The 57,098-nt window shown below is 60.2% G+C and carries 51 protein-coding genes, 2 tRNA genes, 1 pseudogene and 1 riboswitch (1 of these 55 running past the window's edge); of the genes and pseudogenes, 26 read left to right on the top strand and 28 right to left on the bottom strand.

Going from position 1 to position 57,098, the window contains the following annotated elements; genetic code table 11:
* Positions 1-383 precede the first annotated feature (383 nt).
* From D8U70_RS17945 to D8U70_RS17870, 16 genes and pseudogenes are all read right to left on the bottom strand, one after another.
* A pseudogene (locus D8U70_RS17945) lies at positions 384-611 on the bottom strand (transcriptional regulator); the annotation flags it as partial.
* Positions 612-670: 59 nt separating this feature from the next.
* Complete coding sequence (locus D8U70_RS17940) at positions 671-1,078, bottom strand: type II toxin-antitoxin system HicB family antitoxin (RefSeq protein WP_024011974.1); 408 nt, start codon at positions 1,076-1,078, stop codon at positions 671-673.
* 35 nt (positions 1,079-1,113) lie between these two features.
* Entirely contained in the window at positions 1,114-1,293 is a 180-nt protein-coding gene (locus D8U70_RS17935) for a type II toxin-antitoxin system HicA family toxin (RefSeq protein WP_016771297.1), read from the bottom strand.
* A gap of 72 nt (positions 1,294-1,365) precedes the next feature.
* A complete protein-coding gene (locus D8U70_RS17930) occupies positions 1,366-1,626 on the bottom strand; it encodes a hypothetical protein (protein ID WP_130929427.1) in 261 nt (86 codons plus the stop codon).
* A 93-nt stretch (positions 1,627-1,719) separates the two neighbouring features.
* Positions 1,720-1,793, bottom strand: a tRNA-Gly gene (locus D8U70_RS17925).
* A 157-nt stretch (positions 1,794-1,950) separates the two neighbouring features.
* Complete coding sequence (locus D8U70_RS17920; RefSeq protein ID WP_016771295.1) at positions 1,951-2,835, bottom strand: alpha/beta hydrolase; 885 nt, start codon at positions 2,833-2,835, stop codon at positions 1,951-1,953.
* Between the two features lie 316 nt (positions 2,836-3,151).
* On the bottom strand, positions 3,152-3,844 hold the full coding sequence (locus D8U70_RS17915; protein ID WP_073473116.1) for a pseudouridine synthase: 693 nt from the start codon (positions 3,842-3,844) through the stop codon (positions 3,152-3,154).
* 33 nt (positions 3,845-3,877) lie between these two features.
* Positions 3,878-4,108, bottom strand: a complete 231-nt coding sequence (locus tag D8U70_RS17910) for a cysteine-rich CWC family protein (protein WP_073473113.1) — start codon at positions 4,106-4,108, stop codon at positions 3,878-3,880.
* Positions 4,101-5,588, bottom strand: coding sequence for a sensor domain-containing diguanylate cyclase (locus D8U70_RS17905; RefSeq protein WP_073473110.1), 1,488 nt, complete (start codon positions 5,586-5,588; stop codon positions 4,101-4,103). The genes D8U70_RS17910 and D8U70_RS17905 overlap by 8 nt, the downstream gene beginning before the upstream one ends.
* A gap of 280 nt (positions 5,589-5,868) precedes the next feature.
* Entirely contained in the window at positions 5,869-7,641 is a 1,773-nt protein-coding gene (gene atzF, locus D8U70_RS17900; RefSeq protein ID WP_130929426.1) for an allophanate hydrolase, read from the bottom strand.
* Positions 7,642-7,666: 25 nt separating this feature from the next.
* Positions 7,667-11,314, bottom strand: coding sequence for an urea carboxylase (uca, locus tag D8U70_RS17895; RefSeq protein WP_130929425.1), 3,648 nt, complete (start codon positions 11,312-11,314; stop codon positions 7,667-7,669).
* 278 nt (positions 11,315-11,592) lie between these two features.
* The gene (locus D8U70_RS17890; RefSeq protein ID WP_016771291.1) at positions 11,593-12,234 is read right to left on the bottom strand and encodes an urea amidolyase associated protein UAAP2; all 642 of its coding nucleotides are present in this window, start codon (positions 12,232-12,234) and stop codon (positions 11,593-11,595) included.
* 11 nt (positions 12,235-12,245) lie between these two features.
* On the bottom strand, positions 12,246-12,971 hold the full coding sequence (locus tag D8U70_RS17885) for an urea amidolyase associated protein UAAP1 (protein ID WP_130929424.1): 726 nt from the start codon (positions 12,969-12,971) through the stop codon (positions 12,246-12,248).
* Between the two features lie 13 nt (positions 12,972-12,984).
* The gene (locus tag D8U70_RS17880) at positions 12,985-13,773 is read right to left on the bottom strand and encodes an ABC transporter ATP-binding protein (protein WP_130929423.1); all 789 of its coding nucleotides are present in this window, start codon (positions 13,771-13,773) and stop codon (positions 12,985-12,987) included.
* A complete protein-coding gene (locus D8U70_RS17875; RefSeq protein ID WP_130929422.1) occupies positions 13,770-14,585 on the bottom strand; it encodes an ABC transporter permease in 816 nt (271 codons plus the stop codon). Before D8U70_RS17875 ends, D8U70_RS17880 begins: the two co-directional genes overlap by 4 nt.
* Positions 14,586-14,603: 18 nt before the next feature.
* On the bottom strand, positions 14,604-15,671 hold the full coding sequence (locus tag D8U70_RS17870) for a putative urea ABC transporter substrate-binding protein (RefSeq protein WP_130929421.1): 1,068 nt from the start codon (positions 15,669-15,671) through the stop codon (positions 14,604-14,606).
* A 63-nt stretch (positions 15,672-15,734) separates the two neighbouring features.
* A riboswitch (guanidine-I (ykkC/yxkD leader) is annotated at positions 15,735-15,835 on the bottom strand.
* Between the two features lie 349 nt (positions 15,836-16,184).
* Between D8U70_RS17870 and D8U70_RS17860 the strand changes: the two genes are divergently transcribed.
* The 4 genes from D8U70_RS17860 (at position 16,185) to D8U70_RS17845 (ending at position 24,421) form a co-directional block, all read left to right on the top strand.
* Positions 16,185-16,589, top strand: a complete 405-nt coding sequence (locus D8U70_RS17860; RefSeq protein ID WP_130929420.1) for a hypothetical protein — start codon at positions 16,185-16,187, stop codon at positions 16,587-16,589.
* A gap of 197 nt (positions 16,590-16,786) precedes the next feature.
* A complete protein-coding gene (locus tag D8U70_RS17855) occupies positions 16,787-18,031 on the top strand; it encodes a glycosyltransferase family 4 protein (protein ID WP_130929419.1) in 1,245 nt (414 codons plus the stop codon).
* A gap of 1 nt (position 18,032) precedes the next feature.
* Positions 18,033-18,887, top strand: coding sequence for a hypothetical protein (locus tag D8U70_RS17850; protein WP_071174663.1), 855 nt, complete (start codon positions 18,033-18,035; stop codon positions 18,885-18,887).
* 2 nt (positions 18,888-18,889) lie between these two features.
* On the top strand, positions 18,890-24,421 hold the full coding sequence (locus tag D8U70_RS17845; RefSeq protein WP_130929418.1) for a calcium-binding protein: 5,532 nt from the start codon (positions 18,890-18,892) through the stop codon (positions 24,419-24,421).
* Positions 24,422-24,485: 64 nt separating this feature from the next.
* Here the strand turns inward: D8U70_RS17845 and D8U70_RS17840 are convergent, their stop codons facing one another.
* The gene (locus D8U70_RS17840) at positions 24,486-25,598 is read right to left on the bottom strand and encodes an enoyl-CoA hydratase/isomerase family protein (RefSeq protein WP_071174665.1); all 1,113 of its coding nucleotides are present in this window, start codon (positions 25,596-25,598) and stop codon (positions 24,486-24,488) included.
* A gap of 132 nt (positions 25,599-25,730) precedes the next feature.
* On the opposite strand from D8U70_RS17840, the gene ung reads away from it, so the two are divergent.
* Complete coding sequence (gene ung, locus D8U70_RS17835) at positions 25,731-26,423, top strand: uracil-DNA glycosylase (protein ID WP_056783514.1); 693 nt, start codon at positions 25,731-25,733, stop codon at positions 26,421-26,423.
* 119 nt (positions 26,424-26,542) lie between these two features.
* On the opposite strand, the gene D8U70_RS17825 is transcribed toward ung, so the two are convergent.
* From D8U70_RS17825 to D8U70_RS17810, 4 genes are read right to left on the bottom strand one after another with little or no spacing between them, the layout of a single operon-like run.
* The gene (locus D8U70_RS17825; RefSeq protein WP_122602179.1) at positions 26,543-27,577 is read right to left on the bottom strand and encodes an AbrB family transcriptional regulator; all 1,035 of its coding nucleotides are present in this window, start codon (positions 27,575-27,577) and stop codon (positions 26,543-26,545) included.
* Positions 27,570-29,084, bottom strand: a complete 1,515-nt coding sequence (locus D8U70_RS17820; RefSeq protein ID WP_016771277.1) for a tripartite tricarboxylate transporter permease — start codon at positions 29,082-29,084, stop codon at positions 27,570-27,572. Before D8U70_RS17820 ends, D8U70_RS17825 begins: the two co-directional genes overlap by 8 nt.
* Position 29,085: 1 nt before the next feature.
* Positions 29,086-29,544, bottom strand: coding sequence for a tripartite tricarboxylate transporter TctB family protein (locus D8U70_RS17815; protein ID WP_016771276.1), 459 nt, complete (start codon positions 29,542-29,544; stop codon positions 29,086-29,088).
* Positions 29,545-29,599: 55 nt separating this feature from the next.
* Positions 29,600-30,577, bottom strand: coding sequence for a tripartite tricarboxylate transporter substrate binding protein (locus D8U70_RS17810; protein WP_016771275.1), 978 nt, complete (start codon positions 30,575-30,577; stop codon positions 29,600-29,602).
* Between the two features lie 445 nt (positions 30,578-31,022).
* Here D8U70_RS17810 and D8U70_RS17805 point away from each other — a divergent pair, with 445 nt between their 5' ends.
* Together D8U70_RS17805 and D8U70_RS17800 are read left to right on the top strand one after the other, a co-directional pair.
* Positions 31,023-31,694, top strand: coding sequence for a response regulator (locus D8U70_RS17805; protein ID WP_024011992.1), 672 nt, complete (start codon positions 31,023-31,025; stop codon positions 31,692-31,694).
* Entirely contained in the window at positions 31,687-33,072 is a 1,386-nt protein-coding gene (locus D8U70_RS17800; protein WP_024011993.1) for a sensor histidine kinase, read from the top strand. The genes D8U70_RS17805 and D8U70_RS17800 overlap by 8 nt, the downstream gene beginning before the upstream one ends.
* Before the next feature lie 129 nt (positions 33,073-33,201).
* Here D8U70_RS17800 and D8U70_RS17795 read toward each other — a convergent pair whose 3' ends face one another.
* Together D8U70_RS17795 and D8U70_RS17790 are read right to left on the bottom strand one after the other, a co-directional pair.
* Positions 33,202-34,023: an HDOD domain-containing protein gene (locus D8U70_RS17795; RefSeq protein ID WP_016770675.1), complete on the bottom strand. Its 822-nt coding sequence runs from the start codon at positions 34,021-34,023 to the stop codon at positions 33,202-33,204.
* 34 nt (positions 34,024-34,057) lie between these two features.
* Positions 34,058-34,999 (bottom strand): folate-binding protein YgfZ, encoded by a 942-nt coding sequence (locus tag D8U70_RS17790; protein WP_073473073.1) that lies wholly within the window; start codon positions 34,997-34,999, stop codon positions 34,058-34,060.
* A gap of 150 nt (positions 35,000-35,149) precedes the next feature.
* Here D8U70_RS17790 and D8U70_RS17785 point away from each other — a divergent pair, with 150 nt between their 5' ends.
* Together D8U70_RS17785 and D8U70_RS17780 are read left to right on the top strand one after the other, a co-directional pair.
* Positions 35,150-35,404, top strand: coding sequence for a succinate dehydrogenase assembly factor 2 (locus tag D8U70_RS17785; protein WP_007911418.1), 255 nt, complete (start codon positions 35,150-35,152; stop codon positions 35,402-35,404).
* The gene (locus D8U70_RS17780) at positions 35,388-35,840 is read left to right on the top strand and encodes a protein YgfX (protein WP_130929417.1); all 453 of its coding nucleotides are present in this window, start codon (positions 35,388-35,390) and stop codon (positions 35,838-35,840) included. Before D8U70_RS17785 ends, D8U70_RS17780 begins: the two co-directional genes overlap by 17 nt.
* Here the strand turns inward: D8U70_RS17780 and nadB are convergent.
* The gene (nadB, locus tag D8U70_RS17775) at positions 35,809-37,425 is read right to left on the bottom strand and encodes an L-aspartate oxidase (protein ID WP_122691666.1); all 1,617 of its coding nucleotides are present in this window, start codon (positions 37,423-37,425) and stop codon (positions 35,809-35,811) included. The two genes, D8U70_RS17780 and nadB, sit on opposite strands and share 32 nt — an antisense overlap.
* A gap of 558 nt (positions 37,426-37,983) precedes the next feature.
* On the opposite strand from nadB, the gene rpoE reads away from it, so the two are divergent.
* The 4 genes from rpoE to D8U70_RS17755 all read left to right on the top strand — a co-directional run bounded on the left by rpoE (position 37,984) and on the right by D8U70_RS17755 (position 41,799).
* Complete coding sequence (rpoE, locus tag D8U70_RS17770; protein WP_003172477.1) at positions 37,984-38,565, top strand: RNA polymerase sigma factor RpoE; 582 nt, start codon at positions 37,984-37,986, stop codon at positions 38,563-38,565.
* A gap of 30 nt (positions 38,566-38,595) precedes the next feature.
* Positions 38,596-39,183 (top strand): RseA family anti-sigma factor, encoded by a 588-nt coding sequence (locus D8U70_RS17765; RefSeq protein ID WP_008077804.1) that lies wholly within the window; start codon positions 38,596-38,598, stop codon positions 39,181-39,183.
* Between the two features lie 8 nt (positions 39,184-39,191).
* A complete protein-coding gene (locus D8U70_RS17760) occupies positions 39,192-40,157 on the top strand; it encodes a MucB/RseB C-terminal domain-containing protein (RefSeq protein WP_016771272.1) in 966 nt (321 codons plus the stop codon).
* A 208-nt stretch (positions 40,158-40,365) separates the two neighbouring features.
* On the top strand, positions 40,366-41,799 hold the full coding sequence (locus D8U70_RS17755; RefSeq protein ID WP_130929416.1) for a DegQ family serine endoprotease: 1,434 nt from the start codon (positions 40,366-40,368) through the stop codon (positions 41,797-41,799).
* 81 nt (positions 41,800-41,880) lie between these two features.
* Here the strand turns inward: D8U70_RS17755 and D8U70_RS17750 are convergent, their stop codons facing one another.
* Positions 41,881-43,314, bottom strand: a complete 1,434-nt coding sequence (locus D8U70_RS17750; protein WP_024011999.1) for a M48 family metalloprotease — start codon at positions 43,312-43,314, stop codon at positions 41,881-41,883.
* 96 nt (positions 43,315-43,410) lie between these two features.
* On the opposite strand from D8U70_RS17750, the gene D8U70_RS17745 reads away from it, so the two are divergent.
* Both D8U70_RS17745 and D8U70_RS17740 read left to right on the top strand, forming a co-directional pair.
* Positions 43,411-43,650: a sulfurtransferase TusA family protein gene (locus tag D8U70_RS17745; protein ID WP_130929415.1), complete on the top strand. Its 240-nt coding sequence runs from the start codon at positions 43,411-43,413 to the stop codon at positions 43,648-43,650.
* A 31-nt stretch (positions 43,651-43,681) separates the two neighbouring features.
* Complete coding sequence (locus tag D8U70_RS17740) at positions 43,682-44,752, top strand: AI-2E family transporter (RefSeq protein ID WP_016771268.1); 1,071 nt, start codon at positions 43,682-43,684, stop codon at positions 44,750-44,752.
* 119 nt (positions 44,753-44,871) lie between these two features.
* Here the strand turns inward: D8U70_RS17740 and D8U70_RS17735 are convergent, their stop codons facing one another.
* Both D8U70_RS17735 and D8U70_RS17730 read right to left on the bottom strand, forming a co-directional pair.
* Positions 44,872-45,345 (bottom strand): peroxiredoxin, encoded by a 474-nt coding sequence (locus tag D8U70_RS17735; RefSeq protein ID WP_130929414.1) that lies wholly within the window; start codon positions 45,343-45,345, stop codon positions 44,872-44,874.
* 10 nt (positions 45,346-45,355) lie between these two features.
* A complete protein-coding gene (locus D8U70_RS17730) occupies positions 45,356-45,916 on the bottom strand; it encodes a glycine cleavage system protein R (protein ID WP_071174673.1) in 561 nt (186 codons plus the stop codon).
* 328 nt (positions 45,917-46,244) lie between these two features.
* On the opposite strand from D8U70_RS17730, the gene dapA reads away from it, so the two are divergent.
* From dapA to D8U70_RS17685, 8 genes are all read left to right on the top strand, one after another.
* The gene (gene dapA / locus D8U70_RS17720) at positions 46,245-47,123 is read left to right on the top strand and encodes a 4-hydroxy-tetrahydrodipicolinate synthase (RefSeq protein WP_122505812.1); all 879 of its coding nucleotides are present in this window, start codon (positions 46,245-46,247) and stop codon (positions 47,121-47,123) included.
* 17 nt (positions 47,124-47,140) lie between these two features.
* A complete protein-coding gene (bamC, locus tag D8U70_RS17715; protein ID WP_016771264.1) occupies positions 47,141-48,256 on the top strand; it encodes an outer membrane protein assembly factor BamC in 1,116 nt (371 codons plus the stop codon).
* 6 nt (positions 48,257-48,262) lie between these two features.
* Positions 48,263-49,024, top strand: a complete 762-nt coding sequence (locus D8U70_RS17710) for an MBL fold metallo-hydrolase (RefSeq protein WP_024012002.1) — start codon at positions 48,263-48,265, stop codon at positions 49,022-49,024.
* A 28-nt stretch (positions 49,025-49,052) separates the two neighbouring features.
* Positions 49,053-49,766 (top strand): phosphoribosylaminoimidazolesuccinocarboxamide synthase, encoded by a 714-nt coding sequence (purC, locus tag D8U70_RS17705; protein WP_016771262.1) that lies wholly within the window; start codon positions 49,053-49,055, stop codon positions 49,764-49,766.
* An 84-nt stretch (positions 49,767-49,850) separates the two neighbouring features.
* Positions 49,851-49,940, top strand: a tRNA-Ser gene (locus D8U70_RS17700).
* Between the two features lie 120 nt (positions 49,941-50,060).
* Positions 50,061-51,416: a chromate efflux transporter gene (gene chrA, locus D8U70_RS17695; RefSeq protein ID WP_130929412.1), complete on the top strand. Its 1,356-nt coding sequence runs from the start codon at positions 50,061-50,063 to the stop codon at positions 51,414-51,416.
* A 238-nt stretch (positions 51,417-51,654) separates the two neighbouring features.
* Positions 51,655-52,539 (top strand): manganese catalase family protein, encoded by an 885-nt coding sequence (locus D8U70_RS17690; RefSeq protein ID WP_130929411.1) that lies wholly within the window; start codon positions 51,655-51,657, stop codon positions 52,537-52,539.
* Positions 52,540-52,616: 77 nt separating this feature from the next.
* Positions 52,617-53,126 (top strand): DUF892 family protein, encoded by a 510-nt coding sequence (locus D8U70_RS17685; RefSeq protein WP_071174676.1) that lies wholly within the window; start codon positions 52,617-52,619, stop codon positions 53,124-53,126.
* 48 nt (positions 53,127-53,174) lie between these two features.
* Here D8U70_RS17685 and D8U70_RS17680 read toward each other — a convergent pair whose 3' ends face one another.
* Positions 53,175-54,164, bottom strand: coding sequence for a ribonuclease Z (locus D8U70_RS17680; protein WP_130929410.1), 990 nt, complete (start codon positions 54,162-54,164; stop codon positions 53,175-53,177).
* Between the two features lie 196 nt (positions 54,165-54,360).
* Between D8U70_RS17680 and D8U70_RS17675 the strand changes: the two genes are divergently transcribed.
* The 3 genes from D8U70_RS17675 to D8U70_RS17665 all read left to right on the top strand — a co-directional run.
* A complete protein-coding gene (locus D8U70_RS17675; RefSeq protein WP_241664670.1) occupies positions 54,361-55,938 on the top strand; it encodes a histidine kinase famiy protein in 1,578 nt (525 codons plus the stop codon).
* A 90-nt stretch (positions 55,939-56,028) separates the two neighbouring features.
* On the top strand, positions 56,029-56,259 hold the full coding sequence (locus tag D8U70_RS17670; RefSeq protein WP_071174678.1) for a hypothetical protein: 231 nt from the start codon (positions 56,029-56,031) through the stop codon (positions 56,257-56,259).
* A gap of 19 nt (positions 56,260-56,278) precedes the next feature.
* Positions 56,279-57,098: the 5' portion of an SDR family oxidoreductase gene (locus tag D8U70_RS17665; protein ID WP_130929409.1), read on the top strand. 158 nt of this gene lie beyond the right edge of the window; 820 of the gene's 978 nt are visible here — the first part of the coding sequence; its start codon is at positions 56,279-56,281; its stop codon lies off the right edge, out of view.

The raw sequence follows: 57,098 nt of genomic DNA, 5'->3' as shown, positions 1-57,098 counted from the left end.
TCACCGCCACACCGCCACCATCATCGTCCTCTGGCATCCTTTCAACTCGTTCACGCTGAACTCGTCGGAAATTTCCTTCTGTTTTCCAGGCTTTTACACGTGGTGCGCCATGGCTGTTTAAAGTCGAACCGCGTTACGTCCCGATGCCTACAAATCCTTGCGCCGCTGCCTACCGGTACGCCACAATCCGCCTGCTTGTGCGCCTGGCGGGCGGTCGGTAACTTGGTTCGCGTCACTGATTTCCAGTGATCGGGTTTAGCAGCCCGGCCTGGATTGACCAACGGTTGCACATGTACCTTCCAGTCAGGCTTCGCCTGCACTTGATAGTGACTGTGCGCATGGCACCCTCGGGTGCGCCGGGTTCTGGACTTCCTACCGGTCTGCTAAGGAATACGCAAGCCATCGTGCAGACGTTTGATCATTGCCAGACTCAGCTTGCGCTTGCGGTTCAATACTTCCGAAACATGGCCACTGATGCCAATAAAGGACTCGAGATCCCGCGGCGTCAAGCCTTGCTGATCCATACGGAATTTGATGGCTTCAATGGGATCAGAGGGCGGCATCGGAAAATGCTGCTCCTCATACTTTTCAATCAGCAGAGCGAGAATTTCCCCAAACGTCAGACATGAAAAAACCGGCGACTGAGAGCCGGTTGGGCAGTAAGAATTTTTTAACCCTGCTGCAAGACCTTCAACGCCGCCGAAGCCAGAAACCCGGATCGGCTTTTCTCCTCAGGATGATGCAACACGTACTCATCAATGCGATTGAGCAAGTGCCCCGGCAGAGTGATGTTGAGCTTCTGTGCTTTGCCCAAGTATTTGACCACGTCGATATCCACTACCGCCCACGCACATCCGGCGTACTGCGGATTGGCGACATGCAGGCTCAATTTGCTGGCCGATGGAATCGGCGCACCGTCGTCTGCCAGAATTTCGAAATGACCTTCGATCGCCTCGCGCGCCATGGCGACAGCGTCATCAAGGTCGTCGCCGGCAGAAAAGCAGCCAGGAATGTCCGGCACTTCAACTCCCCAAGCGTGTTCCTCGTCGCCTATTGAAATCGCAATCGGGTAAAGCATGTTCGTGATCCTCCAAGGCAACGCTGAGAACGGATTCAGAGCATGGCCTGTTGCAAAATACTGATGGCCGTTTTTTTGAGCAGATCCTTTTTTGGATGCGGCACTGTTACCAATCCTGGTTTGGTTGGATGTTTGAAGTGGTGATGACTGCCCCGGATACGTACCAGAAACCAACCGTCCGCGACGAGTTGTCCGATTAAAAAACGGCTGTTCACAACACCTCCCTGTGATGTGCTTGGTGGTTACTATACCTACTGAATTCTACAGATCAATAGACTTGCTACCGTTCAGCCATTGTGGCGTCCGGCGAGGTGGTCAACCCAGTCTAGGCCGCGTGTGTTTGGAGGAACGATGGTTGTGTTGCAGTGTTTTGCGGTGACATTTACGCGGCAAAATGAAAGCAGATCGCTCAGCCAGGCATTGCGACTGATAGAGCGAGCCAGGCCGTAAGGAGGGCGACGTTGGTAACGATCCTTCTCTGGATGATTTTCAGAGTCGCTGGGGTTCTTTTTGGAGCTGAAGGCTTTTCCTTGGAAATTGTCTTTCACCAACTTCCAGGCACAAAAAAACCGGCCATCAAGGCCGGTCTTTTCTATTCCTGCATCCCTCGTCGGACAACACAACGCGAGATCAATATTCGGTGGAGCGGGTAGAGGGAATCGAACCCTCATCTAAAGCTTGGGAAGCTTTCGTTCTACCACTAAACTATACCCGCTCAGAGCGGCTGACTTTGTACCAGACTCGGCCACGGATTTGAAGTTTTCTTTTCTCTGCGAGGGCTTTGCCGCGCAGAAATCGGTCGATCGCGAGCAAGGGCTGCGCCGGTGCAACAGGCACTTGCAACTTGCAGCCTTGCCCGCGATGACGCTGTTTCAAATGGCCAGGGCATGGTGATCCTGCACAAACGAGTAGCGCGTTCGGCTGGCTTGCGGCGCAGGTTTCAGAAAGCCCAGCAGAGCGTTCTGGCTGTCGCGGCAGGCGGCCTTGTGCTCCATGTCGAGGAAGTGCCCGGTGGCTTGCAGGGTAGTGAAGCTGCTGTGGGCAACGTGGTTGCCGAACAGTCGCGCATCCTCGGCGGCGGTGTATTCGTCCCATTCGCCGTTCAGAAACAGCACCGGCACGCTGATCTTTTTCGCCGCATTCAGATAGCACTGGCGATCGCTGTGCAGCACGTCGTTGATGTGAAAGTGCATCTGCCCGTACTCATGCTCGGCGAGGCTGCTGACGTGGCGATAGTTGAAGCGCTTGAACAGTGACGGCAGGTGTTTGCCGATGGTGTTGTTGACCAGATGACCGACCCGATCGCCGTCGCGGCTGCCGAGGTAATCGACGCCGCGCTCGAGGTAATCGAGCATGTGCGCATTGATCACCGGTGAGAACGAGCTGATCACGGCTTTTTCAATGCGCCGCGGTTGCTGGGCGAGGGCGACCAGGGTGGCGGCGCCGCCCCAGGAGAACGACAGCACGTGTTCGGCGGCGAAGTGATCGATCAGCTCCAGCAGGATCTGCCCTTCGACTTCCTTCGTCAGATGTTTCTCATGCCGGTTGTGGGCTTTTGAGCGGCCCGCGTAGGGCTGGTCATAGCAGACCACGTTGAATTGCGGGTGCAGGTTTTTCACGGTCTGTGCAAACGACGCAGTCGTGGCCATCGAGCCGTTGACCAGAATGATGGTCTTTTCTGCGGCGTCTGCGCGATAGAACTCCGTGTAAACCCGATACTGACCCTGTATATCCAGCACAGCGATTTCTGGCCTCATGTCATAAGACTCCTGGCAAGCAAGCGGGTATGCGCGCAATCGAGATTGCACGAGCTTTGTGACAGGTAGGCATACGCCTGAAATTTGCTGGCCCATGTCGATCCGGTACGGCAGGTCGACGGGTGTTGTTATTGGCGGGCAGATTGCCGGCTGAGGCGCAGCCCTTGAGGGCAGACGACCGACAAAAAGTTTCTTGGAAGTATGTGGTGACTCATCGGTCACATTTCGGCCGACGTCCTGATTCAAGCAGGGGACTCAGGATCACGCAAGTGCCGTCGGCGAATTGTTCGACAACTTCGGCTGAGCGGTCGCCGGCTTAGAACAAATGAATCTCTTCGGTGCGCAAAGCGCGGTATTCGCCCGGTTTTAGCGCGTGATCGAGGGTCAGTTCGCCGATGGATTCGCGGTGCAGGCGCAGGACTTTGTTGTTGAAGAAGCCAAACATGCGCTTGACCTGATGGTAGCGGCCTTCAACGATGCTCAGCCGTGCCGAGCGTGGACCGAGCAGCTCAAGCTGCGCCGGTTGCGTCGTCAGATCTTCGAAAGCGAAGTAGATGCCCTCGGAAAATTTCAGCGCGTAGCTGGGGTCGATGTGCTGTTCGGTTTCGACGTAATAGACCTTCGGCAGTTTGGTTTGCGGCTGCGTCAGGCGTCGCGACCAGGTGCCGTCATTGGTGATCAGCATCAGCCCGGTGGTATTGAAATCCAGACGTCCGGCGATGTGCAGATCGTCCTTGTGCGGTTCATCGAGCAGGTCGAGCACGGTCGCATGCTGCGGATCGCGGGTGGCGCTGACGCAACCCGGCGGTTTGTGCAGCATGAAATAGCGCGCCGGTTTACCGCTTTGCAGCACCTCATCATCGACTTCGACCCGGCTGAATTCCAGTACGTCACTGTGCGGGTCGCTGACGACTTTTCCGTCAATCCGCACGCGCTTTTCCACCAGCAACAGGCGCACCTGCTGACGGTTGTAGCGGGGCAGATTGCTGAGGAAGCGGTCGACGCGCATGGTCAGAATTCAACGGACGAAGGGCCGCGCATCTTACGGGATCGGCCGCCGACCTGCTTGCAGTTGCGCTTCGACCTGTGCGCAGCGCGGGCACAGGCAGGCTTGATTGCGCAGCGCGGCCGGCAGCGCGTCGAGCACCGCCGGCTCGATGGTCACGCCATAGCACCAGCATTCGCGGTCGGCGGTGCGCGGGTCGGCGAGGCTGCAATCGTTGCGGGCGCCGCAGGCCGGGCAGTGGTCGGGTTTGACGTCGTTATCAGGCATAGGTCGAGTGCGGCATTTCCATGCAGGTGCGGTTGCGCCCGGTTTGCTTGGCGCGGTACATCGCATGATCGGCCCGGGACAGCAGAGTGTGCAAGGTGTCATCGCGTTGCACGGTGGTGGCGCCGATGCTCACGGTCAGATGCAGGGTGTGGCCATCGTAGGCATATTCGTGTTGTTCGACGTGCTGGCGGATCTTCTCGGCAATTTTCTGCCCGGTCTCGCCGTCGGTGTCTTTCAACAGAACGATGAACTCTTCACCGCCCCAGCGGCAGACGATGTCGGCGTGACGCAGGCAACTTTGCAGGTCGCGGGCGAAACCGATCAACACCTGATCGCCGGCCATGTGTCCGTAGGTGTCGTTCAAGGCTTTGAAGTGGTCGAGGTCGAGCAACAACGCGGTCAGCGGCTTGGTTTCCCGTTGGGCCTCGTGCAGCGCTTGCGCGGCGAGGATGTCGAAGCCGCGTCGGTTCGGCAGTTCGGTGAGACTGTCGAGGGTGGCGTGCGCCTGAATCTTCGCCTGGAAGCGCTTGATCACTCGATTGAGCAAGGCCAGCACGATCAACGTCACCAGCAGGCAGATCAGCAGATTGAGATACAGCGACCGGCGGATCTCGCTCAGCGCGCCGTCCTCGCGTTTATCGACGAACAGGTACCAGTTCAACTCGGGAATAAACCGCACGTTGAGAAAATGCCCCTGGCCGTGGGTGGAATATTCGTAGCTGCCGCTGTGCGGCTTGGGCAACTGGCTGACCAGACTTTTCATGCTCTCCAGTTCGCCAAGACTCTGGCCGATGTGCGCGCCTTCCGGGCCACCCTCGGCACCGGTCAATACGAGCCGGCCGAAGGTATCGACGAAGTACACGCTGCGTTGATAGCGCTGTTGATACTTGTCGATCAGCTTGATCACCGCGTCCACGGTCAGGCCCACGCCCGCAGCACCGATGAAGCGGTTGTGGTAGTCGTAGACCTTGTAGTTGATGAAGAACGTCAGGTTGTCCTTGTTGGCCAGATCCGGGTCGACGTTGATCTCGTACGGGTCCTGCATGTCGCGCACGCGGAAGTACCAGGTGTCGCGCGGCTCATCGACTTTGACCTGCTTGAGCACGCCTTTGGCGTGGTAGTAGGTGAGCGTGGCATTGGAAACGAAGAACGCCGTGTAGGCGCCGTAATGGGTCATGACCTCGTCGAGATAGCGGGTCATCTGCTCGGGATTCTGCTCGCCATTGACCACCCAGTCGCGCATGAACGTGTCACGGGACATCATTGAGGAAATCAAGATCGGCCGGACCAGATCTTTCTGGATTTCCGAATAGACCGTGTCGGAGGTCAGTGGCAGTTCAGTGTTGACGATGTTGTCGCGGATCGACTCGCGGGAGGCGAAATAGCTCAACAGTGATGTAGCGAGAAACCCGGCGCCGAGCAGGGCGACCAGGGTGAGCACCAGTGAACGTTGCGAGTACAAGGGAGAACGAAGCGGCATGGCAGATCCGTTGGCAGTGGCCCGATGGGATGCATTCTAGTGGGATGGTCGGGAAAACACTGCGGGATTTGTGCCTGAAATGGCGGGGGATATGACGTAGCGGTGTGTCAGGGAAATCGCAGCCCCTCACCCCAGCCCTCTCCCGGGGGAGAGGGAGCTGGATTGTGGGTGATGGAAAATCTGTGATCGACTCGGTATCAGCCAATGGCAACCGATGAACAAACGCCTCACCCTGGCCCTCTCCTGGGGGAGAGGGCCAGGGTGAGGGCGAGCTTTCGGATCAGCCCCGGGATGCCAGATACGCCCGCCATCCCCCCAAATGACTGATATCCACCGCACCCTCCAACCCATACGGCTCACAGATAAACCCGCTCTCCCAGCGCCCATCCGCCAGTTGCACCTTGCCCAGCCCCAGCGGCGCCGGAATCCCGGTGAGAAACGAGCCCAGCTCACTGCTCGGCAACTCCCACACCTCCACGGCAATCGCCACGCCGGCGTCCTTGACCCGCACCATGCCCGGTCGCAATGGCGGGCCGCCGGCGAGGGCGTGCAGTCGATAGTCCGGCGAACTGAATGTGGTTTCCAGCAAACGCCCGCCACGCTGGGTCAGTTGCCAGTTCAACGCCAGCCCTTGCAGATGCGCGCCACACACCACCAATCGAGCGCGGTCATTGCGCGCAGGGTTCGCCGGAGCTGACAGGGCACTGTCCTGCTGGCGCTGCAAGGCATCCGCCACGCTCAACAGATACTGATCGGTAAATACCCGCCCGAACAACGTCACGCCCCACGGCAAACCGTTGCTCATGAACGCGGTCGGCACGGCCACGGCGGCGTAGTCGAGCAGGTTCATGAAGTTGGTGTAATAGCCCAGTTCGGAATTGCGCAGCACCGGCTCGGCCGCAAGCTCGGCCAGGGTCACTGGACGGCCGATGGTCGGTGTCAGCACGCAGTCGAGATTTTCCAGAGCCTCGTCGCAGAGGGCCTTCAGTGCCTGCAATCGATATTGCGCGCGAAAGGTCTGCACGCCAGTCACTGCCGGAGCCTTGGCCAGCACCGCACGGATCACCGGCAGCACCGCTTCGGGGTTCTGCTCCATCAGCTCACCGGCGACGCTGTAACGCTCGGCGACCCACGGCCCGTCGTAGAGCAGACGCGCTGCTTCGAGAAACGGCGACAGATCGAATTCGACTGCCTCGCCGCCCAGAGCCTTGAGCCGTTCGATGGCCGCTGCGAACAACTGTGGCCCCTCGTTGCAGCCGAAAAACTCAAGGTCCTGCGCCCGTGGCACGCCGAAGCGAAATGGCCGTGGCGCGCCAAATGCCGAGCCGTCATTCCAGGCCGGATTGCGTCGGCTGTACTCATCGCGAGGATCGTGTTTTGCCGTCAACGCCAGCAACTGACTGGCCTCGCGAGCAGTGGCGGTGAAGGTGGTTACGCAGTCCAGCGTGCGGCACGCCGGCAGCACGCCAGCGGTGGAAATCAGGCCTTTGCTCGCCTTCAATCCCACCAGATTATTCAGCGCCGCCGGCACCCGCCCGGAACCGGCGGTGTCAGTGCCCAAGGCAAAACTCGCCACACCCAGCGCTACCGCCAGGGATGAACCCGCGCTGGAACCGCCGGACGGATACTCCGCCAGCACACTGTTCGGGCACGCGCCGTAGGGCGAGCGGCTGCCATTGAGGCCTGTGGCGAACTGATCGAGATTGGTCTTGCCCAGCGGGATCGCCCCCAGCGCCAACAGTTGCTCGACGATGGTCGCCGACTGCTGCGGCACATAGGCAAACGCCGGGCACGCGGCGGTGGTGGGAATGCCGGCCAGATCGATGTTGTCCTTGATCGCAAACGGCACGCCATACAGCGGCAGACTGTCGAGGTCACGACCGTCGAGGGCGGCCAGATACGGCTCCAGTTCATCGATGCTGAGCAGGTGGATGAACAGGTGATAGTCGGGGTTCAGCGCAGCGGCTTTTTCGCGCAATTGCAGCAGCAGTTGGCGCGGTGTGGTGTCGCCATTGCGGTAGGCCTGGCGCAGTGCATCGAGTTGCAGATTCATCGGTTGATCCTTTTCAGAAATGGCTTCAGTCGAGTTCCAGCACTGCGACCCGTTGTCCGGCACGCACCGCTGAGCCGGGTTGCACGCGGATCTCTCGCACGACACCGGCCAGCGGCGCGAGCACAGGGATTTCCATCTTCATCGACTCGAGAATCACCAGCACATCGCCCGCCGCGACGCGCTGGCCAGCCTCGACCTGCACCTGCCAGAGATTGCCGGCGATGTGGCTGTCGACGCTGTGCTCACCGCTTTCCAGTGGTGCTTCTTCGCTGGCGTCAGGCACGGCTTCTTCGCTGTCGAAATGCGCCTGGCCGCTGGCGATCCAGCGCTCGCGTTCAGCTTTGAACGCGCCCTGTTGCTGCGCACGGAAGGCGCTGATGCCCTCGGCTTCCTGACTGAGAAATGCCTGATAGTCGGCGAGGTTGAGTTGGCTGTGTTCGATGTTCAGATCGAAGCGCCCCAGCGGGAAATCGCGGCGGATGTGCAGCAGTTCTTCAGCGCTGACCGGGTAGAAACGGATCTGATCGAAGAAGCGCAGCAGCCACGGTTTGCCATCGAACGCGGCGACTTCGCGATAGCGATTCCACATCTGCAGAGTGCGCCCGACGAACTGATAACCGCCCGGGCCTTCCATGCCGTACACGCACATGTAGGCGCCGCCGATGCCGACCGAATTCTCGGCGGTCCAGGTGCGTGCCGGGTTGTACTTGGTGGTCACCAGACGATGACGCGGGTCGAGCGGCGTGGCCACCGGAGCGCCGAGATAGACGTCGCCAAGGCCCATCACCAGATAGCTCGCATCGAACACCGTGCGCTGCACTTCGTCGAGATTCGGCAGATCGTTGATGCGCCGGATGAACTCCAGATTGCTCGGGCACCACGGCGCGTCTTTGCGCACGGTGGTCATGTATTTCTCGATCGCCAACTGACAGGCCGGGTCGTCCCACGACAGCGGCAAGTGCACGATGCGCGACGGCACCTGCAAGTCCTTGGCGGCGCACACCGCGTCCCATTCGCCGGCGACGATGCCGAGCAGATCGGCCAGCGGCAGTTGCTCGGGCTGGTAGTGCACTTGCAGCGAGCGAATGCCCGGGGTGAGGTCGATCACCCCATGCAGGGCTTGGCTTTCCAGCGCCTGCATCAGCGCGTGGGCGCGAAAGCGCAGGACCAGATCGAGCTCCGGCGCGCCGATTTCCAGCAGTAAATGAGTGTCGCCAGAAACCCGTGCAACCAGTCGCTGATCGCCTTGGCCCAACGCCAACACCACAGGCGACACCAAACCCTGTGGGAGCGAACCTGCTCGCGAAGAGGCCGTGTCAGTCAATATCGATTTGTCTGGGCCGACGCTTTCGCGAGCAGGCTCGCTCCCACAGGGGGCATCCCATTTCAGGGCGAGATCGCGGGCGGTGCCGAGGTCGACGGGAATGAACTGGATTTTATCGCCCGCCTTGAGCTGTCCCAGCTGCCACAGATCGGCCTCAATCACCGTCACCGGGCAGACAAACCCACCCAGGCTCGGGCCATCCGGGCCGAGAATTACCGGCATGTCGCCAGTGAAATCCACCGCACCAATCGCGTACGGATTGTCATGGATGTTCGACGGGTGCAGACCCGCTTCACCGCCATCCTCACGCACCCACTCAGGCTTCGGTCCGATCAAGCGCACGCCGGTGCGGCTGGAGTTGAAATGCACTTCCCACTGGGTCGCGAAGAACGTGGCGATGTAGTTTTCGCTGAAGTATTCCGGTGCGCCGTGCGGACCGTAGATCACCCGGATCTGGCGCACGCTCGGCAGCGCAGTGATGTGCTGTTCGGCCAGTTGCTGGCCGGCGCTGTGGTCGGCCAATGCCGGCACATGCAACACGTCACCGGCCCTTAACGCCCGTCCGCCATGGCCGCCAAAATGGCCGAGGGTGAAGGTACTTTTGCTGCCCAGATAATCCGGCACCTGCAAGCCGCCGCGCAGGCACAGATAACTGCGCGCGCCGGCGCCGCTGATGCTGCCCAGTTGCAATGTCGCGCCGGCCGGGATGAGCAGCGCGGTGTTCATCGGCACCGGTTCAGCGTCAAGGGTCAAGGCAATCGGCGCGCCGGTCACCGCGACTACCGCGTCACAATTGAAACGCAGGATCGGCCCGCTCATGGTGATTTCCAGTGCGGCGGCGCCTTGTTCATTGCCGAGCAGACGATTGCCCAGGCGCAGCGCTCGGCTGTCCATCGGCCCCGACGGAGGCACGCCGACGGCCCAATAGCCTAGGCGTCCGGGATAGTCCTGCACACTGGTTTGCGTGCCGGCGCTGAGCACTTCGAAGGTGTTGGCGTGATACAGCAGATTTTCCAGACAACGGGTCCACGGCTGACCGCTGGCGAATGGAGCATCGAGCAGAATCTGCCGCAGGTAATCGCGGTTGGTTTCCACGCCGTACAGCAGGCTATCGCCCAGTGCCTGATGGAGTTCGGCGCGAGCCTGTTCGCGACTCGGCGCCCACGCGATGAGCTTGGCGATCATCGGATCGAAATACGGCGGGATTTCCACGCCGGCCTCGACCCAGGTGTCGATACGCAACTCAACGCCGTTGGCGGGCGGAAACTGCACAGCGGTCAGCAGGCCCGGGCTCGGCTGGAAATCACGCCCCGGATCTTCCGCATACAGACGTGCCTGAATCGCATGGCCCTGCGGTTCCAGGCCTTGATACAACTCGTTCAGCGGCGGCAGATCACCGGCGGCCAACTCGATCATCCAGCGCACCAGATCTACGTCCCACACCTGCTCGGTGACGCCGTGCTCGACCTGCAAGCGCGTGTTCACTTCGAGAAAATAGAAGCGCTGGGCCTCGCTGTCGAAGACGAATTCGACGGTGCCGGCGCTGCGATAATTCACCGCTTGCGCCAGTTTGATCGCTGCCGCGCACAGCTCATCGGCCATGCCTTCGGGCAGGTTCGGCGCCGGGGTTTCTTCGAGGACTTTCTGGTTGCGCCGCTGCACCGAACAGTCGCGCACACCGAGAGCGATGACTTCACCGCAGCCGTCGCCGAACACCTGCACTTCCAGATGCCGCGCGCGTTCGATGTACTTCTCGATGAACACCCCGGCGTCGCTGAAGTTGTTCTGACCGAGGCGTTTCACCGCTTCGAATGATTCGCTTAATTCACTGGCGCTGCGGCACACGCGCATGCCGATGCCACCACCGCCAGCGGTGCTTTTCAGCATCACCGGGTAGCCGACCTGTTCGGCGGCGCTCAGCGCGCAATCGAGGCTGTCGAGCAGGTCGGTGCCTTCGAGCATGGGTACGCCGTGCTGTCTGGCCAGCGCGCGAGCAGTGTGCTTGAGGCCGAACACCCGCAATTGCTCCGGCGTCGGCCCGATGAAGGCGATGCCCTGCGCTTCGCAGGCTTCGGCGAACGCTGCGTTTTCCGAGAGAAATCCGTAGCCTGGATGAATCGCCGTGGCGCCACTTTGTTTGGCGATCGTGAGGATTTTGTCGACCGCCAGATAGGTCGCGGACGCCGCGCCTTCGCCGAGGCTGTACGCTTCAGCGGCCTGGGAGATGTGCAGGCTGGCAGCATCGGCTTCTGAATACACGGCGACGCCTTGGGCCTTCAGCACGTTGATCGTGCGCAGGAGGCGACAGGCAATCGCGCCACGGTTGGCGATCAGGATTTTTTCGAACATGGCATAACCCCTGAAGGGGGAGCGGGCCGTCCCGCTGTTTTTCGACAGACATCCGGGCCGTCCCGGATGGAAAAAACATCACTCAAACTCACCGCAAACTCCTGTGGGAGCTGGCTTGCCAGCGATGAGGTCGGCACATCCAACATTGTTGGTGACTGAAACACCGCAATCGCTGGCAAGCCAGCTCCCACAGGACTATCAGTGCCTTGAAGGTTTCAGGCACTGCCCGGAACGCGCCTGGCACAGGGCAAAAAGCCAACGGCGTAAGCGGCTGATGGTCAGTTCCATACCAGCAACTCCGCCGGGGTCGGATTGTAGGCATTGCACGGGTTGTTCAGCTGCGGGCAGTTGGAAATCAGCACGATCACATCCATCTCCGCGCGCAAATCAACGTACTTGCCCGGCGCGGAAATACCGTCCTCGAAGGTCAGCCCGCCATCCGCCGTCACAGGCACGTTCATGAAGAAATTGATGTTCGGCCCGATGTCGCTCTTGCTCAATCGGCCGTCGTGGGCGCAGGCGCGCAGGTAGTTGTCGCGGCAGCTGTGCATGTAGCGTTTTTCAAGGGCGTAGCGCACGGTGTTGCTCTCTTGCGCGCAGGCGCCGCCGAGGGTGTCGTGGCGCCCGCAGGTGTCGGCAACGATGGTCAGCATCGGCTGGCCGAGGTTGGAATACAGCACGCTGCCGGTGCTCAGGTAGACGCTGTTCTGCCGGCGCAAGGTGCGTTGCACGTCGTAGCGTTCCTTGGGGTTGGCGAGGCTGTAAAACAAAGTGTCGACGGCCTGATTGCCTTCCAGATCGAGGATGCGCAGGGTCTGCCCGGCCTTGACCTCCATCAGCCAGGGCTCGCCGGCGGGAATGGTCGCGCGGTAGATCGCGCTGTCGGCTTGCTTGTGCGAAGTGGCGATTGCGAGTGACATGGCAGCGATCCTCAGGCGAACAAACGGTCGGTGTTGGTGAAGCCGCGCTCGTTTTCCGGGCGCGAAGTGCGGCAGTGTTCGGCGACGCTGGCGTCGGCGTTCATCCAGCTCAGCTTCAAGGGTTTCGGAGCGTATTCGGGTGACGGGTCCATCGGATGTTGCAGGGCGGTGAGCACCACCAGGGTGTCCATCGGCGCATACAACTCGATGTAGTCACCGGCCTTCGAGTTGCCTTCGACGAAGTGGAAACGCCCGGCCTCATCGACGTTCACGCGGCTGAACAGATTGAGGGTCATCAGCAGGTCGGACAGGCCCAGGCCCCACTTGCCGAGCTCCACCAGCAGGTTGTCGGTGCCATTGCGAAAGAAGCCGTTGCGCAGTTCCTGGTAGCGGCCCTGACCGTATTTTTCGGCGACTTCTTGCGCGCAGAGCACGCCGCCGAGGCTGTCGCTCCAGCCGCAGGTGTCGGCGGTGATCGCGGCGAGCACGCGGCCCATGTCCGAGTACAGGCAGTGGCCGGCAGTGAGCTTGGCGGTGTGTTGGCATTTGAGGCTGTCGGGCAGGTTCAATCGCTCGGTTTTTTCATTGGCATTGAGCAAGGTCAGGCTGACGTTAGCGCCACCGCGCAGGTCGGTCAGGCGCAGCAATTGGCCGCGCTTGAGCACGAACGAACGGTGGCCGCCGCCCGGCAGCAGTTCTTCAGCGAAGGGTGGGAAGAGTTGGATTGAATCAGTCATTGCAGCAGTCCTCTCAAGCAGTGCGAAGGGTGCCCGCCAGCGGCAGCGGCAGGGCCTCGACGGCGGCGCGCTGGGCGCGGCGGTCGCTGTTCAACGGGATGTCGTAGGTGATGCGGGCGCCATAGGCGCCGGGGGCGTGCGGGTCGAGGCGCACCTTGTCGAACACCAGCAGGCGCGTGCCGAGGCTGAAGCCCTCGGACAGGTCGTGGGTGACCATGAACACCGTCAGTTGCGTCTCGCGCCACAGCTCCAGCAGCAGCGCGTGCATGTCTTTGCGAATGCCCGGATCGAGCGCGCCGAAGGGCTCGTCGAGCAACAACACGCGCGGCTTCATGATCAGCGCCTGAGCGATGGCCAAGCGTTGCTGCATGCCGCCGGACAGCTGTGCCGGGTACTTGTCCAGCGCATGGCCGAGGCCGACTTTTGTCAGCAGGGCTGCAGCCTGCTCGCGCGCCTCGCGTTTGGCGTTGCCGAACAGTCGGCCGAGCAAGGGCGCGCGCGGCAATTCGAGACCGAGGGCGACGTTGTCGAGCACGCTCAGATGCGGGAACACCGAGTAGCGCTGAAAGACCACGCCACGGCTGGCATCCGGTTCGCCGGCCAAGGGCTGGCCGTCGAGCAGAATCTCCCCGCGACTGGCGCTTTCCTGGCCGAGCAGCAGGCGCAGGAAGGTCGATTTGCCGCAACCGGAGGCGCCGACCAAGGTGCAGAACTCGCCTTCGTTGACGCTCAGGTTCAAGCCTTCCAGAACCACTTGATCGGCGTACTGCTGCCAGACGTTTTTTACTGTGATGAAGCTCATTTCGCTGCTCCCTCGTACCAGGGAAAAGCGCGCTGGGTTAGCTGCTTCAAGCCCCAGTCCATCAGCCAGGCGAGCAGGGTGATCCACACCACGTAGGGCAGGATCACATCCATCGCCAGGTAGCGCCGCACCAGAAAGATCCGGTAGCCGAGGCCATCGGTGGAGGCGATCGCTTCGGCAGCAATCAGGAACAGCCACGCCGAACCAAGCATCAAGCGCAGCGAGATCAGCAAGCGCGGCAACAGCTGCGGCAAGACCACGCGCAGCATCAGCGTCCAGGTCGAGGCGCCGAGGGTCTGCGCCTTGATCAGCAGTTCGACCGGAATGTCGCGGGCACGCTGTTCCAGATCTCGGGCCAGCGCCGGGGTGATGCCAATCACGATCAGCATGACTTTCGACAACTCGCCCAGGCCGAAGACGATGAACAGAATCGGCAGGATCGCCAGCGGCGGCACCATCGACAGCACCGTCAGCAACGGCGACAACGGCGCGCCGAACAGCGGCAGGGTGCCCGCCGCGATACCGAGGCAAAGACCCGCCAGCGCCGCGATGCCGAGGCCGATGGCCAAACGAAGCAGACTCGACGCGGTGTCTTGCCACAACAGATATTCACCGGTGCGGCTGTCGGCGTTGAAGGCCAGGCGTTTTACCGCGTCGCTCATCTGCACGGCGCTGGGCAGCAGTTTGTCGTTGGGGTTGTCCGCCAGGCGCTCGGCCGAGCCTGTGAAGTAGGCGAACAGCACGAGCGCGAACGGCAGGATCACCAACAACAGGCGACTCGGGCGATCGGGGTGGCGATTGATCAGGCGCATGGCCAAATCCTCCGTGGCTTACAGCTTGGCGTCGGCGGCCATCTGCACGTAAGTCGGATCGAAACGCAGCTTGAGGTTGGCGGTGTCGCCGCTGGTCACGCCGTTGGGGAAAGACATGCCGACCGCGCTCGGGTCCTTCGCGCCTTCGCCGAGCAGGCCGTGCTCGAAGGAGAATTCCGCGACCTTGCGCATGGTGTCCGGCAGTTGTTTGCTGGTGGCGAAACTCAGCGCTTCGCTCGGCGTGGCGAACAGTTTTGTGGTGTCCAGTTGCGCCTGGAAGCCGGCGAGATCAGTACCCGAGGCCTTGGCCATGTGTTCCAGCGCAGCTTTGCTCGTGGCACTTTTCGCGTTCATCAAAGCGACCACTTCGAACCACGCCCCGGTCAGCGCTTTGCCCAGTGCCGGGTTGTCTTTGAGGGTGGCGCTGTTGACCACCATCATGTCCATGATCTCACCCGGAATCTGGCTGGAATTGAACACTTCGGTGACGCCGGGTTTGGCTTTGATATCCGAGAGCATCGGGTTCCAGGTGGTCACGGCGTTGACGTCGTCGGTGTTGAATGCGGCGGCAATGTCGGCGTCGGAGGTGTTGACCACTTTCAGGTCTTTCTCGGTCAGGTCCACCGAGTCCAGCGCGCGAGCCAGCAGGTAATGGGAGACCGACAGCTCGACCAGATTGACGTCCATGCCTTTCAGATCGGCGACTTTCTTGCCTTCACCCTTGAGCACGATGCCGTCGTTGCCGTTGGAGAAATCGCTGACGATCAACGCGGTGCTGTCAACGCCGCCGGCAGCGGGAATGGTCAGCGCATCCATGTTGGTCATGGTGCAGCCGTCGAACTGGCCGGCGGTGTACTGGTTGATCGATTCGACGTAGTCGTTGAGCTGCACGACGTCGATCTTGATCCCGTATTTCTTCGCCCATTTGTCGACGATGCCCTGGCTGCCGGCGTATTCCCATGGCATCCAGCCGGCGTAGATCGTCCAGCACACGCTGAAGTGGTCTTTCTGGGCGGCGGAAGATTGCGTGCTGATGAGCGCGGCGAAAGCGGCGGCGAGCAGGGCGGGGAAACGTAGTCGGATCATTGCGGATTCTCCAGTTGATCGAGGACGGACAGGAAGGCAACGCGGCACCGCGAACGGTGGCTTGTCTCCCGGGCTTTTGTCCCGCCGTGTAACCTCAACTGGAGGTCGCCAACTCTCGGACCAGCCACTCGCGATTGCGAGCCGGAACCCTAGTCAGCCATTGCAAATTGTGGTGCCGCGAACCTGTGATGACTCCTGCACGGGTTTGCTAAAGCGAGAGGCGTGCCAAGTCGGGCCGAGGCCTCTGCGGCGGGGATCTGCTGGATTGCCGACGTGAGCGGGGCGAGCGACAGCGCATCGTGGTGGTGCGCGGTTGCACCGTCATGCAGCGTGTTTACGCATCACTGGTCGCTGATTTTGCGGATAAACAAGATTTCATAATCACTTGTTTCAACTTGTTGCAGGAACGCACCAGATTCCGAAACCGCTGTCTGATTCTTCGACGGTCAGCAATTGCTGACGGTCGCCTGCCAGCGTCGCTGGTGTGGCCAACCCGCGGTCCAGGAGGCCGCCATGTATCGCCGAATCGTACTGCTTGCCGTGATGCTTTTTTCCCTTGGCGGATGCGTTCCTTATTCCTATGGAGACAGCGACTACAGGTCAGAGGTCTACACATCACCCGCACCGGCCTATTACAGCGGTGGCGGCTCCTATTACCGCAGCGGCGGCACTTATTACACTCAGCCGCGCTACTACCAGCCAGCGCCGCGGTACTACCAGCAACCGCGTTATTACCAGGCGCCTCGGCACTATCAACCGGCCCCGCGTCATTACGAAAGCCGTCGCTGGCACGGCAACGATCGCGGACGCTGGGACGGCCACCGTCGCGGCGGTTGGGACAATGACCACCGCGGTCGCGGCAACTACGATCGCCACAGCGGTCGTCGTGACTACAATGGCCGTGGCAACCGCTGGTAACTGACCGCAAATAAAAAAGCGGCGCATGATGCGCCGCTTTTTTTTGCCCGTCGAAAAGTCCTTCCGTGGGCCATCTCCCAAGGCAATCCCGGAAGCGTCCTACAGTTTCATTTCGTGGTGTTTGTTAGCGTTCATGGATGCCGAACGAGGCGAGCAATCCTCAGCTCGATAGCGGCGAAAAATGGACGTTTAGCGCTATGAAGCTTCTGGTTATTCACCAAAATTTTCCCGGTCAGTTCCGTCATGTAGTGCTGGCGGCGCTGGAGCGCGGTGATGAGGTTGTGGCGATAGGCCGGGACACGGCACCGGGCGTCGCCGGTGTGCAAATCCATCGATATCGAGCGACCAGCCGAGCGCCCGGCAATATTCACCCCTATCTGATCCGCTACGAACAAGCAGTGATTGACGGGCACAAGGTTTTTGAAATCCTGGGCAGGCTGAAACGTTCGGGCTATCTGCCAGACGTGATTCTTGCTCATCCCGGATGGGGAGAAACGCTGTTCGCCAAGGACGTCTACCCCGATACGCCGCTTGTTCACTATTGCGAGTATTACTATCGAGCGCAGGGCGCCGATTGCGGGTTCGACCCTGAATTCCGGCGAGCCGCAAGGGAGTCGTCACGGCTGCGGGTGCTCAATTCGCTGCATCTGTTGAATCTTCAACAATGTGATATCGCAATCGCACCTACACAGTGGCAGCGCAGCCTGTTTCCAGCCGCTTACCGGTCGGCTATTCGGGTCATTCACGAGGGTGTCGTTCAAACTTCTGACCTGGCCAAGGTCGGGGCAGTCAGATTGCCCAATGGGGTCGAACTGAGAGCCGGACAGCCGATCGTTACTTATGTCGCCAGAAACCTTGAGCCTTATCGCGGCTTTCACAGTTTCATGCGAGCGATCCCGCTTATTCAGGCCGAGTGCCCAGATGCGCAGATCATCGTGGTTGGCGGTGACGGTGTCAGTTATGGGAGTAAGCCGGTCGGGTACCCGGATTGGCGCAGCAGGATGGAGGCGGAGGTCAGTTTCGATCACTCCAGAATGCACTTCACAGGGAAACTCCCTTACCAGACCTACCGAGCGGTTCTGCAGTGTTCGAAAGTCCATGTTTATCTGACGTATCCGTTTGTCTTGTCCTGGTCGTTACTGGAAGCGATGGCGTCTGGTTGTGTGGTCGTTGCGTCGGACACGGCTCCGGTAAGGGAAGTCATCGTCGATGGGGCCAATGGCATGTTGGTGGATTTCTTCGACCATCAAGGAGTTGCCAGAAGTGTAAGCAAGGTTTTGAAGTCGGCAGGTGAGTACGATGGACTTGCCAGCGCCGCGAAGTTGACGGCAGGTCGGTTCAGTGTGGAATCGGGCGTGAGCCAATATTTTGAGGTTTTTGCAAGCGCGATATCCGGGCATAACGACATACCAACCGTTCCGCAGTTTGGCCGGGAGGTTTGAAATGCCCAGGAAGTCGCGGAAGCAGGCGATCAAGTGGTTTAAAAGGTTATTGACGTATGGTTTGTTCATTTACGTCTGTTATTGCGTAGCGGAATTTTATATTCGCAAAGAACAATCTGCCGAGTCGGCGGCTATTCACCAGGCAAACGAGAAAGCTTGCCAAAACAAGCTGGCGAGCATGAAGCAAGTGCCGATATTAGGCGGCGCCTATATAGATAAGACGCTAGTCCCTGAGTTTTACGTTGGCATGCCTGAGATGGTGAACAAGAAAGCGTGTCTGGCGATTGCTCTGAAGGGGCTTTTCTGGTGGACCGGGACGGGGCTGCACCGGTACCAGAATCAGCGCCTGGAACCGATCCCCGAAAGCTGGCGGCTCTATAAATTGAATGCCGGGCTTTTTACCAGAAAGGAAACTACCGAGCCCCATGAGCGGGGTTATCGACACGTCAACTGGCCGGATGAGTTGATTGTGAAACTAAAGAATTATCCGGGGCTGGAGATTTGGCTGGATGCACCTCCGCCGCATTTCAAGAATGAAGACTCGGTTAGAACGTTTGTCATTACTGGCTGGCCGCGGCGAGATGGAACCCCTCGGTTGATCAACTGTGACGGCTTGATTCGCCCGGCGGCGGAGGAAAAACTGACTGACGAGAAACTGGCAAGGTTCAGCAGAGCTGAATTGGAAAATCTTGATTTCGGCAAACTGAATTTCTTCTGCAATATCAATCTGGATAACTTCGACTTTTCCGGGGGGCACGGTAGCGTAGGTCTCGGATTAGCGTCATTACGCGAAGCACCTGAGATGCTCAAATATCTCAGTGACTATCTTTCACGCTCTGTTATTACAAGGAAGTAACAATGAGTTATGTATTCAGCGATATGGAAAAATCAGAGATTTTCAACGCAGCAAATATTTGCAAAGGAATGAGGCTGCGCTCAAAACAACTTCAGTACGATGCACTGAAATTAGCAGGGGCAAGCTGCGCACCCCTGTACCAGAAGCTATTCGACATTATTGGTGAAAAAGTTTCTGACGTTGCAGCTGCCGATAAAGAGGCTGGAGAGGTGCTGAAAAGCGCCAGACTCTGGCTTGCCGTGGCCATTGATGCCAACGGTGGAAACGGTGCCTACTCTGCCCTGATTCGTGGTTACACCTCCCGCCAGGGTGAACTCAGACTGAATACAATTTTCAGTGAAGACCTGATGCAGCTTTCATCCAACCAGGTTGCCGTCAACTTCATCAATACCCTGATCAACGGATCCCTTGCCGGTCAACTGGCACCCTGGACTGTTCCGTCAATCAGCCAGATCGCAGAAATCGACGCCAGCGCGATTGGCGAGGCCCTGTTCAAGGAGGTTTGCGGGGAGGACGACACCGCCGTGAAACGTAACTCCGGTTGGTCTGGAACAGTCGGATTCAGCCTGTTGGGCGGTAAACCTCCCTATGAAACGTGGAGACTGATCTCCGCGGGCGACCCGGATGCGGAAGATGGCGGCCCACCCACTCAGGCAAAAGCCAACCGGCTCGACGACTATAAAAACATTCTCTTCGCCATCGACGCCTACAGCGTCGGCCTGCGAGCGGCGATCAGCAATTTCGGCATCAATCCACTGCAAAGTCTGCTCTCGGTCGTACCCGAGCAAATCAATATCGCGCTGGCCAGTGGCAGTGTGAATCCGCTGATTCAGCATGTAGTCAAAGGCACGCCTGTTGCCGCCGTGGTCGAGCTGATCTTGCGCTACGGCCAGAACGAATTTCTCGACATGTTCAAGCGCACTTACGACGGCGATTCTGCTGCCATACCCACCACCAACGAAACCTTCGCCAGCAACGCTTACGCCTTCTTCTCGGCATTCTCCCCGGAGCAGTCGCAAAGCATCGTCACCCGGACAATAGGCGAGTTCGGCAATGCCAATGCATGGGCGAAACTGGCAGGCGAGGCGACGCCGCGCGGTCTGGCGTTGCGCAACTCTTTGCAGCAACTCAGTGAAGTCGTCATAGAACGAGCCGACGGTTATCCCGACCGCAACCTCGAGCTTTACGATCCGCACACTGGCGAAGGCTTTATCACCGCGCAGTGGCTGGCGGATCGTGCGCAAATGCTGGCGCGTTTGATTGCCCGAACCCAGGGCTCGTTTGGCGAACACTCGCTGCAGCAGTTTTCCTACTCCGATCTCGCCTCAGGCAAACAGGCGCCGATGACCACCGGTGTTTTGAACCCGCTGGCCCTGTTCGGTGATGACGGCGGGCGATCTTTCGCCGGCGGCGCAAATGCCGATCATCTGTATGGCGGCGTGGGCAATGACTCGATCCATGGGATGGCCGGTCACGATGTCATTGAAGGTGGTCGCGGTAACGACTCGCTAACCGGAGGTGACGGCAATGATGAGTTGTACGGGATGGCCGGTGACGATGTTCTGCTCGGAGGAAAGGGGAACGATTCTTTGATCGGGGGCGAAGGCAACGACCGTTATGAATTCGCCAGCGGCGATGGCATCGACGAGATTCTTGATGCCAACGCCGATGGGCAGCTGTGGATCAACGGCGCACCGATTCCCGCACTCAAACGCCGCGCGCCTCTGAGCAACATCTGGTCTACCGAGGATCAGTCCATCACCCTGACGCTTGTTGAACACACCCTCAACATCAAATATGGCCAGAGCGATCTGGTGGTCATCAAGAACTTTCAGCCCGGGATGCTTGGCATCCGCCTCCCTGAATACGAGGGGCAGCCGCTCACTGCTGCGGATTTGACGCTTCAGGGCGACTGGAAAGCCAAAGACGCTGATCCCACTGTCCCCGGCGATCAGCCTTCCTTTGATGAGCTGGGCAACGTGGTGCTGCTGCCCAAGGTCAAACAGCGCAACAAGGCCGACGTACTTTACGGTTCCGCGGCAGACGACGTCATTCTCGGCCTGGGTGGTTCTGATCGATTGTTCGGCAAGGCTGGAGACGATCGGTTATTCGGCGACAAGCAGACGACAATCGAAAAGGCCATGGCCGACGGTGACGCCAAAGGCAAGGCAAATCGCGGAGACTGGCTCGACGGCGGACAAGGTGACGATTTGCTTATCGGTACGGCATCGCGAGACGTTCTGCTCGGTGGCAATGACCGGGATACCTTGATCGGCGGTGCTGGTGACGATGTGTTATCCGGAGACGAAACCACCGGTGCCCTGGAACAAGGTTGGTCGGTAAAGCGCGCTGCCGTCACGATTGCTCGCGGTGTGACCAGTCACCGAGCGGTCTATTCAAAGGCCTCGATAAACAGTGCGCCCGAGGGCGGTAGTGACGTGCTGTATGGGCAGGGCGGCAAGGACATTATCAACGGCGGCTGGGGGGAGGACCTGCTTGACGGCGGAGCTGACGACGATTTTCTCAAAGGCGATCAAGGTAACGACACCCTGGCCGGTGGCAGCGGCAACGACGTGATGCTTGGTGACAACCTCGATTGGGGCGGTGGTCTGTCCAGCAGACACCATGGCAACGATGTGCTGGACGGCGGCAGTGGTGATGATTCACTCGGCGGTAACGGTGGCAGCGACGCTTTGTATGGCGGCCCTGGCAACGACATTTTGCAGGGTGATGACGGCGTACTGGATGGCGTCGAAGGCGATGCCGCGCATTTTTTTGGCGATGATCTGCTGGACGGTGGCTCCGGCGATGACACGCTCTGGGGCGGCGGTGGCGATGATTTGCTCTTCGGCGGCGAAGGTAATGACGATCTGATCGGCGACAGCCCTGAGCATCCGGTTCGCTATCACGGCAACGACTTTCTCGATGGCGGCGCGGGGGATGACACCCTGCGCGGCATGGGCGGCGCGGATACGCTGGCGGGTGGCGCAGGGGCTGATTTTCTCGATGGCGACGTATCTGACCTGCAACCGGGCGGAAGCAACAATGACGTGCTTCAGGGCGGCGAAGGAAACGATACGTTACAGGGTGGTTTCGGTGCCGACACGCTGTACGGCGGCGCGGATGACGACATTCTTGCCGGCGATTACGAAAACAGCGCTGAGGCCGAGCACAATGCCGATTATCTGCACGGTGGCCCAGGTAACGACACGTTGCTCGGAGGCGGTGGCAACGACACCCTGCTGGGCGGGGAAGGGACGGACTACCTTCGCGGCGATTCTGGCGACAACGTGTTTGATGGCGGTCCCGGTGCTGACGTGCTGGATGGCATGGATGGCGCTGACATCTACTATTTCGGCGCTGGCGACGGTCTGGATATCGTCACCGATGCCGGCGGCCGCAACATCATCAGGTTCGGTGCAGGGTTTTGCGCGCAAAGCCTGAAGGCCGACGTTATCGAAGTTACCGTCGGCACGGTGTTGCGACTGGCCAATGGCACGGGCGACGCGATACTCATCAAGAATCACGAGCGGTGGAAGGATTCCACATTCAATTTCAGCGACGGCGTGGTACTGGATTACGCAGATGTCCTGCGCAAAACACTGCCACCGATAGAGATGTCCGAGCCACCCGTACCGGAACCTGTCACCGCCCCGGCAACCCCTGAAAGCAAAGTTGCGGATCCGGTTCAGCCAGACGATGTCACCGCTGCGGCGCAAGGCCCGGTGGCGTCTGTTCAAGCGGTCAACTGGACCGATGAGTTCCTCGCGCAAATCCAGTCAAAACGCTCCGCCCGCAAACACGCCACAGGTTTTACCTTGAATGAGCAAGGCGTTTGGGTCCGCAGTCATGTCACCACCAGCGACACCGGTTACACCACTCACACCGAGCTGAGCGAGGACAGCGTCGACGCAGGAACACTGTCGGAAACGCCGCCATGGATGAAGGCTGATGGCGGGCGAGCCGTAGTCAGTGAAAGGCAGTCGAAAACCACAACCCGTGTCGAACATAAACCGGTGAAAGCCGAGGGAGCAATCGCCTCCTCAAGTCAGGCGCCTCGCTATTATCGATCCGGCTCGGCCAACGGGTTTTCATTCAATACGGGCGACGTATTGGTGGAGGACCGAAAGGAATCCGGCGCGCTTGAAGGCTGGTACGTCTATCCGGCGGCAGGCTTCAGTTCGGGCGCAACAGTGCCCAAGGCGTTTCGCTGGGATGTCACGACTGAAACGATCAAACGCAAAATCGTCCATGGCAACGATGCCGGCGGGCGAGTCAACGTCGAAGTGGAAAACGTTTTCCACGGCGGCGCGGGAGACGATCTGATCGTCGCTTATGCAGGCTCCCCACTTGACTACGGCACTGTCGGCGACAGGACACCGGGCGCGTTTTTATCCGCAGGTGCAGGTGACGATACCTTGCTCGGCTCCGAGGGCGCCGACTATCTGGTCAGCGGGGCAGGGGATGACTGGCTTTACGGCGAAGGCGGTGCCGACACCTACATCGTGCAAGCGCACGCCGCAGCGACCACCACGATTGCGGATGTGCCGAACCCTGTTTTCCACCGCGCAGAAGTTGGCGCAGCGGGGTGGAAAGACGAGTACGGATTGATCGATCAGGACACGGTCGTTCTTCCAGCAGATGCGCAGCGCGATGCACTGCAATTGAGCTGGGGTGCTGCGCTGATAGAGACCACCCATGTCGAGCTGGAGCCCAACCCGGGTCGCGGGGCTTACCGCAACCCGCCGCGAGCGAAAATGCTCCATCCGACGCTCGATATCCAATGGGGCGGGACGCAAAAAGTCCGCATCGTCTTGCCCCTCAACGGTGAACTTGAGGGCGCCGGTATTGAGCTCGTCAAGTTCGCCGATGGGTCGGTCGAAAATTTGAAGCAGCTCCTGGAATCAAGTCAGCTGGGACCTGCGCCGGAGACGTTTCGTACGGGTGTCATCGTCAACCATCCCAGCCGTTCAACCTCCCTGCGAGACGGACGAGCGCTGCCACTCGTAGGCGGTCGTGGCAACGACACGATAAGCGGCGCGGGGGAGATCCGAGGCATGCAAGGGGATGACGTGCTCACGGGCAGCCTCGGTGACGACCTGCTGGTGGGTGGGCCGGGCAATGACACGCTAACCGGCGGCGCTGGAAATGATCTCTACCGATACGATGGCCTCGGCAGAGACGTGATCATCAACAACGGAGGCGGACAGGATGGAATCGATTTTTCCGAACGCAGGCTGACGATCGACAACCTGAGGTTTCATCGTGAGCGCGATGATCTGGTGATTGTGGTGGATTACGGCATGGCGCCGAAAATCCGGGTTTCCAGTCATTTTGCCGCAGGTGAAAGCGCTATTGGCTTCATAAGAGTCAGCGAAGGAACAGCGACTCAAGACTACAGCGCAAGGCAAATTGCTGAACGTCTGCACCCGCTTCCGCCACTGAGGGATGTCGAGGATATTTTGATAAAGGGCGACGATGAAGCGCAGCGGGCAATGAAGGAAATCATTGAGTTCTACGAACTGAATGTCTGACAGGACGACCGATTGAGCCGGCCCGCGATGGCAATCCAGTAGCCATCGCGGGCCTCGCGTCACCTCAATACTGGGTCAGATCCGCTAACGGATGCCGCCCCTCCCAAACCTTGTGAAAGTGCGCCTCGACCACTGCATCCGGCACGTTATTGATGTCCGGCCAGTGCCAGTGCGGCTTCTGATCCTTGTCGATTAAACGCGCGCGCACGCCTTCGCTGAATTCCGGATGACGGCAGCAATTGAGGCTCAGGGTGTATTCCATCTGGAATACTTCGGCCAGCGACATGTGCCGCGCGCGGCTGATCTGTTCCCAGACCAGATGCGCGGTCAGCGGCGAGCCCTCGGTCATGGTTTTCGCCGCGCGGGCGATCAACGGATCGCTGCTGTCGCGGTGCAGGCTGATGGCTTTCCACGCACAGGCAACGTCGCTGACATCGAGCAGTTCGTCTATCTGCTGACGACGCGGCAGCCACTGCGCTTCGGGCATTTGCTCAAGTGCCTCCTGCTGCAGAGCCTTGAGCAGGCTGTTGAGCTGCATGGCGGTCTGTTCCTGCCAGTTCAATTGCAGCAGGCCTTCGATCAATTGCGGTTGCTGTTCGTCGAGCAGGAAGCGATCGGCCAGATCCAGATCCAGCGCATCACGGCCGTTGATGTGCGCGCCGGTCAGGCCGAGAAACAAGCCGAGCTTGCCCGGCAATCGGGCGAGAAACCAACTGGCGCCGACGTCCGGATACAGTCCAATAGTGATTTCCGGCATCGCCAGACGGCTGCTCGGCGTGACGATCCGCGTGCTTGCGCCCTGCAACAGGCCCATGCCGCCACCGAGCACATAACCGTGACCCCAGCAGATCAGCGGCTTGGGATAGGTATGCAGGCTGTAATCGAGGCGATATTCCGCGCTGAAAAACTGCGCGGCCAACGGCGGGACTTCGCCGGGGTGAGCGCGGCAGGCTTCGACCAGGCTGCGCACCTCGCCACCGGCGCAGAAAGCTTTGCTGCCGTTGCCGCGCAGCAGCACGCAGACGATTTGCGGGTCATTGGCCCAGGCGTTCAATTTGTCGCTGAGCGCGTTGATCATCGGCAGGGACAGCGCGTTCAACGATTTCTCGGCATCCAGGCTGGCGATGCCGATGCGGGCGCCATCGGTGCCGGTTAGTTCTTCGAAGTGCAGATTCATCGTGACCTCGATCGGGAATTTGAGCGAACAGTATGATCGCTATGGGGGAAAGTGCCGGATCTGCGTCAGATCAATTGACAAGCGTGGTCGGCTTTCCTAGGGTTCGCCCCATTGTTTTTGCCGGAAATGACCATGACTGCTGACGACCGTATCAAACTCGAACCGAGCTGGAAGGAGGCACTGCGTGCTGAGTTCGACCAGCCTTACATGGCAGAGTTGCGCAGCTTTCTGCAGCAGGAGCGGGCATCCGGCAAGGAGATCTATCCGCCGGGACCGATGATTTTCAACGCACTGAACTCAACGCCCCTGGACAAGGTGAAAGTGGTGATTCTCGGCCAGGACCCTTACCACGGCCCGGGCCAGGCCCACGGTCTGTGCTTCTCGGTGCAACCGGGCGTGCCGGCACCGCCGTCGCTGGTCAACATCTATAAAGAGCTGAAGCGCGACCTCAATATCGACATTCCCAACCACGGCTACCTGCAGAGCTGGGCCGAACAGGGCGTGCTGCTGCTCAACACCACCATGACGGTTGAGCGCGCCAACGCCAACGCGCACAAGGACAAGGGCTGGCAACACTTCACCGACCGCATCATTGAAGTGGTCAGCGAACGGCAGCCGCATCTGGTATTCATGCTCTGGGGCGCCCATGCGCAGAGCAAGCAGAAGCTGATCGACGCGACCAAGCACCTGGTGCTGACCTCGGTGCATCCGTCGCCGTTGTCGGCCTATCGCGGTTTTTTGGGCTGTGGGCATTTCAGCCGGACCAACAAGTTTCTCGAACAGAATGGCGAAACGCCGATCGACTGGCGCTTGCCACCGATTTGATGTCTCGATCGGGTTGGCCCCTTCGCGAGCAGGCTCGCTCCCACAGGAATTGTGTGCAAGCCACAAACCCCCTGTGGGAGCGAGCCTGCTCGCGAAAAGAGCAACTCGATCTCGCAGACTTAGGCGGGATGACGATTCCAATACCTGAACAACGGCTCCGCCAGAAACAGCACAAACAACAGCCGCATCACCTGCATCGCCGTCACCAGCGGCACCGACAGTTGCAGGGTCTCCGCCGTCAGGCTCATCTCGGCGATACCCCCCGGCATCATGCCCAGGGTCAGCGAACGCAGATCCAGATGGGTCAACGCACTCAAGCCCAACGCCGCCAGCGACGCGATCAACATGGTCAGCGCCGTGCCGATCAACGTCCGGCCCATGAACGACGGCGCGCGGCGGAAGAACTGCCGATTGAAGTGACAGCCCAGGCCGCTGCCGATCAGCCATTGACCGATCTGACTGCCACCATTGGGCAATCCGATGTGCAGATCCCACGTAATGCTCACCGCCGCACTGACCAGCAACGGCCCGAACAGCCATGGATTGGGTTGGCGCAGACGCTGCCAGAGCCAGGCGAGCAGGGCGCCCGCCGGAAACAGAATCGCCAGCCAGCGCCAATCGACACTGCCGGCGTGAGAAATCGGCGTGCCGTCACCGAGCAGATACTTGAACGCCGCCGGCACGCACAATACCACCACCAACACCCGCAGACTCTGCCCGGCCGCGACATGGCTGAGCAGTGCCCCATTGCGCGCGCCGAGGTTGACCATCTCCCCGGAACCACCGGGCATGCTTGAGAAAAACGCCGTGGCGCGATCCTCGCCGGTGCGGCGCATCAGCCACACGCCGACCACCGCCGACAGGCTGGTGACCAATGCACCGAAGAAGATCAAACCGAAATGACTGAGCACCTGTTCCATCACCAACGGGGTGAAGTGCAGGCCGATACCGATGCCGACGATCCACTGGCCGCACTTGCGCCCGCCAGGGATTTCCGCCAGTTGCCACGGCGTCAGGCAGCGCACCAGGATGATCGCCAGCAACGAGCCGACCATCCACGGTAGCGGCCAGCCGATCTGACTGGCGATGAAACCGCCAAGCAGACCGACCAGCGGGGTGCCCCACCAGGCTTTCAGGGACAAGCGATCAAACATCGGCAATGACGCGCCGTGCCGCCGAACGTTTACGCCAGATGCGGATCAGCGGCATCAGCAGCATGATCGCGGTGAGGATCCAGCAACCGAAGGTGATCGGACTCGACCAGAGAATCTCCAGCGCGCCATTGGAGATCGACAGGGCGCGACGCAGGTTCTGCTCCATCAGGCCACCGAGGATGAAGCCCAGCAGCAGTGGCGACAGCGGGAAATCCAGCTTGCGCAGGATGTAACCGAAGATGCCGATACCGATCATCAGGAACAGATCGAAGGTGGTCGCGTGCACCGCGTAAACGCCGATCCCGGTGATGATCGCGATGATCGGCACCAGCGCCCAGTTCGGCACGGCGAGGATGCGGGTGAATACGCGGATCATCGGGATGTTGAGGATCACCAGCATCACGTTGGCGATGAACAACGACGCGATCAGGCCCCAGACGATGTCCGGTTGCTGTTGGAACAGCAGTGGACCCGGGGTGATGTTGTACAGCGACAGCGCGCCGATCATCACCGCCGTGGTGCCCGAACCCGGAACGCCGAGGGTCAGCATCGGAACGAGAGCGCCGCACGCCGCGCCGCCGATAGCGGTTTCCGGCGCGGCCAGACCACGGGGATCGCCTTCACCGAATTTGCCGCTGGTGCCGGCGATGCGCTTCTCGGTCATGTAGGCCACGGCACTGGCGAGCGTTGCGCCGGCACCGGGCAGCACGCCCATGATGAAACCGAGCACGCCGCAGCGCACGTTGACGACGAAAACCGACGCCGCTTCCTTGAAGTTGAACATCATCCGGCCGGTGGCTTTCACCGCTTCCTGGCCGTGGTGGGTTTTTTCCAGCAGCAGAAGGATTTCGCTGATCGAGAACAGACCCAGCACCAGCACAACGAACTGAATGCCGTCGGTCAGGTGAATGTTGTCGCCGGTGAAACGGTACACACCACTGTTGGCGTCGATGCCGACGGTGGAAAGGAACAGACCGATCAGCGCCGCAATAAATGTCTTCAGCGGTCGATCACCGGCCATGCCGCCGAGACAGACAATCGCGAACACCATCAGCACGAAGTATTCCGCCGGTCCGAAGGCAATCGCCCATTTCGCCAGCAGCGGCGCAAACAGGACCATGCCGCAGGTCGCGATGAACGCGCCGATGAACGAACTCCACGCCGACAGTGACAGCGCGACACCGGCCATACCTTTACGGGCCATCGGGTAGCCGTCGAGGGTGGTCATGACGGTGGAGGCTTCACCCGGAATGTTCAGCAGGATCGAGCTGATCCGGCCGCCGTATTCGCAGCCCAGATAGACCGCCGCGAGCAGGATCAGCGCCGACTCCGGCGGCAGGCCGAGTGCGAACGCGATCGGAATCAGCAACGCCACGCCGTTGATCGGACCGAGGCCCGGCAGCAGGCCGACGACGGTGCCGATCAGGGTGCCGCACAGTGCGGTCACCAGGTTGTACGGGCTCAGCGCGACGCCGAAGCCCTGACCCAAATAGCCAAGGGTATCCATATCAGTTCTCCAGGACGCTGAGCAGGCCAAGGGGCAGCGGAACATCCATCAAGCGATCGAACAGCAGATAGAGACCAACCGCCATCAGGCTGATGATCACCACGCTCGGCAGCCAGCGGCCGCCATAGAGACGGGCCATCGGTACGCCGGTAATGATGCTGGCCACGATGAAGCCAAGGGGTTCGAAGGTGCCGGCAAACACCAGCAACAACACCACGCACAGACCGATCTTGGTCAGGGTTTCGCGATCCAGCGGCGGCTCATCCGGGTTGTGTTTGATCGGCGCCGGGCGAAACACCATGTACAGCAGCGCCAGCCCCATCAGGCCGAGCATCAGCAGCGGAAAGGCGCGCGGGCCGACCGGTTCATAGGAAAAAGCCGCTTGGTACGGCCACGCCATCAGTGCCAGGCCGGCACACACCAGCAGTAACACCGAGGCGAAAATGCGTTGAATAAGCATGGGAGCTCCTGTGCTGCGTTCCCGCGTAGGAGACGCAGCCACTAGACAGAGACGATCACTGGATCAGGCCGAACTCTTTGGCCAGCACTTTGTAGTCGGCGACCTGCTTCTTCACGTAGGTGTCCAGTTCCGGGCCGGTCATGGCGAACGGGAACAGCTCACGCTGATCGCGCAGCTTGGCGAACTCGTCGGAAGCCAGCAGTTTGTCGAACGCGTCTTTCCACCAGGCGTAGTCTTCATCGCTGACTTTTGGCCCGAGGTAGAAGCCACGCACGACCGGCCAGACGATGTCATAGCCTTGCTCGCGAGCGGTCGGGATGTCTTTCATTTCCGGTTCGTCGAGACGCTTGTCCGAGAACACCGCGAGCAGACGCATGTCGCCGCTCTGGATGTGCGGCATGGAGTCGGAGATGTCGGTACTGCCGACCTGGATGTGGCCGCCGAGCAGGGCCGTGGCGATTTCACCACCGCCTTCGAGTGCCACGTAACGCAGTTCGCGCGGGTTGATCCCGGCAGCCTTGGCGATCAGTGCGGTCTGCATCCAGTCCTGGCTGCCGACGGTGCCGCCGGAGCCGATAACCACCGAGCCTGGATCTTTCTTCAGTGCTTGAACGAGATCGTCGAGGGTCTTGTAGGGCGAATCGCTTTTCACCGCGATGGCGCCGTAGCTGGTGCCGACGGCCGCGAGCCAGCGCACGTTGGTTTCATCGAAGCGGCCGAACTTGCCCTGGGCCAGGTTCAACAGCGAACCGCTCGACCACGCCACCAGCGTGCCGGCATCTGCCGGACGTTGCGCCACTACTGCGTTGTACGCCACCGCGCCGACACCGCCGGGCATGTAGGTCACGCGCATCGGTTTGCTCAACAGCTTCTGGTTGACCAGTGCGCTCTGCACCAGTTTGCAGGTCAGGTCGAAACCACCGCCGGGGGAGGCGGGGGCGATGCATTCCGGACGTTTCGGCTCGGCCATGAGTTGGCCGGCAAACAGCATCGCGCCAGCGGCGAGAGCGACTTTACGCAGTGATACGTTCATTTGAGTCTCCAGAGGAGTTGTTGTTATGGATGGACCGAATGACCAAAGGGCAACGCGAAAGCCTAGCGGCAGGCGCAGTTTTCTCGTGGCGCGCGCGCAACGACTGAAACAACGGAGGGGATACAGGACTGCGGCGAGAAGCCGACGGTGCAACGGTGGAATCGAGCAAGGCGAGCAGGCATTACAGCCTTGGTGCGCATGGAGGGCATGCTGGGGTACTCCGTTATTGTTCTTATGAGTCGAAAACGCTTCATGGCGTTTTGCGTTGCGCTGTGTGGCGGCAGCGGCGACAGTCGAAACTGTCCGTGGGCCGACTCTAACCGGCTAACCTTTCAACAACCTTTCAATTGTCTTTCACGGTTTTTCGGGCTTCACAGCGGCGGTTGCGGCTGTAAACTCCGCGACAAAGCGTGGCGTCGGCCAACCCTGAACGAGGTAAAAATCCATGCGTGTCCTGCTCGTCGAAGACCATTTGCAACTGGCCGAAAGCGTGGCTCAGGCGCTCAAGAGCACCGGTCTGACGGTGGATGTGTTGCACGATGGCGTGGCCGCCGACCTGGCGCTGGGCAGTGAGGAATACGCCGTGGCGATCCTCGATGTCGGCCTGCCGCGCATGGACGGTTTCGAGGTGCTGGCGCGGCTGCGTGCACGGGGCAAGAACCTGCCGGTGTTGATGCTGACCGCGCGCAGTGACGTCAAGGATCGCGTGCATGGCCTCAATCTCGGTGCTGACGACTACCTGGCCAAGCCGTTCGAATTGACGGAACTGGAAGCGCGGGTCAAAGCCTTGCTGCGCCGCAGTGTCCTCGGTGGCGAGCGTCAGCAGCGCTGTGGTGTGCTGGCTTACGACCTCGACACACGGCGCTTCACCCTCGGCGACGAGCTGCTGACCCTCACGTCGCGCGAGCAAGCTGTCCTGGAAGCGTTGATCGCGCGGCCGGGGCGAGTGATGAGCAAGGAACAACTGGCCGCGCAGGTGTTCGGCCTCGACGAAGAAGCCAGCCCCGACGCCATCGAAATCTACGTGCACCGCTTGCGCAAGAAGCTCGATGGCCAGCCCGTGGCCATTGTCACCTTCCGTGGCCTCGGCTATCTGCTGGAAAGCCGCGATGCATAAGCCCAGCAGCCTGCGCTGGCGGTTGCTGTGGAACCTTGGATGGTTGCTGGTGGTGCTGATGCTCGCCAGTGGTTTGAGCGCTTACTGGAACGGTCGCGAGGCCGCCGACACCGCGTATGACCGCACGCTGCTGGCCTCGGCACGCACCATCGCTGCCGGGTTGTCGCAGCGTGATGGCAGCCTCAGCGCTGATGTGCCTTACGTGGCGCTGGACACCTTCGCCTACGACAGCGCCGGGCGCATCTATTACCAGGTCAACGACATTCACCAGAAGCTGATTTCCGGCTACGAAAATCTCCCCGGGCCACCGCCCGGCACGCCGCGTACCGACAGCTATCCGGCGCTGGCGCGCTTTTACAACGCGAAGTACAACGGCCAGAACGTGCGTGTGGTCAGTCTGCTTAAGGCCGTAAGCGAGCCGAACATGAACGGCATGGCGGAGATCCGCGTGGCTGAAACCGACGAAGCGCGGGTCAGCATGGCGCGCAGTCTGGCGGCGGATACGTTGCTGCGCCTGGGCATGTTGGCCGTGGGTGCATTGCTGCTGGTGTGGTTCGCGGTGAGTGCGGCGTTGCGCCCGCTGGAGCGGTTAAGAACCGCTGTTGAGGAACGCCAGCCCGACGACTTGCGGCCGCTGCCGCTGGTGGAAGTGCAGCATGAATTGGGACCCTTGGTCCGCGCGCTCAATCATTTCACCGAGCGTCTGCGCGGCCAGTTCGAGCGGCAGGCGCAGTTCATCGCCGATGCCGCTCACGAGTTGCGTACGCCGCTGGCCGCACTCAAGGCACGCCTGGAACTGGGCCTGCGCTCGAACGAGCCGGAGACCTGGCGCACCACCCTTGAATCGTCCGCGCAAAGCACCGATCGCTTGACCCATCTGGCCAATCAGCTTCTATCGCTGGCCCGCGTCGAGAACGGCGCGCGGGCGATTGCCGAGGGCGGCGCGCAGTTGCTCGATCTGAGCCAATTGGCGCGGGAGCTGGGCATGGCCATGGCGCCTTTGGCGCACAAGCGCGGCGTGGCGCTGGCGCTTGAGGCGGATGAACCGGTGTGGCTGCGCGGTGAGCCGACGCTGCTCAATGAGCTGCTGAGCAATCTGGTCGACAACGCGCTGGCGCATACGCCATCGGGCGGCAATGTGATTCTGCGGGTCACGGCCCCGGCGGTGCTTGAGGTTGAGGACGACGGGCCGGGCATCCCGCTGCATGAGCGCGATCGGGTGTTCGAGCGGTTTTACCGGCGCAATCAGCAGGTTGCCGGTTCAGGTCTGGGCTTGGCGATTGTCGGCGAGATCTGTCGCGCGCATCTGGCGCAGATCACCTTGCATGATGGCGAGCAGGCAGGGTTGAAGGTGCGGGTCAGTTTTATTGCCGGGTAATACCTTTGTGGCGAGGGGGTTTTGTGGCGAGGGGATTTATCCCCGCTCGGCTGCGCAGCAGTCGCGGTCCGGATCGCAGAGTCTAGGGTCGCTTCGCAACCCAACGGGGATAAATCCCCTCACTACAGGTCAGTAGAACATCGACCGCGATTCTTCCAGATCCGCGCAGAACTGCTTGTTCTCCGGATCAATCCCGAGCTTCCTGAACGCCGGCACGCTAAACGGGTCAATCCGCGCAAACGGATGATCGGTGTCCTTGCGACAGTACAAATTGGCTACTTGCACGACATCGACGTAATCGATGCGCGTCGAGTCGCGGCTGAAGTCTTGATACAGCAACGGCAAATGCACCAGGCGCTCGGGAAACTCCCAGACCCGCAGCAATTTCTCGCCGAGCAATGGGTGAATCTGCTCGATTACATGGGTCAGGCTGACCGCATCGGAGAGCAGTTCATTGTGGTCTTCGGCGTAAGTCAGAATCGGCAGCACGCCAATCTGATGCACCAGCCCGCCGAGTGCCGCCTGATCGGGTTTGAGCTGAGTGTGACGACGACACAGGGCATAGCTGACGCCAGCGATTTCCAGACTGCTGCGCCAGACTTCGCGCATCTTCTGTTCGACCACCTCGGAGCGGGCATTGAAGATCTGCTCCATCACCAGGCCGATCGCCAGGTTGCTGCTGTAGTTGATGCCCAAACGGGTGATGGCGGTGTGCAGGTCGGTGACTTCCTGCGCAGCGCGCAGCAGCGGACTGTTGACCACTTTGATCAGACGCGCCGACAGCGCGGTGTCGCGGCCGATGACTTTGCTCAGGTCGCTGACGCTGATTTCCGGATCCTCAGCGGCCTTGCGAATCTGCAGGGCCACTTCCGGCAACGTTGGCAGAACCAGGTCATCGTTATCGATGGCCGCAACCAAATCCTGTTGGACCTTTTCCGCCAGTTCGCTCATTTGGACTCTCTAGGGTGTTGCAACAATGCTGCGATCAACGCTGGATTTCGCGGTCGCGATCCAGTTCGTAAGGCAGGTCGAGCACGTGCAACGCGGGGCCTTCGAGGGCGCCCAGACGCAAATCACCGGCTTCGGCAGCTTCGGCCTGCAACACGGCCAGGAGTTCAATGTTTCCCTCGGCATTGGCCGCCAGCACTACTTCGCCGATCGAGCTGTTGTGGCTGGGGGCGAACAGTTGAGTGCCGGGCTCCGGCAACTCGGCTGCGTCGAGGCGCAAGCGGTACAGCCGACGCTTGAGCTTGCCCAGGTATTGCATGCGCGCAACGATTTCCTGGCCGGTGTAGCAACCTTTCTTGAAGCTCACCCCGCCGACCGCCTGCAGATTGAGCATCTGCGGGATGAACAGTTCGCGAGTGGAAGGCATGACCTGGCCGATACCGGCGCGGATCTGGCCCAGCAGCCATTGATTCAGTTCGCCCTCAGCCAGCGTGGCGGACAGTTGGCTTTGAATGTTTGGCGCCTGAGCGGCAGGCACCCAGAGTTCGGCGCGCTCGGGCGAGACGCGAATTGCGATCAGGCCTTCATTGCGCACAACGCTGTCGGTTTCGGCGGGCAGTGCCAGACCGAGGCTGGTCAGGGCTGCATCGCCATGTGCCAGACCGAAGCGCACCCAGGCGGCGCTTTCGTCGGTCAGTTTCGATTTGGAGAACACCGCGTACTTTTTCAGGTCGGCCAGTTGCGGCTCGAGCAGCTCGCTGGCCATCGCCATCACCACACCGTCACCTTCGAGCAGAATACGGAAGCTCGACTGCATCCGGCCTTTCTGTGTGCAGCGGGCGCCGAGGCTGGCGCGGGTGTCGCTCAGGTAATTGATATTGCAGGTCAACTGGCCTTGCAGGAATTTTCCGGCGTCCGCACCGCGAACCGCGAGTACGCCTTCATGAGACAGGGTGCAGAAAAAAGCAGAATCGGCCATGGGTCATCGCAGGGTAAATAGACTGGGGCACATCATAAGGGGGCAGGGTTGAAATGGGTAGTTGATAAAGGATCAAGGGTCCCCGACCAAAGCCGACTGTGCGGCCCGCGCCGGGGCTGTATACTGCCCGGCAAATTCGAGGAGGGCTCCATGGTCGAACAAGTTGAACTGAATCGCCTCTTTTGGCACAGCCGTCGCGGCATGCTTGAGCTTGACGTGCTGCTGGTGCCGTTCGTGCAGGAGGTTTACGCGACGTTGAATCAAGTAGATCGCGATCTGTACGTGCGTTTGCTGACCTGTGAGGATCAGGACATGTTCGGCTGGTTCATGGAGCGCAGCGAGTCGGAAGATCCCGAGCTGCAACGCATGGTCCGGATGATTCTGGATCGTGTCCAGCCCAAGTAATACGTTCGAATGCCGCTGGCATGCCTCACGGCAGTTGCTGGCGGCGTATCTGTTGGCCCAGGCGTTCGCCATGGGCTCGTTGTTTCTTCTGTCGATTCCGCTCTGGGCCAGTCTGCTCGGCGCTTGCGCCTGTGCGCTGCACGGTTTTTGGATGCTGCCACGGCAGATTCTGCTGAACCATCCGCAAGCATTTTGCGGCTTGCGCCGCGATGGCGATGGCTGGCAGGTGTGGAATCAGGCTGATGGCTGGCAAGCGGTGCAACTGCGCCCGGACAGTCTGGCGCTGCCGTTGATCGTGGTGCTGCGCTTTCGCCTTCGCGGAGAGTGGCGGGTCAGGTCGATCTGCGTGCCACGTGACTCGCAGGCAGCGGATCTGCACCGACGCCTGCGAGTGCGGCTCAAGTTCAGCCGGCGTAGGTGGGCGGCACCAGAATAGTGTCGAGCGCTTCGGGCAGCATATCCGGATAGTCGAGGGTGTAATGCAGCCCGCGACTTTCCTTGCGTTCCATGGCTGAGCTGATCATCAATTCGGCAACCTGTGCCAGGTTGCGCAACTCGATCAGGTCGCGGCTGACTTTATAGTTGCTGTAGAACTCATCGATCTCATCCAGCAGCAGACGCACCCGATGCTGCGCCCGTTGCAGACGCTTGTTGGTGCGCACGATGCCGACGTAGTCCCACATGAACCGCCGCAGCTCGTCCCAGTTGTGCGCAATGATCACGTCTTCATCCGAGTCGGTCACCTGACTGGCATCCCAGACGGGCAGGGCGCTTGGCGCCGCGACGTCATCGAGTTGCGCGAGAATGTCCGCCGCTGCCGAACGGGCATAAACGAAGCATTCCAACAGCGAGTTGCTGGCCATGCGGTTGGCGCCGTGCAGACCGGTGAAACTGGTCTCGCCTATGGCGTAGAGCCCGGGTACATCGGTGCAGCCGTGCTGATCGACCATCACGCCGCCACAGGTGTAGTGCGCGGCGGGGACCACCGGGATCGGTTGTTTGGTGATGTCGATGCCGAAGCCCAGGCAGCGTTCATAAACAGTCGGGAAGTGAGTTTTTACGAACGATTCAGGCTTGTGGCTGATGTCGAGATATACGCAGTCGACACCCAGGCGCTTCATTTCATGGTCGATGGCCCGCGCGACAATGTCACGAGGCGCCAGCTCGGCGCGTTTATCGAAGCGATACATGAAGCGCTCGCCGTTGGGCAGCTTCAAATGCGCGCCTTCGCCACGCAACGCTTCAGTGATCAGGAAACTCTTGGCTTGCGGGTGATACAGGCAGGTCGGGTGGAACTGGTTGAATTCCAGGTTCGCCACCCGGCAACCGGAACGCCAGGCCATGGCGATGCCGTCACCGCAGGCGCCGTCGGGGTTGCTGGTATAAAGGTAGACCTTGGCTGCGCCGCCCGAGGCCAGAATCACGAACCTTGCGCCGTAGGTGTCGACTTCGCCGGTGGCGCGGTTCAGCACGTAAGCGCCCAGGCAGCGATCGCCTTCCATGCCCAAGCGGCGTTCGGTGATCAAATCAACGGCGACGCGCTGTTCCAGCAATTCGATGTTATCGCGCTCTTTAGCCTGGGCCAGCAAGGTCTTGAAGATCGCAGCGCCAGTGGCGTCGGCAGCATGGATGATCCGTCGATGGCTGTGGCCACCCTCGCGGGTCAGGTGAAATTCGAAACCACCGTCTTCAGTGCCGGACTGTTCGTCGCGGGTGAACGGCACGCCTTGGTCGATCAGCCATTGGATGGCTTCGCGGCTGTGCTCGACGGTAAAGCGTACGGCGTCTTCATGGCACAAGCCGCCGCCCGCATTGAGGGTGTCGTCGACATGGGATTCGACCGTGTCGGTATCGTCGAGCACGGCGGCAACGCCGCCTTGGGCCCAGAAGGTCGAACCGTTGGCGAGATCGCCTTTGCTCAATACGGCAATGCGCAGATGACCGGGCAAGGTCAAAGCGAGAGTCAAACCGGCAGCACCGCTGCCAATCACCAGAACATCGTGTTGGAACTGTTGGCTCATTTCAGGATTCCGCTCAAAGCGACCCGGGTCGGGGTTGGCGCAAGACAGCTGGATCGGCGAGTCAAGACAGCCACACAGCCCACTAGTATATAGAGGGGTTGGGCGGCACAATAGCCGGGCCCAGATGGCATTGTGAGACTACCGCGCAGTAAAAAGCGCTGTGCTTCGTCGGAAGTTTTTTTCATCGGTTTTGAAAAATGACACCTGTATCGGCGCTGAAACAGTCTTTTCCGAGCAGGGTTGCGCAATGTCAGGTGGGTACGGCTATAAAATAATTGGAACTTTTGCCAAAGGCCCAAGATCAATAGACGGTGCCAGAAACCAGGGACAGTGTCGGCTTCAGTGCGGAATCTGCGTTTGGATTCCTGCCGGCGAAACCGATAACAAGATTATTCGCGCAGCCGGTTTATCCCGCGCTGCGTTTTTCGTGCGTGCCAAATCAGAGCCCGCAGGAAACTTGCTTGGAGGGGGAGAACTTTTGCGAAAAGCCCGAGTCTATGTTTGCAAGTCTGGTCGTTTAGTAATGCAAGTCTCCTCCGGGCTTATCGAGGAGTGTTCATGCTAACCCAGGAAGAGGATCAGCAGCTGGTCGAACGCGTACAGCGTGGCGACAAGCGAGCTTTCGATCTGCTGGTGCTGAAATATCAGCACAAAATTCTCGGGTTGATCGTGCGTTTTGTGCACGACACCCATGAAGCCCAGGACGTTGCTCAGGAAGCCTTTATCAAGGCGTATCGGGCACTTGGAAATTTTCGCGGTGACAGTGCGTTTTATACGTGGCTGTACCGTATTGCCATTAACACGGCAAAGAACTACCTGGTTTCCCGCGGCCGTCGGCCGCCGGATAGCGATGTAAGTTCAGAGGATGCAGAGTTCTACGATGGCGATCACGGCCTCAAGGATCTCGAATCACCAGAACGTGCATTGCTGCGGGATGAGATCGAAGGCACTGTCCATCGGACCATCCAGCAACTGCCAGAGGATTTGCGTACGGCTTTAACTTTACGTGAATTCGATGGTCTGAGTTACGAGGACATTGCGAGCGTCATGCAGTGTCCGGTGGGTACCGTGCGCTCCCGGATTTTCCGCGCTCGGGAGGCCATCGACAAAGCCCTGCAACCGTTGTTGCAGGAAAACTGAGACAGCGGCGACAGCCAAGAGAGGAACGCCATGAGTCGTGAAGCCCTGCAGGAATCGCTGTCCGCAGTGATGGATAACGAAGCGGACGAACTGGAATTGCGTCGAGTGCTCAGCGCACTGGATGATGTTGATACCCGGGAGACCTGGGCTCGTTACCAGATCGCTCGGGCAGCCATGCACAAGGATCTGCTGCTTCCGCGTCTGGATATCGCTGCGGCAGTGTCCGCTGCGCTGGAAGACGAAACGGCTCCGGCCAAAGTATCCCGCAGCCCATGGCGTAACCTGGGTCGCCTCGCTGTTGCCGCTTCGGTAACCGTGGCCGTTCTGGCCGGTGTTCGCCTGTACAACCAGGACGAAATTGCTGGTGTTGAACTGGCGCAGCAGTCGAACCAGCCTACTCTGGCCACTCCACAGGTCAAAGGTCCGGCAGTTCTGGCTGGTTACAGCGAGAGCTCGGAAGCGACTGGCCCTATGGCTAACGGCGTTCTGCAAGGTCAGCCAGGCTGGCATGACCAGCGTCTGCCAGGCTATCTGCGTCAGCACGCTCAGCAGGCTGCACTCAAAGGAACTGAAAGCGCGCTGCCATACGCACGTGCCGCAAGCCTGGAAAACCGTTAAGGAGGATCATGCGCGCCATCCCTCTACTTTCGCTTCTGCTCAGTGGCTGGTTCATAGTTCCAGCCCACGCTGACGAGGCCCAGGACTGGTTGACCCGTCTGGGCCAGGCCGAGCAGCAGCAGAGCTTCCACGGCACTTTCGTTTACGAGCGCAACGGCAGTTTTTCCACGCACAACATCTGGCATCGCGTCCAGAATGGCCAGGTCCGCGAGCGTTTATTGCAGCTCGACGGTTCGGCTCAGGAAGTCGTGCGCATTGATGGACGTACTCAATGCGTCAGCGGCACCCTGATTGCGGGATTGGGTGATTCACCCAACGCTGCCGCCCGTGCGCTGGATCCCAAAAAGCTGAAGAATTGGTATGACCTTGCCGTCATTGGCAAGTCGCGCGTGGCCGGCCGTGATGCAGTGATTGTGTCGCTGACGCCTCGTGATCAGCACCGTTATGGTTTCGAGTTGCATCTGGACAAGAAAACCGGGCTGCCGCTCAAGTCGTTGCTGTTGAACGACAAAGGGCAGTTGCTCGAGCGTTTCCAGTTCACCAGCCTCGATACGGATGAAATCCCGTCGGACAAGGACTTGTTGGCGGACCCGGATTGCAAGCCGATCAACATTGCAAGCGACAAGGCTTCTGCAGCGAAAACCGTGCAAAACTGGCGTTCGGACTGGCTCCCGCCAGGCTTTGAGCTGACCAGCAGCAGTTCGCACAAGGATGCGCAGACCAAGACTCAGGTCAGCAGTCTGATGTATGACGATGGTCTGGCGCGTTTCTCGGTGTTCCTTGAACCGTTGAACGGTGCAACCGTTACCGATACCCGTACCCAGTTGGGCCCGACCGTCGCGGTATCCCGTCGCCTGACCACGCCGCAGGGTGAAATGATGGTCACGGTGGTTGGCGAGATCCCGATTGGCACCGCCGAACGAATCGCTCTATCGATGCGTAACAACGATGGCGCTGCGACCAGCAAGCAGTGAGCTGATTTCAGTCATTTCCACTTCGTCGTCGAGACGTCGAAATGTTTGCTGAGCATTTTCATTTGCAAAACCCCTGAAAATTTTTTATAGGTCAGAGCCTCACGGCTCTGGCCTTGTTTGTTGTTCCCGGAACAAAAATGCCGGTCTGTGGTTTCCGGTGTTCCTTTGCTCCATATCGCTTAACCCTGCTCGTCGTAACGGGAGCTGTATGTCGATACCAAGTTTGAAGTCTTACCTTTCCATCTTCGCCACCTTGCTGTTGCTCGGTCAGGCGGTGCCTGCTGCGCAAGCGGCCGATCTGCCTGATTTCACCCAGTTGGTCGAACAAGCGTCGCCAGCGGTAGTGAATATCAGTACCACGCAGAAACTGCCGGACCGTCGCGTGAATCAGCAGATGCCGGATCTGGAAGGCCTGCCACCGATGCTGCGCGAATTCTTCGAGCGCGGCATGCCGCCTCAGCAGCGCTCGCCACGTGGCGATGGCCGCCAGCGAGAAGCGCAATCGCTGGGCTCGGGTTTCATCATTTCGCCGGATGGCTACATCCTCACCAACAATCACGTGATCGCCGATGCTGACGAAATCCTCGTCCGTCTGGCTGACCGCAGTGAGATGAAAGCCAAGCTGGTCGGCACCGACCCCCGCTCTGACGTGGCGTTGCTGAAAATCGAAGGCAAGGATCTGCCGGTGCTCAAGCTCGGCAAATCCCAGGACCTGAAGGCTGGCCAGTGGGTTGTGGCGATCGGTTCGCCATTCGGTTTTGACCACACCGTGACCCAAGGCATCGTCAGCGCCGTCGGTCGTAGCCTGCCAAACGAAAACTATGTGCCGTTCATTCAGACCGACGTGCCGATCAACCCGGGCAACTCCGGTGGCCCGCTGTTCAACCTGAACGGTGAAGTGGTCGGCATCAACTCGCAGATCTACACCCGCTCCGGTGGCTTCATGGGCGTCTCGTTCGCCATTCCGATCGACGTGGCGATGGACGTTTCCAATCAGCTCAAGAGCGGTGGCAAAGTCAGCCGCGGCTGGCTGGGCGTGGTCATTCAGGAAGTGAACAAGGATCTGGCCGAGTCGTTCGGTCTGGACAAGCCAGCTGGCGCGCTGGTAGCGCAGATCCAGGATGACGGCCCTGCGGCCAAGGGCGGCCTGCAGGTTGGCGACGTGATACTGAGCATGAACGGTCAGCCGATCGTCATGTCCGCCGATCTTCCGCATCTGGTCGGCGCGCTGAAGGCTGGCGCCAAAGCCAATCTGGAAGTGATTCGTGAAGGCAAGCGCAAGAACGTCGAGCTGACCGTCGGCGCAATCCCGGACGAGGACAAGGAGCTGGCAGGTCTGCCGAAATCCGGCGCTGAAAGCAGCAGCAACCGCCTCGGTGTTGCGGTCGGTGAATTGACCGCCGAGCAGAAGAAAACCTACGACCTCAAAGGCGGTGTGGTGATCAAGGAAGTGCAGGACGGTCCTGCGGCCCTGATCGGTCTGCAACCGGGTGACGTGATCACCCACCTGAACAATCAAGCCATCGGCTCGGCCAAGGAGTTCACCGACATCGCCAAGGCGTTGCCGAAGAACCGTTCGGTGTCGATGCGCGTGCTGCGTCAGGGCCGTGCCAGCTTCATCACCTTCAAACTGGCGGAATAAGCCAGCAACAAGGTAAAAAAGAAACCGCCTCGAAAGAGGCGGTTTTTTTGTGTCTGCAGTTTTTGTCTTGTCTCGAAAGACTCAGCCCATCATGTCCTTGACCATACGCTCCTGCTCCATCAGCTCGCGCTGGCGGGCATCGATGCGCGAGGACAACGGGAAGTTGTTGCCCGCCTTGCGCTTGGCGAAGTCCAACTGCTGGATGGCCTGGCGGTAATCGCCGACCAGTGCAAAATACTCGGCGCGCGCCTGATGCAGGCCGATGATGTTGCCCGACAAGCCGCGGGTTTCAGCAACCTGATACCAGACGTCCGGATCATCCGGGCGTGACTTGAGCAGGCTGTCGAGAGCCTTCTCGGCATCGGCGGCGCGATTCTGTTTCAACAGCAGATCGACGCGCACCTGATTCAGCGGGTAGTTACCCGGGAACTGCGTAAGCATGCGGTCGACCCGTGACTGCGCATCAGGCAGACGATTGTTGGTGATGTCCAGATCGACCTGCGCGAGGTTGTAGATGATCTCGTTCGGCGACTTGGCCAACAATTGCTTGAGGTTCTCTCGCGCTTCGTTGAGCTGGCCGCCCTTGATCTGCGCGATGGCGAGGCCGTAACGCGCCACATCGTTTTTCGGGTTCTCATCGAGCAGGGCGCGGAAACGCTTGGCGCCCAGCCCCGGGGTTTCTTCGTAGATCAACTGCACCCGCGCGCGAATCAACTGGTAGCGCATGCTGTCTTCGATGCCGCCCGGTTTCGCCTGCTCGGCGCGGTTGCGGGTGTCGGCGATACGCGATTCGGTAACCGGGTGAGTCAGGAGGAATTCCGGCGGCTTGGCGTCAAAGCGGTACTGGCGCATCAGGCGTTCGAACATGGTTGGCATCGAACGCGGGTCGTAACCGGCCTTTTCCAGGTTGAGGATGCCGATGCGGTCCGCTTCCTGTTCGTTCTGCCGCGAGAAGCGCCGTTGTTCCTGCAACGCCGCAGCCTGGGTGCCGGCGATGGTGGCGATGCCGGCATCACCGCCGCCTGCCGCCGCGATGACGATACCCGCCAGCAACGCGGCCATCATCGGCACCTGCATTCTTTGTGAGGCTTCGACGCCGCGAGCGAAGTGTCGTTGCGACAAGTGCGCCAATTCGTGAGCGAGCACCGAGGCGTATTCACCTTCGGTCTGGGCGTTGAGGAACAGGCCGCCGTTGACCCCGACCACGCCGCCCGGCGCTGCGAAGGCGTTGAGTTGTGGGCTGTTGATCAGGATGAATTCCAGGCGTCGGTCGGAGACCTGGCTGGTCTCGACCAGCTTGTAGACGCTGGATTCGACGTAATCCTTGAGCTGCGGATCGTTGAGCTGGGAAACCTGACTGCGCAGCATGGCCAGCCAGGCGCGGCCGAGCTGGTATTCCTGTTGCGGCGAGACAATGGCAGAGCTGGCGTCGCCGAGTGACGGCAGATCGTCGGCAAAGCCTGGTGAGGCGAGCAGGCAAGCGAGCGTCAGCAGGGTAGGGCGCAGAAAAGTCATGCACAAAGCCTTGGAGGTCAAAGACCTTACTGTAGCCGGACACCGAAGCCGCGACCAGATATTCTAGGCAGCTCGACAACGAACCGGAGTGACGCAATGACTGACGCTGTAGCCCATGACGTGGAACTGGACGCCAGTGGCCTGAACTGTCCGTTGCCGTTGCTCAAGGCAAAAATGGAACTCAACAAACTGCACAGCGGCGCTGTGCTCAAGGTGATCGCCACCGATGCCGGCTCGCAACGCGACTTCCGTACCTTTGCCAAACTCGCCGGTCATGTGCTGTTGCGCGAAGAAGACGAGGCTGGCGTCTACCGTTACTGGTTGAAAAAAGCCTGAAGCGCCGCGCCTAAAATCGAAGGGATTATTGATGTTCAAAGTGTTACGCGACTGGATTCAGCGCTACTTCTCCGATGAGGAAGCGGTGGTGCTGGCAGTGCTGCTGTTTCTCGCCTTCACCGCCGTGCTTACCCTCGGCGGCATGCTTGCGCCGGTTTTGGCCGGGATGGTGCTGGCGTATCTGATGCAGGGCCTGGTGGTGACGCTCGAGCGGCTGCGTGTGCCCGGCGGGGTGGCCGTGGGGCTGGTGTTTGCGCTGTTCATGGGCGCGCTGATGCTGTTTATCGTCGTGGTGCTGCCATTGCTGTGGCATCAGTTGATCACCCTGTTCAACGAGTTGCCGGGCATGCTCGCCAAGTGGCAATCGCTGCTGCTTCTATTGCCCGAGCGCTATCCGCATCTGGTGTCTGACGAGCAAGTCCTGCAGGCGATCGAAGCGGCGCGGGGCGAGATTGGCAAGTTCGGTCAGTGGGCACTGACTTTCTCGTTGTCGAGTTTGCCGCTGCTGGTGAACATCATGATCTACCTGGTTCTGGTGCCGATTCTGGTGTTCTTCTTCCTCAAGGATCGGGCGATGATTGGCGAATGGGTGCGTGGCTATCTGCCTCGCGAACGCGCGCTGATCACCCGCGTCGCCCAGGAAATGAACCGGCAGATCGCCAATTACATACGTGGCAAAGGCATCGAGATCGTGATTTGCGGCGGCGTGACCTACATCGCCTTCATCGCGCTGGGCCTGAACTACGCGGCGCTGCTGGCGTTGCTGGTCGGCTTGTCGGTGGTGGTGCCGTATGTCGGTGCGGTAGTGGTGACCGTACCGGTGCTGCTGATTGCGCTGTTCCAGTGGGGCTGGAGCGATCAGTTCATCTACCTGATGGCGGTCTACGGAATCATTCAGACGCTGGACGGCAACGTACTGGTGCCGTTGCTGTTTTCGGAAGCAGTGAATCTGCATCCGGTGGCAATCATCTGCGCGGTGCTGTTGTTTGGCGGGTTGTGGGGATTCTGGGGGGTGTTTTTTGCGATCCCGCTGGCGACGCTGTTCAAGGCTGTGCTGGATGCGTGGCCGCGCAAGGAGCCGGTGGTGGCGCCGTTGCTTTAAATCGGGGTGAGGCTTTTGGCCTCATCGCTGGCAAGCCAGCTCCCACAGGTTTTGTATGTGCTGAACCCTGTGGGAGCTGGCTTACCAGCGATGGCGTCGGTGACGACGCAGCAAAAACATCAGGCTTTATTCAGAACCTCAGCCGCCGCCAGCACGGCATCAACATGCCCCGGCACTTTCACGCCACGCCATTCCTGACGCAGCACACCGTCCTTATCAATCAGGAAAGTGCTGCGATCAACGCCCAGGTATTCCTTGCCATACAGCTTTTTCAGCTTGATCACGTCGAACAACTGGCAAACCGCCTCGTCCTTGTCACTGATCAGTTCGAAGGGGAATTCCTGTTTGCCTTTGAAGTTTTCGTGCGACTTCAAACTGTCGCGGGAAATGCCGAAGACTTCGGTGTTGGCAGCCTTGAACGCCGCATATTGATCGCGAAAGCCTTGGCCCTGAGTGGTGCAGCCCGGGGTGCTGTCCTTCGGGTAGAAGTAGATCACCACTTGCTTGCCCTTGAGTTCGGACAGGCTGACGGTCTGCCCGCTGGTCGCAGGTGCGGTGAAATCCGCAACCGGTTGGTCGATGACTACGGCCATGAAAGCTTCCTTACATTGGGTTTTGTGGGCGCCAAGGCTCGATCAGGGCATCCAGGTTCATCGCGTCGGCGAAATCGAGGAACTGATCGCGCAGCCAACTGATCTGGGTGTTGGCCGGCAGGGTCACGGTGAACGTAGCGTTGAGCATGGTGCCGCCGGTCTGTGGCGCCTGATAGGTGTCGCAGGTGAGGTTTTCCAGCTCGACGTTGTGGTCCATGAAGAACTGGCACAGCTCATTGATGATGTCCGGGCGATACGCCGAGCTGACGTAAGCCACGTAAGGCAGCGCCTGCGGGCGATTTTCCAGAGCGGCGCTGCGCACCACGTTGACGGTGAAAGCGTGACGCTTGGCCAGCAATGGCAGGCTGCCTTCGAGGCGCGCGAGGGCGTCCCAGCTGCCGGAAATTTCCAGCACCAGGGCGCTGCACTCGCCGTGGCGGGTCAGGCGAGAGGTGACGACGGCGCAGCGGTTTTCATGGCTGGCGCGGCACAGGACGTTGGTCAGCTCCATGGGGTTGGCGCCGAGGGCACTGATGACAAGGAATTGTTCGCGAACTGTGGGGGTGGACATGCAGCATTCCTAAAGCGATGAGCGGTCGGTAGGTTGACGGGCGTTGGTGGCCGGGCGTGCCTGTTCTGGCGGTCCGTATAAAGAGCCCCGGCCAGCGTTCGCGGCTCGCTCCACTGTGCGGGAGCGCGTCGATGCGACGCAGGAACGGGGCCTGGGAGGCCGAAAGGGGAGGCTGAAACCCGGCGTACAAGCTGATCTGTACCGATCAAAGTCTGAAGGGTAGCGAAAAGCGGCGCCAAGGGGAATGGCGGCGGCGCAGTACTTCGCTTGTGCAAGCATCTTGGCGCCAGTACCATTACCGCTCTCTTTTTCCGGCAGGAGCGGTTTCATGATTGCGGGCAGTATGGTGGCACTGGTCACTCCCATGGATGCACAAGGGCGTCTTGACTGGGACAGCCTCAGCAAACTCGTGGACTTCCACCTCAAGAACGGCACCCATGCCATCGTCGCCGTCGGTACTACCGGCGAGTCGGCCACCCTTGATGTAGAAGAGCACATCGCCGTCATCAAAGCCGTGGTCAAACAGGTTGCCGGGCGCATTCCGGTCATCGCCGGCACCGGCGCCAATTCGACCCGCGAAGCCGTCGAGCTGACCCGCAACGCCAAGGCCGCCGGCGCCGATGCCTGCCTGCTGGTGGTTCCTTATTACAACAAGCCGACCCAGGAAGGCCTGTACCAGCACTTCAAGCACATCGCTGAAGCGGTCGACATTCCGCAGATTCTCTACAACGTTCCCGGCCGCACCTCCTGCGACATGCAGGCCGAGACGGTGATTCGCCTGTCCACCGTGCCGAACATCATCGGCATCAAGGAAGCTACCGGCGACCTCAAGCGCGCCAAAGCGATCATCGAGGGCGTGAGCAAGGATTTCATCGTGCTGTCCGGCGATGATCCGACCGCTGTCGAGCTGATCCTGCTGGGCGGCAAAGGCAACATCTCGGTCACCGCCAACGTCGCCCCGCGCGAAATGGCTGACCTGTGCGAGGCTGCGCTCAAGGGCGACGCCGATACCGCACGCGCAATCAACGAAAAACTGATGCCGCTGCACAAGGATCTGTTCATCGAAGCCAACCCGATTCCGGTGAAGTGGGCTTTGGTCGAAATGGGCCTGATGCACGAAGGCATCCGCCTGCCACTGACCTGGCTGAGCACCCCTTGTCATGAAACGCTGCGCTCGGCCCTGCGCCAGTGCAACGTCCTGGTTTAATTGAGGAAGTACAACGCATGAAGCGAATGGCCGGACTTTCCGCACTTGCCTTGATTATCTCCAGCACCAGTGGCTGCGGATGGGTCTGGGGGCCGGAAGGTTATTTCCGCGACCGTGGAAGCGATTACCTGCAAGCGCAACAGACTGCACCGATGCAATTGCCACCGGATGTAAGCACTGCCAAGCGTCTCGATCCGCTGTTGCCGATCCCGCGCAACGTGGCCGATGACACCGCGACGGGCGAATACGTCGTGCCGCGTCCTCAGCCGCTTTCGGCGGTTGCCGACGCAACTGATTACTCGCTGCAGAAGAGCGGTGATTCGCGTTGGGTCGTGGCTCAGCACCCGCCGGCCGAAGTCTGGCCAGTGGCGCTGCAGTTCTTCCAGGACAACGGTTTCCGTCTGGATGAACAGCGTCCGCAGACCGGTGAGTTCACCACCACCTGGCAGCACTCCGACGAGTTGTCCGCATCGATGGCCAAACGCCTGAGTGCGGCCGGTATCGCCAGCGACAGCGAAACCCGCGTGCGTGTACGCATCGAGCCGGGCGTGCAGCGCAACACCAGTGAGATCTACGTGGTCAGCGCCGAGCGTCCTGCCGGCAGCACGGCCGACGTGGCTTTCACCAACCGTTCGGTCAACACTGGCCTCGACGCTGCGCTGGTCGACGACATGCTCGCGAGCATGAGCCGCACGTCCGAGAAGGGCGGTTCGGTGTCGATGCTGGCCTCGCGTGATTTCGACGCGCCGAGCCGTGTCAGCCTGAACGAAGACGGCAGCGGCAACCCGGTATTGAACGTCGGTACCGATCTGGACCGCGCCTGGTCGAGCGTCGGCCGTGCGCTGGAACAGGGCGAATGGCGCGTTGAAGACATCAACCGCAGCCTGGGCCTGTACTACATCAACCTGGCCGAAAAAGCCGAGAAGAAAGACGACAAGCCTGGCTTCTTCAGCAGCCTGTTCGGCAGTGCGCCGAGCAAGGAAGAAGTCGAAGCCCGCGCCGAGCGTTATCAGGTTCGCCTGAGCAAGGTGGGCGAGAACATCCAGGTTACCGTCGAAAAGAACATCAACACCGTCGCGCCGGCCGATGTCGCGCGTAAAGTGTTGAGCGTGATTCAGGACAACCTGGGCTGATCCGATATGCGTTTTGCCGTTCTCGGCAGCGGTAGCCAAGGGAACGGCACGCTGATCGCCAGTGCTGATACGTACGTGCTGGTGGATTGTGGTTTTTCCCTGCGGGAAACCGAAAGACGTCTGTTGCGCCTGGGTGTTCACCCGGCGCAACTGAGCGCGATACTTGTGACCCACGAACATGCCGACCACGTGCATGGCGTGGGTTTGCTGTCTCGGCGCTACAATCTGCCGGTCTACCTCAGTCGTGGCACGTTGCGCGGGATGCGCAAACCGCTTGAACCGGCAGGCTTTCTGGCCGGCGGCGAGCAACTGCAGATCGGCGCACTGAACGTCGGGGTCATTGCCGTGGCCCATGACGCGCAGGAGCCGACCCAGTACGTTTTCAGCGATCAGGAACAGCGGCGCTTCGGCCTGTTGACCGACCTGGGATCGTTCTGCGAGCGGGTGCTGGATGGCTATCGGGACCTCGATGCATTGATGATCGAGTCGAACCATTGCCGCGACATGCTGGCCCGTGGTCACTACCCGTACTTTCTCAAGCAACGGGTGGGCGGCGAACGCGGACATCTGAACAACCATCAGGCGGCATTCCTGGTGGCCGAGTTGGGCTGGCAGGGTTTGCAACACCTGGTGCTGGCCCATCTGAGCAGCAAGAACAACCTGCCGCAGCTGGCCCGGCAATGTTTTGTCGACACCCTCGGGTGCGACCCGGACTGGCTGCAACTGGCCGATCAAGATTCAGGGCTCGACTGGCGCCACATCGCCTAGCCCACCTACTTAGCAAGCGGAGCCCATCATGGAAAAACGTGAAGAACTCTACCGCGGCAAAGCCAAATCGGTTTACAAGACCGACGACGCTGACCGCTTGATCCTGCTGTTTCGCAACGACACTTCGGCGTTCGACGGCAAGCGCATCGAACAGCTTGATCGCAAGGGTATGGTGAACAACAAGTTCAACGCCTTCATCATGCAGAAACTCGAAGCGGCCGGCGTGCCGACCCAGTTCGACAAACTGCTGGGCGACAACGAATGCCTGGTGAAGAAGCTCGACATGATCCCGGTCGAATGCGTCGTGCGTAACTACGCCGCCGGCAGCCTGGTCAAGCGTCTGGGCGTCGAGGAGGGCATGAAGCTCAACCCGTACACCTTCGAACTGTTCTTGAAGGACGACGCCAAGGGCGACCCGTTCATCAACGAATCCCACGTCGTGGCATTCGGCTGGGGTACCGCCGAGCAACTGGCGCGCATGAAGGAACTGTCGCTCAAGGTCAACGAAGTCCTGAGCAAACTGTTCGACGACGCCGGCCTGCTTCTGGTCGATTTCAAGCTTGAATTCGGCGTGTTCAGCGACGGCTCCATCGTCCTCGGCGACGAGTTCAGCCCGGACGGCTGCCGTCTGTGGGACAAGGACACCAAGAAGAAGATGGACAAGGACCGCTTCCGCCAGGGCCTCGGTGACGTCATCGAAGCCTACGAAGAAGTCGCCGCTCGTCTGGGCGTACCGCTTTAATCGACGCAAGCATCTGATAGCACGGAAAAAATTTCGTTTGGGGGGTTCGCAACCAACGAAAGTGTTGTTATGATGCGCGCCGTTGGAGAGATGCCAGAGTGGCCGAATGGGACGGATTCGAAATCCGTTGTACCTTCACCGGTACCTAGGGTTCGAATCCCTATCTCTCCGCCATTATTGAACAAGACGAAGCCCCCGTAATCGTTACTGATTACGGGGGCTTTTTCGTTTCTGGCGTTTTGTTCGTTGCGCTTTTCGGGTACAACCTGCCGACTGCATAAAAGGAACAGCTCGATGAGTGAAGTTCAGCCGTTGGCGGGTGATGACGACGTTAGGCCGCAGGCCATGAGTCTGCGCGTGGCGTTCTGGTTCTGGTTGAAGCTGGGCTTTATCAGTTTCGGCGGGCCGGCCGGGCAGATTTCGATCATGCACCAGGAGTTGGTCGAGCGGCGGCGCTGGATTTCCGAGCGGCGTTTTCTGCATGCCTTGAACTATTGCATGTTGCTGCCCGGACCTGAGGCGCAGCAGTTGGCGACTTACATTGGCTGGCTGATGCATCGGAGCTGGGGCGGGATTGTGGCCGGGGCGTTGTTCGTGTTGCCTTCGCTGTTCATCCTGATTTTCCTGTCGTGGCTCTATATCGCCTTCGGTGAAGTGCCGGTGGTCGCCGGGCTGTTTTACGGGATCAAGCCTGCGGTGACGGCCATTGTCGTGCAGGCGGCGCATCGCATCGGTTCGCGGGCGCTGAAGAACAATTGGCTGTGGGCGATTGCGGCGGCGTCGTTTACGGCGATTTTTGCGTTCAATGTGCCGTTCCCGTTGATCGTGCTGGGCGCGGCGGTGATTGGCTATTTCGGCGGTCGCCTGGCGCCGGAGAAATTCAGGGCCGGCGGGCATAGCGCAGCGAAGAAGTCTTTCGGCGCGGCGTTGATCGACGACGATACGCCAACCCCGGCCCATGCCCGTTTCAGCTGGACGAAACTGGCCACGCTCGCCGTGATCGGGGCGGCGCTTTGGGCGTTGCCGATGGGAGTATTGACCGCGCTATTCGGCTGGCAGGGCACACTGACGCAGATGAGCTGGTTCTTCACCAAGGCAGCGCTGCTCACCTTCGGTGGAGCTTATGCGGTGCTGCCCTATGTCTATCAAGGTGCGGTCGGTCACTACGGCTGGCTGACCCCAACGCAGATGATCGACGGCTTGGCGCTGGGCGAAACCACACCGGGGCCGCTGATCATGGTGGTGGCGTTTGTCGGTTTTGTCGGCGCTTATGTGACGCAGGTGTTCGGCGCCGATCAGGTGTTTCTCGCCGGAGCGGTCGCCGCCGCGCTGGTGACGTGGTTCACCTTTCTGCCTTCCTTCCTGTTCATCCTCGCCGGTGGCCCGCTGGTGGAGTCGACGCACGACGAACTCAAATTCACCGCCCCACTGACCGCGATCACCGCTGCGGTGGTTGGGGTGATTCTCAATCTGGCGTGTTTCTTCGGCTACCACGTGCTCTGGCCACAAGGCTTCAGCGGCAGCCTGGACTGGCCGTCGGCGTTGATTGCGCTTGCCGCGGCCATTGCCCTGTTTCGCTTCAAGCGCGGAGTGATTCAGGTGTTGCTGGGCTGTGCACTGGTCGGGCTGGTGGTGCATTTGCTGCGTTAGTGGTCGCGGCGCCGGAAATCGAATCGCGCGCTGGAGACTCGATTCCGGCAATAAGTTCCGGTCATTCCAGTGCGAATATCCTCAGCGGTATAGCCCCGTTTCGCTTGTTGGCGCGGGTCAAACCATTTGTCCTGTCGCCGCAAATTTTTTGAAATTTCCGCAACGACAATGCTTCACAAAAGGGTAGGCAAACTTTTACCCAGAACTTGCCACGCTTACCCGACTGAGGAGATTTGTCATGTTTCTACATAACAAGCGACTTCAATACACCGTTCGTGTCGCCCAGCCCAATCCGGGGTTGGCCAATCTGTTGCTCGAGCAGTTTGGCGGCGCGCAAGGTGAACTGGCGGCGGCTTCGCGCTATTTCACTCAAGCCCTGGCCGAGGACGATCCGGGACGCAAAGACCTGCTGATGGACATTGCCACTGAAGAACTCAGCCACCTGGAAATCATTGGCTCGATCATCGTCATGCTCAACAAGGGCGCGAAAGGCCGGATGGCGGAAGGTGTCGAGCAGGAGGGCGAGCTGTATCGCTCGCTCAATGGCAACGGCAATGACTCGCACATCACCAGCCTGCTCTACGGTGCCGGTTCGCCGCTGACCAACTCTGCCGGTGTGCCCTGGACGGCGGCGTACGTCGATACCATCGGTGAGCCGACCGCCGACATGCGCTCCAATATTGCTGCTGAAGCACGGGCGAAGATCGTCTATGAGCGCTTGATGAACGTGACCGATGACCCCGGCGTGAAAGAGGCGCTGGGCTTTCTGATGACCCGTGAGATCGCCCACCAGTTGTCTTTCGAAAAAGCCCTGCATTCGATTCAGCCAAACTTCCCGCAAGGCAAGCTGCCCGGCATGCCTGAGTTCACCAACGTCTACTTCAACATGTCGCAAGGCACCGAAAGCATGCGCGGCCCTTGGAATCAGGGCGACGATTGGGAGTTCGTCGAAAGCCCGACGCCGGCGGTCGACGGCGGCGATGGCCTGGCCACCGTGCAACTGGACAGCGCCGACGAAGCGCTGCTGGAAAACATGAAAATGCGCACCATGTCCGACCCCAACAGCGAGCCGGTCACCGGTGCGGATCTGGGCGCCGGCGCGCAGGCCAAGCCTGGTTTGTAAGGCACGTGGGGCGCGCCAGACATCAGGCGGCGCGCCCCGGTTGATCACTGGGAAATCATCAAGAAGAGGACTCGACAATGGCTACTCCACAGGAAAACCTGCTCGACTGGCTGCGTGATGCCCATGCCATGGAGCAACAGGCCGAGCAAATGCTCAAGGCACAATCCAAGCGTCTGGAACATTACCCGCAGCTCAAGGCGCGCATCGATCAGCACATCGAAGAAACCCTCGGCCAGCAGAAACTCATCGACGAATGCCTGCAACGTCTGGGCGGTGAATCCTCGACGATGAAAGACCTGGGCGGCAAGTTGATGGCGTTCGGTCAGGCTGTTGGCGGCTCCTTGATGAGCGATGAAGTGATCAAGGGCGCCATGGCCGGCTACGTTTTCGAGAACATGGAGGTCGCCAGCTATACCGTGCTGATCGCAGCGGCGAAAGCGGCGGGGGACACGCAGACGCAGAAGGCCTGCGAACAGATTCTGCCGCAGGAAGTGGCCATGGCTGAATGGCTGCTCAAGCATTTGCCGCAACTGACCAACGCGTTTCTCGAACGCTCGGCGGATCCGGATAAAGAAGCCAAGAAGTAACCCTTGCCACCGGCGTCCGCCTGCCAGACGGGCGGACGCGCTATCAAATTATGGTGCGACCTGCAGCGGCTTGCGCTCGATCTCCACCGGTTGCAAATGACCCAGCCGATCCAAGTGATAGCGCTGCAGATCCCGCGCGAGAATCAGTTGGCCGTCATACAGCGCCGCCGCTTCACTGCGCACATCTTCGATGGATGGACTCAGCGCCGGGTTGGCCTGATAGCGCGCGCTAAAGTGCGTCAGCACCAGATTGCGCACCCCGGCGGATTCGGCGAAACCGGCGACAGCGGCGGCGCTACTGTGGCCGTAACTGGCACGAGCGCGGTCGATTGCTGCCTGCACGAATGTCGCTTCATGCACCAGCACATCCGCCGATTGCGCCACTTCTGCCAGCAGCGCCGGCCGATCGTTGTCGCCGCAGACGATGATGCGCCGATCAGGTCGCGCGCTCAGCAGATAGTCGCGAGCGTGCAGCATCCGCCCGTCAACCTCCACGTCCTGACCATGGGCCAACTGACCCCAGAGCGGGCCGCGTTCGATGCCTTCAGCGTCGAGTCGCTGCACATCGAGACGTGGTTCCGGGTCGGACTCGGTAAATACATAACCGTGACACGGCACACGGTGCGACAACTCGACGGTCTGCACCTGGACGTTGAGGTTGCGCCATTCGGTAAGCGTTTCCACAGCATGCAGGTTGATCTCGAAAGGCAGATGCGATTGCGTCACCTCCAGGCTCATTCTCAGCCACGGCTGCAGCGCCGCCGGCAGAATAATGTCCAGCGGCCGCGTGCGTCCGGACATGCCGGTGCTCGCCAGCAGACCCGGCAAGCCCAGGCAGTGATCGGCGTGCACATGAGTGATGAAAATCGCCCGCAATTCACTCAGTGACAGCGGCGTGCGCAGCACCTGATGCTGGGTGCCTTCACCGCAATCGATCAGGTACCAGCCCTTGCCGGCAGAGGCGATCAATGCTGTTGCGCTGACGTTGCGCTGGCGGGTCGGCACGCCGGCAGACGTGCCCAGAAACAACAAATCCACGGTGGTTCTCCCTGGCGGATCGGATTTCAGATATTGCGTGCAGTTCTCGGTGAGCTTTCGACAATCAGCGAGGCGATTGGGATCCATCGAAGTATCGGGACAATTCATCAGACACCCGCCGTTGCGGTGTCCGGCCTTGGCACTTCGCTCGCTGATGATGGTCACAGCGAAACGGAGTCACTTAGCGGAGGTCAACTTGCCCAGAAAATCCAGGCCGATCGTCGACCGCGCCGATGCGGCGACCCTTTCGCAAGAACGCAAAGATGTGTTTTTCGCGGCGGTGCAGGTCAGCCGCATGGCCATGATTGTCACCGATCCAGCGCAGCCCGACGATCCCATCATTTTTGCCAACAATGCGTTTCTTGAACTCAGCGGCTACGAGCTGGAAGAAGTGCTCGGGCGCAACTGCAGGTTTCTGCAAGGCGAGCAGACTGATCGTTCCGTCTTGCAACAGGTCAAGCAAGCGCTCAAACATCAACACGAAACCTGCGTGGAGGTACTCAACTATCGCAAGGATGGCTCGTCGTTCTGGAACGAGCTGTTTATCGCGCCACTATTCAACGAGCGCGGGCAACTGGTGTATTTCTTCGCCTCGCAAATGGACGTCAGCCGCCGACGCGACGCCGAGGACGGCCTGGGCTACAGCGAGAACATGGAAGCGCTGGGCCAGTTGACCGGTGGCATCGCCCACGATTTCAACAATCTGTTGCAAGTGATGATCGGCTACATCGAGCTGATCCAGCACACCGCCAAGCGGCCGAGCATTGATCCGCAACGCATCGTAGTCGGCGCCGGCCACGCTCGCGCGGCGGCGGAAAAAGCACGTTTGCTGACCCAGCATCTGCTGGCATTCTCCCGCCGGCAACGGCTCGAAGGCCGGGTGATCAATCTCAATGCCTTGCTTGAGCGCTCTACGCTGCCGACGCATGAATCCGCCGATCTGGAACCGCGATTCGAACTGGCCGAGGACTTGTGGAACTGCCGGCTCGACCCGGCGCAGGCCGAGATGGCACTGAATCATCTGCTGTCCAATGCCCGCGATGCGTTGGGGCAGCAGCAACAGCCGGTGATCACCGTGCAGACGCGCAACGTCGTTGTCCCGGATGCCACGGATCCACATCAGGGCGGGCTGGCGGCGGGGCGTTACGTCTGCATCGCGATCGCCGATAACGGCGTGGGCATTGCCGCTGACGATCTCGACAAGGTCATGGAGCCGTTCTACACCACGAAAGAGGAAGGTAGCGGCGCTGGCCTCGGGCTATCGATGGTCTATGGCTTCGTCAAGCAATCCGGCGGTGTGGTCAAAATCGAATCGACGCCGGGGCTCGGCACCACGGTGCGCCTGTTCTTCCCGGCGGATGACAGTCAGCTATCGGCACCTGGCTCCGCTGAAATCGCAGAAAATCTCAAGGGCACGGAGCGCATCCTGATCGTCGAGGATCGCGCCGAAGTCGCTGAACTGGCGCGCTTCGTACTGTCCGAACAGGGTTACCGGATCACCATCGCTGCAGACGCGAGCGAGGCACTGGCGATGTTGCAGACTAGCGATTATGAGCTGGTCTTCACCGATCTGGTCATGCCCGGTGAGATGAACGGGCTGGCGCTGGCGCGGGAAATCAGCCAGCGCTATCCGGCCATGAAAATCCTGCTGACGACCGGCTACTGCGCGGACGAGTCGACGCCCAATGAGCTGGCTGACAATGAGTTCGAATTGATCGCCAAGCCCTACGCGCCGGTGGATCTGCTGCGCAAGCTGCGCTCGATGCTCGGCTGAAAAAACGAACTGTCAGCGAACGTTCGGCGTCCATCCTTAAGACCACATTGAGCAACCAGTGAGGGGACGATCCCCGAGGAGATGTTTGCTATGAGTGATTATCCGATGGACGAAACCGATTCCGATCACCGCAACCGCCAGTTCGGTCAGGCGCTGGGGCTGGATGCTGACGAGGTGGAGTCGTGGGTCAGCGCAATCGAAGAAGATGGCAGCGGCATGGGCTACGTGGTGCATTTTTCCAGCGAAACGCCGGTGGACGTACTGGCCAAGGTGCAAGGACTGGGCGATGACCTGATGATCAACATCGGGCCGATCGACTGAGCATCAGGGAGAACGGTTCATGCAGGAGCAACCTTTGGTGGTGATAAGCGGCGCCAGTGCTGGCGTGGGTCGCGCGGTGGCCCACCGGTTTGCCGCTGGCGGCTACCGTATCGGCCTGTTGGCGCGTGATCCGGCGGGACTGGCCGCCACGCAGGAGGAGCTGCAAGCGTATGGCGTTCAGGTTGAAACGGTTAGCGTCGATGTCGCCGATGCGCTCGCCGTGCAAGAGGCTGCGCAGCAACTGGAAGCCACGCTTGGGCCGCTGGCGGTGTGGGTCAACGCGGCGATGGTCACGGTGCTCTCGCCGATAGAACAATTGTCTGCCGCCGAGATCGAGCGCGTCACTCAGGTGACCTATCTCGGCACGGTTCATGGCACTTTGGCGGCGCTGTCGTTGATGCGTCCGCGCAACAAAGGGGTGATCATCCAGGTCGGCTCGGCACTGGCCTATCGCGCCATTCCGTTGCAGGCCGCCTATTGCGGGGCGAAGTTCGCTGTACGCGGTTTTACTGATTCATTGCGCTGTGAGTTGCTGCATGAGCGCAGCCATATTCGCGTGTGCATGGTGCAATTGCCGGCGATCAATACCCCGCAGTTCGATTGGGCACGCAACAAATTGCCCAAGCGTCCCCAACCGGTGCCACCGATTCACGACCCCGACGTAGCGGCACGGGCGATTTTCAGTGTGGTAAAGCATCCACCGCGAGAGTTGTGGCTAGGGTGGTCGACGATCAAAGCGATTATTGGGCAGTCGGTCATGCCGGGTTTGCTCGACCGCCTGATGGCGCGCGCCGCCTGGTCTGGCCAGCAAACCAACGAGCCGGAAGACAACGAGCACC

Origin of the sequence: Pseudomonas sp. Sample_20, assembly GCF_004307585.1 — a bacterium.
In the GTDB taxonomy this organism is placed as follows: Bacteria; Pseudomonadota; Gammaproteobacteria; order Pseudomonadales; family Pseudomonadaceae; genus Aquipseudomonas; species Aquipseudomonas atacamensis.
This window is presented reverse-complemented; position numbering and strand designations above follow the sequence as displayed.

Coding starts and splice junctions, on each gene's coding strand:
- D8U70_RS17940 (WP_024011974.1), bottom strand. CDS start 1,078: ATGCTTTACCCGATTGCGATTTCAATAGGCGACGAGGAACACGCTTGG.
- D8U70_RS17920 (WP_016771295.1), bottom strand. CDS start 2,835: ATGAGGCCAGAAATCGCTGTGCTGGATATACAGGGTCAGTATCGGGTT.
- D8U70_RS17915 (WP_073473116.1), bottom strand. CDS start 3,844: ATGCGCGTCGACCGCTTCCTCAGCAATCTGCCCCGCTACAACCGTCAG.
- D8U70_RS17910 (WP_073473113.1), bottom strand. CDS start 4,108: ATGCCTGATAACGACGTCAAACCCGACCACTGCCCGGCCTGCGGCGCC.
- D8U70_RS17905 (WP_073473110.1), bottom strand. CDS start 5,588: ATGCCGCTTCGTTCTCCCTTGTACTCGCAACGTTCACTGGTGCTCACC.
- atzF (WP_130929426.1), bottom strand. CDS start 7,641: ATGAATCTGCAACTCGATGCACTGCGCCAGGCCTACCGCAATGGCGAC.
- uca (WP_130929425.1), bottom strand. CDS start 11,314: ATGTTCGAAAAAATCCTGATCGCCAACCGTGGCGCGATTGCCTGTCGC.
- D8U70_RS17890 (WP_016771291.1), bottom strand. CDS start 12,234: ATGTCACTCGCAATCGCCACTTCGCACAAGCAAGCCGACAGCGCGATC.
- D8U70_RS17885 (WP_130929424.1), bottom strand. CDS start 12,971: ATGACTGATTCAATCCAACTCTTCCCACCCTTCGCTGAAGAACTGCTG.
- D8U70_RS17880 (WP_130929423.1), bottom strand. CDS start 13,773: ATGAGCTTCATCACAGTAAAAAACGTCTGGCAGCAGTACGCCGATCAA.
- D8U70_RS17875 (WP_130929422.1), bottom strand. CDS start 14,585: ATGCGCCTGATCAATCGCCACCCCGATCGCCCGAGTCGCCTGTTGTTG.
- D8U70_RS17870 (WP_130929421.1), bottom strand. CDS start 15,671: ATGATCCGACTACGTTTCCCCGCCCTGCTCGCCGCCGCTTTCGCCGCG.
- D8U70_RS17860 (WP_130929420.1), top strand. CDS start 16,185: ATGTATCGCCGAATCGTACTGCTTGCCGTGATGCTTTTTTCCCTTGGC.
- D8U70_RS17855 (WP_130929419.1), top strand. CDS start 16,787: ATGAAGCTTCTGGTTATTCACCAAAATTTTCCCGGTCAGTTCCGTCAT.
- D8U70_RS17850 (WP_071174663.1), top strand. CDS start 18,033: ATGCCCAGGAAGTCGCGGAAGCAGGCGATCAAGTGGTTTAAAAGGTTA.
- D8U70_RS17845 (WP_130929418.1), top strand. CDS start 18,890: ATGAGTTATGTATTCAGCGATATGGAAAAATCAGAGATTTTCAACGCA.
- D8U70_RS17840 (WP_071174665.1), bottom strand. CDS start 25,598: ATGAATCTGCACTTCGAAGAACTAACCGGCACCGATGGCGCCCGCATC.
- ung (WP_056783514.1), top strand. CDS start 25,731: ATGACTGCTGACGACCGTATCAAACTCGAACCGAGCTGGAAGGAGGCA.
- D8U70_RS17825 (WP_122602179.1), bottom strand. CDS start 27,577: ATGTTTGATCGCTTGTCCCTGAAAGCCTGGTGGGGCACCCCGCTGGTC.
- D8U70_RS17820 (WP_016771277.1), bottom strand. CDS start 29,084: ATGGATACCCTTGGCTATTTGGGTCAGGGCTTCGGCGTCGCGCTGAGC.
- D8U70_RS17815 (WP_016771276.1), bottom strand. CDS start 29,544: ATGCTTATTCAACGCATTTTCGCCTCGGTGTTACTGCTGGTGTGTGCC.
- D8U70_RS17810 (WP_016771275.1), bottom strand. CDS start 30,577: ATGAACGTATCACTGCGTAAAGTCGCTCTCGCCGCTGGCGCGATGCTG.
- D8U70_RS17805 (WP_024011992.1), top strand. CDS start 31,023: ATGCGTGTCCTGCTCGTCGAAGACCATTTGCAACTGGCCGAAAGCGTG.
- D8U70_RS17800 (WP_024011993.1), top strand. CDS start 31,687: ATGCATAAGCCCAGCAGCCTGCGCTGGCGGTTGCTGTGGAACCTTGGA.
- D8U70_RS17795 (WP_016770675.1), bottom strand. CDS start 34,023: ATGAGCGAACTGGCGGAAAAGGTCCAACAGGATTTGGTTGCGGCCATC.
- D8U70_RS17790 (WP_073473073.1), bottom strand. CDS start 34,999: ATGGCCGATTCTGCTTTTTTCTGCACCCTGTCTCATGAAGGCGTACTC.
- D8U70_RS17785 (WP_007911418.1), top strand. CDS start 35,150: ATGGTCGAACAAGTTGAACTGAATCGCCTCTTTTGGCACAGCCGTCGC.
- nadB (WP_122691666.1), bottom strand. CDS start 37,425: ATGAGCCAACAGTTCCAACACGATGTTCTGGTGATTGGCAGCGGTGCT.
- rpoE (WP_003172477.1), top strand. CDS start 37,984: ATGCTAACCCAGGAAGAGGATCAGCAGCTGGTCGAACGCGTACAGCGT.
- D8U70_RS17765 (WP_008077804.1), top strand. CDS start 38,596: ATGAGTCGTGAAGCCCTGCAGGAATCGCTGTCCGCAGTGATGGATAAC.
- D8U70_RS17760 (WP_016771272.1), top strand. CDS start 39,192: ATGCGCGCCATCCCTCTACTTTCGCTTCTGCTCAGTGGCTGGTTCATA.
- D8U70_RS17755 (WP_130929416.1), top strand. CDS start 40,366: ATGTCGATACCAAGTTTGAAGTCTTACCTTTCCATCTTCGCCACCTTG.
- D8U70_RS17750 (WP_024011999.1), bottom strand. CDS start 43,314: ATGACTTTTCTGCGCCCTACCCTGCTGACGCTCGCTTGCCTGCTCGCC.
- D8U70_RS17745 (WP_130929415.1), top strand. CDS start 43,411: ATGACTGACGCTGTAGCCCATGACGTGGAACTGGACGCCAGTGGCCTG.
- D8U70_RS17740 (WP_016771268.1), top strand. CDS start 43,682: ATGTTCAAAGTGTTACGCGACTGGATTCAGCGCTACTTCTCCGATGAG.
- D8U70_RS17735 (WP_130929414.1), bottom strand. CDS start 45,345: ATGGCCGTAGTCATCGACCAACCGGTTGCGGATTTCACCGCACCTGCG.
- D8U70_RS17730 (WP_071174673.1), bottom strand. CDS start 45,916: ATGTCCACCCCCACAGTTCGCGAACAATTCCTTGTCATCAGTGCCCTC.
- dapA (WP_122505812.1), top strand. CDS start 46,245: ATGATTGCGGGCAGTATGGTGGCACTGGTCACTCCCATGGATGCACAA.
- bamC (WP_016771264.1), top strand. CDS start 47,141: ATGAAGCGAATGGCCGGACTTTCCGCACTTGCCTTGATTATCTCCAGC.
- D8U70_RS17710 (WP_024012002.1), top strand. CDS start 48,263: ATGCGTTTTGCCGTTCTCGGCAGCGGTAGCCAAGGGAACGGCACGCTG.
- purC (WP_016771262.1), top strand. CDS start 49,053: ATGGAAAAACGTGAAGAACTCTACCGCGGCAAAGCCAAATCGGTTTAC.
- chrA (WP_130929412.1), top strand. CDS start 50,061: ATGAGTGAAGTTCAGCCGTTGGCGGGTGATGACGACGTTAGGCCGCAG.
- D8U70_RS17690 (WP_130929411.1), top strand. CDS start 51,655: ATGTTTCTACATAACAAGCGACTTCAATACACCGTTCGTGTCGCCCAG.
- D8U70_RS17685 (WP_071174676.1), top strand. CDS start 52,617: ATGGCTACTCCACAGGAAAACCTGCTCGACTGGCTGCGTGATGCCCAT.
- D8U70_RS17670 (WP_071174678.1), top strand. CDS start 56,029: ATGAGTGATTATCCGATGGACGAAACCGATTCCGATCACCGCAACCGC.